This is a genomic window from Acidovorax sp. SRB_24, from assembly GCF_012931925.1.
On sequence record NZ_MWOM01000009.1, the window covers coordinates 41,983 to 85,354 of the forward strand.

Sequence of the window (43,372 nt, forward strand, 5' to 3'; positions counted from 1 at the left end):
CCCTCTTCCATGGCGATGGGGTTGATCAGCTTGACGGTGATCGACACGTTGTCGCCCGGCATGACCATTTCCTTGCCTTCGGGCAGCTCGATGGCGCCCGTCACGTCCGTCGTGCGGAAGTAGAACTGGGGGCGGTAGTTGTTGAAGAAGGGCGTGTGGCGGCCGCCTTCGTCCTTCGACAGAACGTACACCTCGGCCGTGAAGTGCGTGTGCGGCTTGATCGAGCCGGGCTTGCACAGCACCTGGCCGCGCTCGACGTCTTCGCGCTTGGTGCCGCGCAGCAGCAGGCCCACGTTGTCGCCGGCCTGGCCCTGGTCGAGCAGCTTGCGGAACATTTCCACGCCCGTGCAGGTGGTCTTGACCGTGTCCTTGATGCCGACGATTTCGATTTCTTCGCCGACCTTGATGATGCCGCGCTCGATGCGGCCCGTGACCACGGTGCCGCGGCCAGAGATCGAGAACACGTCTTCGACGGGCATCAGGAAGGCGCCATCCACCGCGCGCTCAGGCGTGGGGATGTAGCTGTCGAGGGCATCGGCGAGCTTGAGGATGGCCTGTTCGCCCAGCGGGCCGGTGTCGCCTTCGAGGGCGAGCTTGGCAGAGCCGCGGATGATCGGGGTGTCGTCGCCGGGGAAGTCGTACTTGTCGAGCAGCTCGCGCACTTCCATCTCGACGAGCTCAAGCAGCTCCTCGTCGTCGACCATGTCGCACTTGTTGAGGAACACGATGATGTAGGGCACGCCCACCTGGCGGGCCAGCAGGATGTGCTCGCGCGTCTGGGGCATGGGGCCGTCAGCGGCCGAGCACACCAGGATGGCGCCGTCCATCTGCGCGGCGCCCGTGATCATGTTCTTCACATAGTCGGCGTGGCCGGGGCAGTCCACGTGCGCGTAGTGGCGGCCGGTGGTTTCGTACTCGACGTGCGAGGTGTTGATCGTGATGCCGCGGGCCTTTTCTTCGGGCGCGTTGTCGATCTGCGAGTAGTCCTTGGCTTCGCCGCCGAACTTCTTGGACAGCACCGTGGCAATCGCTGCCGTCAGCGTCGTCTTGCCATGGTCGACGTGGCCGATCGTGCCCACGTTGACGTGCGGCTTGGTGCGTTCAAACTTACCTTTTGCCATTTTCAATTCTCCAAAGAGCAGCGCCTGTGTTGTGGTTTAACGTCTGCATCCGATTGCGGATTCGCCCTGCACAGGCAACGGGGCGGCACCGGATCGCAGATTGCAAAAAACTTTGCTATTTAATCAATAGCATCCAACGCTTACAGGGCAAGCACTGGAGGCCAATTTCAGCCATGAACCAGGACAGAACGGCCCCGCCGCTCTGCCCCTTCGTTCATTACTTGGCGCGTGCCGCCATGATGGCTTCGGACACGTTGCGCGGGGCTTCGCTGTAGTGCTTGAATTCCATCGAGTACGTGGCGCGGCCTTGCGTGGCCGAGCGCAGCGAGGTCGAGTAGCCGAACATTTCCGACAGCGGCACTTCAGCCTTGATGGCCTTGCCGCCACCGATCATGTCTTCCATGCCCTGCACCATGCCGCGGCGCGACGACAGGTCGCCCATCACGTTGCCGGCGTACTCTTCAGGCGTTTCCACTTCCACGGCCATCATGGGCTCGAGGATCACGGGGCTGGCCTTGCGGCAGCCTTCCTTGAAGCCGAAGATGGCAGCCATCTTGAACGCCAGTTCGTTCGAGTCCACGTCGTGGTACGAACCGAAGTGCAGCGTGACCTTGACGTCGACGACCGGGTAGCCGGCCAGCACGCCTTGGGTGACGGCTTCGTTGATGCCCTTCTCGACCGCGGGGATGTATTCGCGCGGCACCACACCACCCTTGATGGCGTCGATGAACTCGATGCCCTTGCCCGGCTCGTTGGGCTCGATCTTGAGCACCACGTGGCCGTACTGGCCCTTACCACCGGACTGGCGCACGAACTTGCCTTCGGCATCTTCGACGGTCTTGCGGATGGTTTCGCGGTAGGCCACCTGCGGCTTGCCGACGTTGGCTTCGACGCCGAACTCGCGCTTCATGCGGTCGACAATGATTTCCAGGTGCAGCTCGCCCATGCCGGCGATGATGGTCTGGCCCGACTCTTCGTCGGTCTTGACGCGGAAAGACGGATCTTCCGCGGCCAGGCGCTGCAGTGCGATGCCCATCTTTTCCTGGTCGGCCTTGGTCTTGGGCTCCACGGCCTGTGCGATCACGGGCTCGGGGAACACCATGCGCTCCAGGATGATGGGGGCGCTGATGTCGCACAGGGTTTCGCCCGTGGTGACGTCCTTCAGACCCACGCAGGCAGCGATGTCGCCGGCGCGGATTTCGTCCACTTCCTGGCGCTCATTGGCGTGCATCTGCACGATGCGGCCAATGCGCTCTTTCTTGCCCTTGACCGAGTTCAGCACGGTGTCGCCCTTCTTGAGCACGCCGGAGTAGACGCGCACGAAGGTGAGCTGGCCGACAAACGGGTCGGTCATCAGCTTGAAGGCCAGCGCCGAGAACTTCTCGTTGTCGTCGGCCTTGCGCGTGATGTGGTTCTCGTCTTCATCGGTACCGGCCATGGGAGGGATGTCCACGGGCGAGGGCAGGAAGTCGAGCACGGCGTCGAGCATGCGCTGCACGCCCTTGTTCTTGAAGGCGGTGCCGCACAGCATGGGCTGGATTTCGGTGGCGATGGTGCGCTGGCGCAGACCGGCCATGATTTCCTCTTCGGAGAGGGTGCCCTCTTCGAGGTACTTGTTCATCAGCTCTTCGGTGGCTTCGGCGGCCGCCTCGACCATCTTCTCGCGCCACTCGTTGCACACGCCCACCAGGTCGGCGGGGATGTCGCGGTACTCGAACTTCATGCCCTGCGATGCGTCATCCCAGTAGATGGCCTTCATCTTGATCAGGTCGACCACGCCCTCGAATTTGTCTTCGGCGCCGATCGGCACCACGATTGGCACGGGGTTGGCCTTCAGGCGCAGCTTCATGCCTTCGACCACCTTGAAGAAGTTGGCGCCGGTGCGGTCCATCTTGTTCACGAAAGCCAGGCGCGGCACCTTGTGCTTGTTGGCCTGGCGCCACACGGTTTCCGACTGTGGCTGCACGCCACCCACGGCGCAGTACACCATGACGGCGCCGTCGAGCACGCGCATGGAGCGCTCGACTTCAATCGTGAAGTCCACGTGGCCGGGAGTGTCGATGATGTTGATGCGGTGCTCGGGGCGGGACAGGTCCATGCCCTTCCAGAAACAGGTCACGGCGGACGACGTGATGGTGATGCCGCGCTCTTGCTCTTGCTCCATCCAGTCGGTGGTGGCTGCGCCGTCGTGCACCTCGCCGAGCTTGTGGGTCACGCCCGTGTAGAAAAGAATGCGCTCGGACGTGGTGGTCTTGCCTGCGTCGATGTGCGCCGAGATACCGATATTGCGGTAGCGCTCGAGGGGGGTATTGCGAGCCATGATGGATCCTTGATTGATCGTCTGGGGTGGGTCGGCGCTGCGACAGGCAGCGCGTGCGCCCAGCCTCTGTATATGAGAGCCCTCTGAATCAACACAAGGCCGCAGGCATGAATGCCGGCGGCCTGTGCGGACTCGGGAAGGTCTTCCGGTTTAGAAACGGAAGTGGCTGAATGCCTTGTTGGCTTCGGCCATGCGGTGCACTTCGTCACGCTTCTTCATGGCGCCGCCACGGCCTTCGGTCGCTTCGAGCAGCTCATTGGCCAGGCGCTGGGCCATCGACTTCTCACCGCGCTTGCGGGCGGCTTCCTTGATCCAGCGCATGGACAAGGCCAGGCGACGGACAGGGCGCACTTCGACGGGCACCTGGTAGTTGGCACCACCGACGCGACGCGACTTGACTTCGACCATGGGCTTGACGTTGTTGATGGCAACCACGAAAGCTTCCAGTGGGTCCTTGTCAGGGTGCTTCTTCTCAATCAGGTCGAGGGCACCATAAATGATGCGCTCGGCCACTGCTTTTTTGCCGCCTTCCATGATCACGTTCATGAATTTGGACAGCTCTACGTTACCGAATTTAGGGTCCGGCAGAATTTCACGTTTGGGGACTTCGCGACGACGTGGCATTTTTCACCTCTAATTTGCTTCAGTTGGCGTCTTTTCAGACACCGCGAGATCCATCCTGAATCCCACTTACTCGACCCACACGGAGCACTCCGCGCTTGGGGTCACTACGTTTGATGCCGCCAGCCAGGCGAATCAAACACCGTTTGTTGGCAGCGCCAGGGCTTATTTCGCCTTGGGCTTCTTGGCGCCGTACTTGGAGCGCGACTGCTTGCGGTCTTTCACGCCTTGCAGGTCGAGCGAACCGCGCACGATGTGGTAACGCACACCGGGCAAGTCCTTGACACGACCGCCGCGAACCAGCACCACGCTGTGTTCCTGCAGGTTGTGGCCTTCGCCGCCGATGTAGGAGATGACCTCAAAACCGTTGGTCAGGCGCACCTTGGCGACCTTGCGCAGAGCGGAGTTGGGCTTCTTGGGCGTCGTGGTGTACACACGGGTGCACACACCGCGGCGCTGCGGCGAGTTTTCCATCGCCGGGCTCTTGGACTTGGTCTTTTCGACCTCACGCCCGTGACGCACGAGCTGGTTAATGGTTGGCATGAATACTATCGTCCCTAAACGTAAAAAACGAAAACGTGAATCCCTTCGGAATTTCCGAAAAGCCCTCGACTCTACCAGCGCAAGCCCCTGGTGGCAAGCGGCAATTGCGGCCCCAGAATGCCTGCGCTCCGTGGCGCGCGGCCACGGTTTCAAGCAAAAACAGCGCCTAACCCTTACCCATCAAGCGCTGAAAGCTATGCTTTCAATAGTGGTTACTTGATCCACAGGCGCATGGCGTCCCAGGCGCGGCCGAGCACACCGGCCTGCTCGACACCTTCGAGCGCAATCAGCGGCACTTCGCGCAGCGACTGCTCGCCCAGCACGACCTTGAGCGCGCCGATGGCCTGGCCCTTGCCGAACGGGGCGATCAGCGGGTCCTGGTGCGAGACCTGGGTCGTGATCTTGCCGGCGCTGCCCGAAGGCACGGCGACGACGATGGCGTCGTCGCGGCCCATCTTGACCGTGCTGCCCTTGCCTTTCCAGACCGCGGGCGTGGCCACGCTCTGGCCGGCGTCAAAGAGCTTGACGGCGTCGAACGCGGTGTAGCCCCAGTTCAGCAGTTTCTGGCTTTCGTTGGCGCGGGCGTTCTCGCTTCCGGCGCCGAGCACGATGGAGAGCAGGCGGCGCGTGCCGACGTTGGGGAATTCGCGCTTGGCCGTGGCCACCAGGCAGTAGCCGGCGGCGGCGGTGTGGCCGGTCTTGAGACCGTCCACGGTGGGGTCGCGGAACAGCAGCGAGTTCCGGTTGTTGCCGTTGGAAGAGGGCGTGCCCGGGTAGCTGTACTGCTTGGTCGCGTAATAGTGCATGAACTGCGGGAAATCGCGCATCAGCCGCGTCGCCAGGATGCTCAGGTCGCGCGCCGTGGTCAGGTGACCGGGCTCGGTCAGGCCTTCGGGGTTCTTGTAGCTGGTGCCGGTCATGCCCAGGGCCTTGGCCTGGTCGTTCATGAGCTTGACGAACTGTTCGGCCGTGCCGCCCACGCCCTCGGCCAGGGCCATGGTGGCGTCGTTGCCGGACTGCACGATCATGCCCTTGATGAGGTCTTCCACGGGCACCTGCATCTTGGGGTCGATGAACATGCGCGAACCCGGCATCTTCCAGGCGCGCACGCTCACGGGAAGCTTTTGCTGCAGGTCGATCTTCTTGGCGCGCAGCGCGTCGAACACCAGGTAGCCGGTCATCAGCTTGGTCAGCGAAGCCTGCTCCACGGGGGCATCGATGTCCTTGGCGGCCAGGATCTGGTTGGCGGTCACGTCGACCAGCATGTAGGTGCGGGCGGCGATTTCCGGGGGCTGAGGCGCCTGGGCCTGGGCCACCAGGGCGGCCGAAGAGACCCCGATCACCAGGACGAGGGAGCGGAAGACGGACAGGATGCGTTTCATGAGGGCAGTGAGAGCAGTCGGGAAAAGGATAAGGAACCGCGCACAGGGCGCTCCGCAGCGGGGCGGCGGTGGCGCGGGCGAAGAGCGCGTCAGGCGCGCGATTGCAGGTGGCGCACCACCAGGTTTTTCAGCAGCGGCAATTGTCCGTGAAAGAAATGACCGCCTCCCGGCACGACTGTGACAGGAAGTGTCTGCGGGCGCGCCCAGTCCATCACGGCGGCCAGGGGCACGGTGTCGTCGTGCTCGCCGTGCACCACCAGGGTGCGCAGATGCGCCTCGGGGGGCAGCGGTGCGACGCCAAAGCGGCTGGCGGCCGTGCCGACCAGCACCACCTGCTCGACGCTGCGCGCGCCCCACAGGGCGGCCAGCGCGTGGCTGGTGACGAAGGCGCCGAACGAGAAGCCGGCCAGGGCGATCGGCCCTTCGGGTGCGGCCTGCGCGACGACGGAGAGAAAGTCCTGCGCCTCGCCCTGCCCCGCGTCGTGCACGCCGGCGCTGGCGCCGACGCCGCGGAAGTTGAAGCGCACCGCCGTCCAGCCGCACTGCACGAAGGCGCGCGCCAGGGTCTGCACCACCTTGTTGTCCAGGGTGCCACCAAACAGCGGATGGGGATGGGCGATGACGGCCACGCCGCGCGGCGCAGCGCCCGCGCCCACCTGGGCCGCATCGCGCACGGCCTCGATGGCGCCTGCGGCGCCCGCCAGGCTCAGGCGTTCAGTCTGTGCATTCACGTTTGCTATCCGATCAATAGCTGCCAACGCTTGCTGGAAAAGCGCTGGAGCCCAAAAAGCTGGAAACAGGGTGGAGTGCCGATCAGCGCCCAAGTTCCGCCGGCGTGCGCAGGCGCTCCACCACCACGCCGTTTTTCAGGTGCGACTCGACGATTTCGTCGATGTCGCTCGCGTCCACGTAGCTGTACCAGGTGCCTTCGGGGTAGACCACGGCCACGGGGCCGGCGGCGCAGCGGTCCAGGCAGCCAGCCTTGTTCACGCGCACCTGGCCGGGACCGGCCAGGCCGGCCTGTTTGACCAGCTTCTTGCAATGCTCGAACGCCGCCTGCGCGCCGTGCTGCGCGCAGCAGTTCTCGCCGTTGGCGCGCTCGTTGAGGCAAAAAAAGATGTGGCGCGCAAAGTAGCTGGGCGCCGCAGCGGGGGTGTCGGTCATGCCTGCCATTCTAGGAAGCCTGTTCGCCGCGCGAGGCGCGCAGGACCAGATACACGAGCGCGGCATAAGGCCAGAGCCAGCCCAGCCACTGGCCGATGCCGAAGAAGCGGATGAAACGCCCCTGCTCCCAGGCCTGCAAGGTTTGCGCGAAATAGGCGCTGGTCGGCGCATCGTTGAGCAGGTTCAGGTGCACCGCCAGCACCAGCAGCAGCAGCACGGCGCAGGCGCGCCGCGGCAGCGCCAGCAGCAGCGCCGCCATCACCAAGCCGACCCAGATGCCAGCGCGCACCGGCATGCCCAGCCACACCCAGGCGTGCGCCGGGCCGTAGCTGAGCGCGGCCGACAACGCCGTCGCCGCCACGCCGACGGCCACCGCCGCCAGCGCAAACACGGCGCGCCGCCCGACGTGGCGAATGACCGCGTAGCCGAGCAGGCAGGGCACGAGCAGCCCCAGCGCCACACACAACAGCTCGGCGGCCGGCGACAGCGGCTGCAGCGCCTCCTCGCGCACCGGCAGCCAGGTCAGGAAAGGCGTGTCCTCGAGCAGGTCCTCGAGCGCAAGTTCCAGGCGTTCGAGCACCTGGCCCAGGCCAAACGGCTGGGCCGCCGGAAACAGCAGGGCCCAGGGCCACAGCGCCAGCAGGACGAGCGCGCCGCGCGCATCGGCCACGAACCAGCGGGTGCGAAACCGGCTCCAGTGGTCGATGGCGCCCAGCCGCTCGAGCAGCGCCGCCAGCAGCGCACCGCTTAAGGCCCCGGCCGCGTTGAGCACGAGGTCGAGGTTGGAGGGCACGCGCTTGGGCAGGTAGATCTGCAGGAACTCCATGCCCGCCGACAGCAACAGGCCCGCGAGCGCCGCCAGCGGCACGGCGCTTTGGGGCCAGCCGGTGCGCAGCAGCGCCAGCGCCAGCAAAAAGCCCAGCGGCGCATAACCGAGCACGTTGATGGCGACGTCGAACCCGGTCCAGTACGGCGGCGGGATGGGCGCCCACAGAAACACCTCGGGCGAAATGCCCTGGGCGCGCCAGCCATAGAACGGGAACAGGCTCGCAAAAACAATCAGCGCCGCATACACCAGCGCCAGCGGCCAGGCCGAGGTCTTGTGCATGGGCTCGTCCAGCGGCGGCGCGGCGGGCGGACGGGCAGCCCCGGCGCTCAAAACGGCTTGACCACCACCAGCACCACCGCCAGCGTCAGCAGCAGCACCGGCACTTCGTTGAACCAGCGGAACCACACATGGCTGCGCGCGCTGGTGCCGGCCGCGAGCCGGCGCAGCATCACGCCGCACGCATGGTGGTATCCGAGCACCAGCAGCACCACGGCCAGCTTGGCGTGCATCCAGCCGTTGCCCGGTCCACGGCCGATGCCGTAGCCCAGCCACAGCCACAGGCCCAGCGCCACGGCGGGCACGGCCAGCAGGGTCGTGAAGCGCATCAGCTTGCGCGCCATCAGCAGCAGCCGCTCGCGCTCGGCCGCCGACTGCGGCGACACCATCGCCAGGTTGACGAAGATGCGCGGCAGATAGAACAGGCCGGCAAACCAGCTGGCCACGAAGACGATGTGAAACGATTTGACCCAAAGCATGGCGCCAGTTTAGTGGGCTGCGCCACACGCCAGCTGCATGGCCGGCACGGGCGTGTGGGCGCCGCGGCCCCGCCCGCGTGCGGATGGGGCACAATTTTCCCCATGCACCTCTCCAGCCCTCCCCCTTTCCCGACCCAGCGCCCGCGCCGCCTGCGCCGCGACGCCTTCACCCGCAACCTGGTGCGCGAGCACGCCGTCACGCCGCACGACCTGATCTACCCGGTGTTCGTGCACGAGGGCCAGAACCTGCGCCAGGCCGTGCCGTCCATGCCCGGCGTGGACCGCCTGAGCCTCGATCTGCTGCTGCCCGTGGCCGAGGACTGCGTGCAGCTGGGCATCCCGGTCATGGCGCTGTTCCCGTCGATCGACGCCGCGCTCAAGACGCCCGACGGCAAGGAAGCGCTGAACCCCGACGGCCTGATCCCGCGCGTGGTGCGGGCACTCAAACGGGAATTCCCCGACCTGGGCGTGATGACCGACGTGGCGCTCGACCCCTACACCAGCCACGGCCAGGACGGCCTGCTCGACGAGACCGGCTACATCCTCAACGACGAGACCGTCGAGGTGCTCGTGGGCCAGGCCCTCGCGCATGCCGAGGCGGGCGTGGACATCGTCGCGCCCAGCGACATGATGGACGGGCGCATCGGTGCGATCCGCGACGCGTTCGAAGCGCACGGCCACATCCACACGCGCATCATGGCCTACAGCGCCAAGTACGCGAGCGCCTTCTATGGCCCGTTCCGCGACGCCGTCGGCACGCGCGGTGCCTTGGGGAAGGCCGACAAGAACGTCTACCAGATGGACCCCGGCAACACCGACGAGGCGCTGCGCGAGGTGGCATCGGACCTGGCCGAAGGGGCCGACATGGTCATGGTCAAGCCCGGCATGCCGTACCTGGACGTGGTGCGCCGTGTCAAGGACGAGTTCAAGGTGCCGACCTTTGCCTACCAGGTGAGCGGCGAATACGCCATGCTCAAGGCCGCCGCCGCCCACGGCTGGCTCGACCACGATGCCGTGATGATGGAAAGCCTGCTGGCCTTCAAGCGCGCCGGCGCCGATGGGGTGCTGACGTACTTCGCGCGGGAGGCAGCGCGCTTGCTCCGGAAATAAGAGCTGCAAGCGCTTTTCCAGTAAGCGTTAAAGCCCATTTTCAGCCCCCATCGCATGCGCATCCTGCACCTTCACGGCGGTGGCGGCGCCACCGAACTGGCCGAGCTGCCGGCGCAGCTGCCTACCGAAGGCACACTGTGGCTGGCCACCACGCATGCGCACCTGAGCGCGCACGTGGCGCCGGTGCAGGAGGCGCTCATGCGCCTGGCGGGCGCGCGGCTGCTGGAGCTGCATGTCAGCGACCTGCTCAACGCGCAGCTGCCGTCGCAGTACGACTACACCTCGCAGTACGACCTGATGGTGTTTCATTGCCTCGCGGCGGCGCCCGGCCCGGGCCTGTCGGCCCGCGGCGCGCCGAAGGCCACGCACCGCGCCCGCCCCTCACCGCCGCGGCTGGCGCAGATCGCCACGCACGCCATGGGCTGCGCCGTGTTCGAGCGCGTGCTGCTGTCGGTGCACCCCGACGACAGCGCGCTGGCCCGCAGCTGCGCCGAGCGCCTGCTGGCCGGCACGCGCGACTGCAGTGCCAGCGCCGCGCTGGTGGGAGCGCGCGTGCTGTCCCACCCGGCCGACCTGATGCTGCAGCTGGTCGGGCTGGCGGTGGACGATTTCCTCGGGGCGCGCCGCGAACTCACGCAGCAGCTGGACCAGTGGCAGGCGGTGCTGCTGGACCCGCGCTCGCGCTTTTCCAACTGGCATGGGCTGCTGGAGGCGCGCCTGACGCTGCACCAGCTCGAAGACCTGTGTGAAGACCAGCGCACCGCGCTGCGCGCCTGGATGGCGGCGCTCGAGACGCTGCCGGCCCCGGCCACCGCGGGCAGCCCCGGTGACAACGACGGGGCCGGCAGCGCGGCGGCCGAGGTGCTCGAGCTGCTCAAGGTGCGCAGCCGCGATGTGCTCGAGCACATCGACCGGGTGCTGCACCACGTGCGCCGGCTCGGGCAGAGCGCCGAGACGGCGGTGCAGATGCACTTCAGCGTGCAGGGCCACCGCACCAACACCATCATGCGCACGCTCACCGCGCTCACGGCCGTGTTCCTGCCGCTCAACCTGATCGCGGGCATCTTCGGCATGAACTTCGAAGTGCTGCCGCTGGTGCACCGGCAGGGCGGCTTCTGGTGGGCCATGGCCGGCATGGCGCTGATGGCCGTGGCGCTGGTGGTGCTGTTCTGGCGCAAGCGCTACCTGCGCCGCCTGGAAAGCGGCTGATGGCGGCAGGCGTGCCAGCGCCGTCGACCCCGGCCAGCGTGTACATAGGTTGCGCCGGCTGGAGCCTGCCGCGGCCGCTGTGGCCGCAGTTTGGCGCCGACGGCACGCACCTGCAGCGTTACGCCACGCGCCTGCGGGCGGTGGAGATCAACTCCTCGTTCTACCGCCCGCACCAGCGCACCACCTATGCGCGCTGGGCGGCCAGCGTGCCGGGCGACTTCCGCTTCAGCGTCAAGCTGCCGCGCAGCATCACGCACGAGCGCCGCCTGCACGGCTGCGCCGCACTGCTCGACGCCTTCCTGGCGCAGGTCGAAGGCCTGGGCGGGCGCCTCGGGTGCCTGCTGGTGCAGCTGCCGCCCAGCCTGCGCTTTGACGCCGACACGGCGGCGGCTTTCACCGCGCTGCTGCGCGCACGCCACGGTGGCGCGGTCGCGCTCGAGCCGCGCCACGCCAGCTGGTTCACGCCGCAGGCCGACGCGCTGCTGCACGCCGCGCAGATCGCCCGCGTACAGGCCGACCCGGTGCTGCACGCGGGCGGCAGCGCGCCCGGCGGCTGGCCCGGCCTGCGCTACCTGCGCCTGCACGGGGCGCCGCAGGTCTATTACTCGCCCTACGGCGCGCCCGCGCTCGCCGCCGTCGCGGCGCAGCTGCAGGCGGCACGCGCCGCAGGGGCCCAGGCATGGTGCATCTTCGACAACACCGCGCTGGGCCACGCCACAGGCCATGCGCTGGAGCTGCAGGCGGCCCTCGGCGTGGCTTGACCACGCCCTCCGCGCGGGCCCCACTCGCACCCAGGGGCCCACGCCGCATGTGCGGACGCCAGGGGGTGGGGCGCGATGGTGCACACTTGGATACATCTTCTGCTTGCCTGCCTGCGCGTGCCCTACCCTTCCCAGCCCTTCTCGCCGCTGGCCTTCCTGGCGACCACCTTGCTTTACATGCTGGTGGCCGACATGGCGCCAGCGCATGGGCTGGACCCGCACTTCACCCACCTGTTTCGTCCCGCCGGCGGCCTGGCCCTGGCGCTGGCGCTGCTGGGCGGACGGCGCGGCGTCGCCAGCGTGCTGGTGGGGACGGTACTGGTGCATGCCACCCACGCTGGCATGTCGCCGGCGGTACTGGCCAGCGAGGCGTTGGCCGCCATGGTGGCGGCGTGGCTGGGCGCCTGGCTGCTGCTGCACGTGGGACATTTCGATCTGCGCTGCCATTCATTCCGGGCCTGCCGGCAGCTGCTGGCCTATGCCGGCATTGCCGGCGCGGGGGCCGGCGCACTGGCGGGGGCCACGGCCGTGCTTGCCGCGGGGCTGGTCAGCACCAGCGCCTGGCCGCTCACGGTACTGCGCTGGTGGATGGGCGAAGCCCTGGGCACGGTGCTGGTCGCCGCCCTGATCCTGGCATGGTGGCGCACCCTGGGCACGACCAAGGCGCTGGCGCGCCTGCCCGAGGGCCTCCTGGTGTATGGGCTGACCCTCCTGGCGGGGCAGGTGATCTTTGCCGGCTGGCGCAGCGACCTGCTCGATCCGGTGGCCAACGCCTATTGGATGTTCTTGTTCGTCACCTGGGCCGGCGTGCGCCTGGGCCTGCTGGGCACAGTGGGGTTGCTGTGCCTGGTGGCGCTGCAGGCCCTGTGGGGCATCTGCCAGGGCACCGGCTTCTTTGCGCGGGACATCGCGCTCAGCCAGGGATTCGGCTACGGGTCGTTCATGGCGATCCTGTCGCTGGTCGGCATGTCGCTGGCGTCCTATTTTTCCGAGCGCCGGCGGCAAGACGCCCATCTGCGCGTGGCCGCGATTGCCTTTGAATGCCAGCAGGGCCTGCTCATCACCGATGCCCGCCAGGTGATCCTGCAGGCCAACCGGTCGTTCCTGGCCATGTCCGGCTACGGCGCGCACGAGGTGCTGGGCAAGACACCGCAGTTTCTGCGCGCACCTGAGCCGGACAGGCCCGAAGCGCCGTCCGGGACAGAGGCCCATGGCGCAACCAGCGCCTGCGCCGAGCCCCTGCGCCACGCCGTGCAGCGCCAGGAATGGCACCGGCGCAAATCCGGCGCCCTCTACCCGGCCTGGGTCGGCATCACGCCGGTGCTGGACCGCCATGCGCGCACCACGCACTACGTGCTGACCGTGTCCGACGTGACCAGCCTGCGCGAACAGGAGGTGCAGCGCAACCAGCGCGAACAGGCCTTGCGCGATGCGCTGGTGCGGGAAGTGCACCACCGCATCAAGAACAACCTGCAGGGCATCATGGGGATCATGCGGGACTTCGGCCGTGCGCACCCGCAACTGCAGGGCCCAGTAACACAGCTCATCGGCCAGGTGCAGAGCATTGCCGTCATCCACGGCCTGCAAGGGCGTGCCTGCGTCGACCAGGTGCGGCTGTGCGAGCTCACCCGTGCCGTGGCCGCAGGCCTGCAATCGCTGTGGCAGGTGCCGATTGCGCTGGACATTCCGGAAAACTGGCAACCCTGCCGCCTGCACCATGCCGAGGCCGTGCCGGTGGCGCTGGTGCTCAACGAGCTGATCCTCAACGCCATCAAGCATGGTGGCCAGGGGCACCAGGACGTGCGCATCGCACTGCGCAAGGGTGGCCAGGCCGATGTGGTGCAGATCACCATCTCCAACCCCGGACAATGGCAGGAGAAGGCAGCCGCCGCGCACATCGGGCTGGACCTGGTTGCGGCCCTGATGCCGCGCCGCGGTGCCGCCCTGAGCACGGAGCAATCCGGGCGGCGGGCCGTGGTGCGGCTGCGGCTGCAGCCGCCCGTGATTGAACTCGAATGCCCCGCCACCGCATGAACCCCAGCAACACCCCGTCCCTGCCCGCGTCCCCCCACCTGCTGCTGGTCGACGATGACCGGCTGATCCTGGCCACCATGGCCCGCGGCCTGCGCGAGGCCGGCTACCGCGTCAGCACGGCCGATTCGGTGGACGACGTCGAAACCCTGCTGGCCAGCGGCATGCGCCCAGACCTAGTGATCCTGGACGTGCACCTGCCCGGCCGCGGTGGCCTGGAATGGGTCGAACGCCTGCGCGACCTCGACCGTATTCCGTTCGTCATGCTCAGCGCTTACAGCGACCCCGAGACCGTCGCCCGCGCCGCGCACTCGGGCGCGCTGGGCTACATGGTCAAGCCACTGGACATCTTCCAGATCCGCCCGACCATCGAGGCGGCGCTGCAACGCGCCCGCGAACTCGATGGCCTGCGCCAGATACGCGCCCAGCTGCAGGCCGCGCTCGATGGCGACCGGGACATCAATGTGGCCACCGGCATCGCCATGGCCCAGCACCGGCTGCGCCGCGCCCAGGCGTTCGAACTTCTGCGGGCAGCCTCGCGCACGCAGCGCATCAAGCTCTCGGCCCTGGCGGCCAAGGCCATCGATGCCCACGAGGCCTTGCTGCCTCCCTGACCCAAAAAACCGCATCCTCTCTGTCGCCGCGCATTGCGAAGCCGCACGATCGCAGGTATAAAAAGCGGCTCTTTGTCTGGCTGCCGCGCTCCCGCAGCACAGGCGACCCCAAGGCCCCGACCCTGCCTTGCAACGGCTTGCCCACGGCGTTTTGCCATGCCGAGCGCAAGCACCTTGTAGACCCTGGCACCGCTCCAGGGTCGGACGCACGCATGTTCAGGCTCCTTTCCCGCTTTTCGCCACCGCCTCTTCCCGTCTCCTGCCCCCGGCTGGGCCCCGACCATGGTCGACCCCGCGGCGCCATCCCATGAGAGCGCACCACGCCAGGCGCTCCTGCCTGGGCTGGCTGCGGCGCCTGGCCCGGCGCTGGCAGGGTGGCCACCCGCTTTTTTCACGCCTGCGCATCGGCACGCGGCTGGCCTGGATGATGGCGCTGGCGATGCTGGTCGCGGTGCTGTTGGCAGCGGCTGGCATCAGCGGTCTTGCCGCCTCGCAGGACAGCCTGCGCCTGGTCTACGAGGACCGCATGAAGCCGGTGCGCGCACTGGCCCAGATTTCCCACCTGATGCTGTCCAACCGCCTGCAACTGCAGATCGCGCTGGACGAGGGCGCCATCGTCCACCGCCCTGGCGCCGCCGACGCAGTCGCCGAGGAACTGGCGCACAACATGGAAGCCATCAACGCGTTGTGGGCCGCCTACCAAGGCAACCTGGACGACGCGCAGGAGCGCGCCCTGGCACAGCGGTTTGCCTCGCGCCGCGACCAGTACGTGCAGGAAGCCGTCCTGCCCGCGATCACGGCCCTGCGCACGCGGGCGTACCACGACATTGGGCGCCCCGCTTCCCGGGCGCACGCCCTCTATGAGCGCGCCCAGCCCGACATCCAGGCACTGATCAACCTGCAGTTCGACGCCGCGCAGGCGGCCTACAGCGCCGGTGTGCAGCGCTACCAGCAGACCTACCGGGGCGCCGTGGGCGCGCTGGTGCTGGCAATGGCGGTGCTGACCTTGCTCGGCGTGCTGCTCATACGCTCCATCGTCGGGCCACTGCGGCACGTGATCAAGGTGTTTCGCCATATCGAGAATGGCAAGCTCGACACCCCCATCCGCATCCGCGGCAAGGACGAAATCAGCGCTGTGATGCGCGCGCTGCAGGCGCTGCAACGCAAGCTGCGCGCCAACGAAAAGGCCATCGACCAGCTCGTTTACTACGACCCGCTCACGCACCTGCCCAACCGCCGCCTGCTGCGCGAGCGCCTGCATTCGGCCCTGGAGGCCAGTGGCCGGGACCACCGCCATCGCGCCGTGCTGCTGCTGGACCTGGACAACTTCAAGACCGTCAACGACACCCTGGGCCACGAAGTGGGCGACCAGCTCCTGGTGGACATTGCGCAACGCCTGCGCGGCGCGGTGCGCGCCAGCGACACCATCGCGCGCCTCGGTGGCGACGAGTTCGTCATCCTTGTCGACGACCTGCCGCCGCAGCAGACCTGTGCGAAGGAGGAACTCGGAGCGATGGCGCAGCAGCTTCTGGCCCTGTTGCAAAAACCCAGCCGGCTGGCCAACCAAGTGCACCGCTCCAGCGCCAGCATCGGCATCAGCCTGTTCCGGCACAACAACACCACCATCAAGGAGCTGCTCAAGCGTGCGGACGTGGCCATGTACCAGGCCAAGAACACGGGGCGCAATGGTTTTTGCTTTTTCGACCCTGCACTGCAGGCGCGGCTTGAGCACCGCATGTCCTTGCAGGACGCGCTGCATGGCGCCATCGATGCCGGGCAGCTTCAACTGCACTTCCAGGTCCAGGTCAACGCCCAGCGCCAGGCCACCGGCGCCGAGGTGCTGCTGCGCTGGACGCACCCGCACTTCGGCAGCGTCTCGCCGGCACAGTTCATCCCCGTCGCGGAGGAGTCGGGCCTGATCGTGCCCCTGGGCGAATGGGTGCTGCAGCAGGCCTGCATGCAGCTCAAGCGCTGGGAGAGCCATGCCTCGACGCAGGCGCTGGTGCTGGCCGTGAACGTCAGCGCGCGCCAGTTCGCCCACCCCAATTTTCTCGTCCAGGTGCAGAACGCGCTGGCGCACACCACCGCCAACCCGGCCCGGCTGGTCCTGGAGCTGACCGAGAGCCTGATGCTGCACGACATCGCCGACACCATCCACAAGATGCAGACCCTGCGTCGGCAGGGCGTGCGTTTTGCGCTCGACGATTTCGGCACCGGCTACTCGTCGCTCACCCACCTCAAGCGGCTGCCGCTGCACCAGCTCAAGATCGATGGCAGCTTCGTGCAGGACATCGTCACCGAGCCCAGCGACGCAGCCATTGTGCAAACCATCATCGGCATGGCCGACAACCTGGGCCTGGACGTGATTGCCGAGGGCGTGGAAACCGAAGACCAGCGCCAGGCGCTGCTGCACCTGGGCTGCCCGCTGTTCCAGGGCTACCTGTTGAGCAGGCCGCTGCCGCTGGCGCAGTTCGAGCACTGGCTGGCGCACCACGCCAGCGTGCCCACCGCCCCTTCCAACGCACCACAACCGGCGGCCGCCTGGGCGGGATGAGCACCGAAACCTTGCCTGAACCGTTTCAAGATTTCCACCCGCATCGTCGCGCTGGCGGGCCTGCTCTGTGCCTACTGGTGCTGACCATGGGCAGCCTGGGGCTGTGGGGCATCAGCCGCTCCAACGCCGCGCTGCACTCCATGTACGAAGAACGGCTCGGGGCCCAGGCGCAGGGCCAGGTGCAGTCCATTGCGGTGTTCACGCTGGCCGGAGACGCGCGACAGCGCGCCTGTGGCCCACCCTGCGCATCCGCCCGCGCGCACTGCGCTCCGGCTCTTGCCAGCGGCCGGATGACACAGCGCCCGCGGGCGGGATCGGCTTCTAGCCCAGGTGCTGCGCAAAAAACGCCAGCGTGCGCTCGCGTGCCGCCACTGCGGCGGCCTCGTCGTAGGAGCCGCGCTGGTCGCAGTTGAAGCCGTGGTCGGCGTCGTACACATGCACCTGCACCTGCGGCTGCGCGCGCGCAAAGGCCTGCACGCTGTCCTGCGAGATCCAGTGGTCGCGGCTGCCAAAGTGCGCCAGCACCGGGCAGTGCGGCTTGCGCGCCGCCTCCTCGGCCGTGGTCATGCCGCCGCCGTAGTAGCACACGGCCGCGGCCAAGCCGCGCAGCTCGCAGGCCGCGCGCCAGGTCAGCAGGCCGCCCCAGCAGAAGCCGACGATGCCGACCTTGCCGCCGCTGCGCGCTGCAGCGTGGTCGATGGCGGCCTGGATGTCGGGCATCACGCCGGCGCCGGGCAGCTGGTCGACCGCCGTCTTGAGGGCAAAGCCCGCCTGCATGTCGGCGTCGCTGTAGCCGAGCTCCACGCCCGGCTTGGTGCGCGCGAAGGTGGCAGGCGCCACGGCCACATAGCCGCGCGCGGCAAACCGCTCGGCGACGCCGCGGATGTGCGAGTTCACGCCAAAAATCTCCTGCAGCACGACCACGCCACCGCGTGGCGTGCCCTCGGGTTCGGCGACCCAGGCGGGGACGGCGAACCCGTCGGCGGCGGTCAAATCCACAAAACTGCCCATGTTCTTGCTCCTTGGTGGTGGGGGACGGTCGGCGCGGTGGCCGTGCGCCATGCGCCATGCGCCATGGCAATGCTGTAATGGCGCACATTCCGCGACCTCGCATTCTTGCAGGAGACAGACCTTTGGACAAAGTGACACTCATCACCGGCGGTGGGCGCGGCATTGGCGCGGCCACGGCGCTGCTGGCGGCGCAGCAAGGCCATGCCGTGGCCGTGAACTACCACAGCAACTCGCTGGCCGCCGACGAGGTCGTGCGCCAGATCCGCGCTGCGGGTGGCACGGCCCTCGCCGTCCAGGCCGATGTGGCGCACGAGGACCAGGTGCAGGCCCTGTTCGCGCGGGTGGACGCAAAGCTGGGCCCGCTCACGGCCCTGGTCAACAACGCCGGTGTGGTGGACATGCCCGCACGCGTGGACCAGATGGACGCCGCGCGCCTGCGCCGCATCTTCAACACCAACGTGGTCGGCAGTTTTCTGTGCGCGCGCGAGGCCGTGCGCCGCATGGGCACGGGCCACGGCGGCGCGGGCGGCGCCATTGTCAACGTCTCGAGCGCGGCCGCGCGCCTGGGCGCGGCACACCAGTACGTGGACTACGCCGCGAGCAAGGGCGCCATCGACACCTTCACGCTCGGCCTGGCGCGCGAGGTGGCGGCCGAGGGCATCCGCGTCAATGCGGTGCGCCCCGGCCTGATCGACACCGAGATCCACGCCAGCGGCGGCCTGCCCGAGCGCGTGCGCGACCTGGCGCACACGGTGCCGATGCAGCGCGCCGGCACGGCGCAGGAGGTCGCGCAGGCCATCGTCTGGCTGCTCTCGGATGCGGCCAGCTACACCACCGCGTCGCTGCTCGACGTCTCCGGAGGCCGTTGATGGACCTCAAACCGCTGATCACGCTGCTGGCCATCGTGAACCCGCTGGCCATCGTGCCGTTCTTCATCCACTACACCCAGGGCTTTTCGCCGGCGCAGCGCCGGCGCACGATCCAGACCGCCGCCTTCAGCGCCTTCTGCGTGATCGCCGTGTGCGCGCTGCTGGGCCTGCAGATCCTGGAGTTCTTCAACATCTCGCTGCAGAGCTTCCAGGTCGGCGGCGGCATGCTGCTGCTGATCAGCGCGATGAACATGCTCAACGCCCAGCCGGCCGAGGCCAAGGCCGCCACCAACGACCTGGAGGAAGGCGCGGAAAAGGCCGCTGCCGGCTCCAGCATCGCCGTCGTGCCGCTGACGATTCCGCTGCTCACCGGCCCGGCCTGCATGTCCACCGTGGTGATCTACGCCGACCGCGCGCACACCTGGCTGCAGCATGTGGCGCTGGTGGGCTACGGCGTGGTGATCGCCGCGGCCACGGTCGTCTGCTTCTCGCTCGCCGAACCGATAGCGCGCGTGCTCGGCAAGACCGGCATCAACGTGATGACGCGGCTCATGGGCCTGATCCTGGCGGCGCTGGCCGTCGAGGTGATGGCCGACGGGCTGGGCAAGCTGTTCCCGCTGCTGGCGGGGGGGCGCTGAACGCGGGGCGGCGAGTCAAAGCGCCCCGGATTTTTGGTCAAAAGCCCATCAAACGCCCGCCCATCAAGCGCTGACAGCTATCAATCAAGGAGTGACATCGCGCCCATGGCGCGCCCCGGCGCGGGCCGGTGACGGCGCGCGCTGCGGCCACAGCACCGAGGCGATGGCCAGCACCATCAAGCCCATCGCCGCCCAGTCCTGCCAGTGGAGCCGTTCGCCCAGCCAGAGCGCGCCGCTGAACACGCCCAGCACCGGAATCAGCATGACGCTGAGCGTGGACGCCACCGGCGGCAGGCCGCGCACCAGAAAGAACCAGGCCGGCTGGGCAAAGCCGAACACCAGCACCGCGTTGAACGCGATGGCGCCCCAGGTCGCCGTGCCCGGCGCGTGCCAGGCCGGACGCTCGAAGCCGACGGCCAGCAGGCTCAGGGCGAGCGTGCTCACGGCCATCATCCAGAACGCCAGAGTCAGCGTGGGCACGGGCAGGCTGCTGCGCCGCAGCATCTGCGTGCCCAGCGCCCAGAACGCGGCCGCGGCCAGCATCAGCGCCACGCCCAGCGGCCGGCCGCCGAGCTGCGAGAACTCGTACCACAGCAGCAAGAGCACACCCAGTGCCGCCGCCGCCACGCCGCCCCAGGCGCGCGGCGCCAGGCGCTGGCCGAAGAACGCGCTGCCCAGCACGGCCGAGAAAATCGGCATGGTGTAGCCCAGGATGGCCGCGCGCCCGCTCGAGAGCTGGGGGATCGCCAGCATGATGAGCACGTGCCACAGCACCATGTTGAACAGCGCAAGCCAAGCCAGCGCGGCCCAGTGCGCGCGCGGCACGGCAAACGGCATGCCGGCGGCGCGCAGCACGAGCGCCAGCACCGGCAGGCCCAGCCACAGCGAGAGGGCGCGGAAGGTCAGCGGCGGAAAGCCGGTGACACCGATCTTCATGACAGGCCAGTTCAGGCCCCAGACCACGGTGAGCAGGGCCAGAACGGTGAGCTGGCGGCGCGAGAGTGCAGGCATGGCCCGCATTGTGCCGCCGCGGCCGGGTGTGCCTCACTGGCTGGCGTGGGCCTGGCCATCGAGGCGCTGCACCGTCGCCGCATCGATGGCGCCAAAGGCCAGCACCGCGCCGCCGCGCTGCGCGGCAAAACGCTCGGCGGCATCGCGCGCGGCAAACGCCGGCAGGTTGCCCGCGCGCATGGGGCCGCGCGCCGACGAGCCGTGCACATAGAACGCCTGGCGCGCGTCGGTCCAGCGCTGGCTGGCGGTGTCGGTGACGTAGTGCGCCACGATGTCGCCGGCCTGGCGCCCGGGGCTGTAGCGGCCGACATCGCCGAGGTACATCAGCAGGCTCAGCGGCGAGTCGAAGAAATGCGCGTCGCCGTTGGCAAAAATCACCTGCGCGGCCCATTGCGGCGCGCGCTCGGGGTACATGCCGCACACCGGACAGCGCACGCCCGCGGGCACGGCGCGCGCCGCATGCACGGGCAGGCCCAGGGCCGGGTCGTAGGGGGTGGGAGGGGCCACCACGCAGACGTCGGGCGCCAACTCTGCCTGCGGTGCAAGCGCCGCGCGCAACGCCGGTGCCTGCCACAGCGCCAGCGCGGCCACGGCCAGCAGCCCCATGCCCAGCATGCTGGCGCGCAGCGGCGTGAAGCGGAGCAGGCGGTGCATCGCGGCGCCTACATGCGCGTGTCGTGCAGCGCGCCGCCGCTCAAATCGACCATGTCGGGCGTGATGTCGGCAAAGCGCAGCAGCTTGCCGCCGTATTCGGCGGCGAAGCGCTTGGCGTCGGCCTCCTGGGCAAAGCTGGCAATGGTCGGGCCCATGGAGCCGTGGCGCTTGCTGCCCAGCACATAGACGGCGGCCTTGGCGTCTGTCCAGTGGCCGCTCGGGTGCTCCCAGTCGGCCTGGCCCATGTCCTGCACGTAGATGGCACTCGCGTGGCGCACCTGCTCGCCCGCCAGCAGCGTGCTGAACAGCTCGACCGTGTCGCAAAAGAAGCTCGGCTGCGCCTGACCGGCGTAGTGCACCTGCGCCTTGGGGCCCGGGTAGTCGGCCAGCAGCATGCCGTCGAGCTCGCAGCTGGTGGCGCGGTCGATCTCGACCGGCGCCAGCGACACTGCCTGCGAGGTCTGGTCGCAAGCCACCAGAGCCCAGCCCAGTGCGGCGCTGAGAACGGCCGTGGTGGCCAGGGACAACAGGGTTTGTTTACGGTTCACCATCATTTGAATCTCCAACGCGCCACCACCAGCGGCAGCGCAATCCAGGCCAGCATGACGCCGCCCATCACCCCAGGACTGCCCAACGACGTCGGCACGATGCTGGCCAGCCCGTAGAGGGTGCGCACGTCGTCGAGCGAAAACACGTTGAGAAGGCGGAACACGTCCGCCGGACTGAGCAGCAGCAGCCAGGCAAAGGCCTCGCCGCCAAAGCGCCCGCCCGTGCCGACCAGCACGCCCAGCAGCAGCAGGTCGAACACCAGCACGAAGAAGAACCACAGCGCGATCGCCAGACCCGAGGCGCGCGTGCGGTCGCGCGCCACCACCGACACCAGCACGGCCAGGCTCAGGAAGGCCAGGCCCAGCAGCACCGAGCTGAGCATGAAGCCGGCGTAGTGGTACAGGCCCGCCGTGTCGATGCGCTGCCACAGCAGCAGTGCCACCAGGCCAAAGCCCGCCAGCGTGGACAGCGTGAGCGCCGCCGCCAGGCCCAGGTACTTGCCCAGCAGCAGTTCGAGCCGCGTGATCGGCAGCGAGAGCAGCAGGTCGAGCGAGCCGCGCTCGCGCTCGCCGACGATGGCGTCGAAGCCGAGCAGCAGCGCGATCAGTGGGATCAGGTAGATCACCAGGCTGACCAGGCTGGCGATGGTGAACTCGATCGAGCGAAAGCCCACGGCGCCCTGCTGCGCGCCGCCAAAGTAGGCGATGACCAGCGAGAACACCGTGAACACCAGCGCCACCGCCAGCACCCAGCGGTTGCGCATGCGGTCGCGGAATTCCTTCGCGGCCAGGGTGAGTATTTGCGTCCATTCCATGGGGTGGTCCTTCAATCCGCAAAGCCGAAGAACACGTCTTCGAGCGAGGGCTCGTGCATCTGCAGGTCGCGCACGCGCGCGCCCAGCGGGGCCAGCGCAGCGAGCACCGCCATCTTGTGTTCGCGCAGGCACGACAGGCGCAGGCCGGTGGCGCTGTGCTCGGCCACGGTGCCCGTGGCCTGGTGCAGCGCCTGGGCGACGGCCGGCGCGTCGGCCGCATCGAGCTGCAGCTCGAAACGCAGCGGCATCTGCGTTTGCTCGCGCAGCGCCTGGACGCTGCCCAGCGCCTGCACCTTGCCCGCCGACAGGATGGCCAGGCGGTCCACGCGCTCCTGCAGCTCGGCCAGGATGTGCGAGGTGATGATGACCGTGACGCCTTGCGCCTGCAGGCCGCGCAGCGTGGCATAGAAGTCGCGGATGGCCTGCGGGTCCAGGCCGTTGGTGGGTTCGTCGAGGAACAGCACCTGGGGCGCCCCCAGCAGCGCCTGCGCGAAGCCCAGGCGCTGGCGCATGCCTTTCGAATACTCGCGCACCGGGCGCTGGCCGGCGTGCGCCAGCCCCACGCGGTCGAGCACGCCCTGGCATCGCCCGGCCGGCGCACCCTTGAGCCGGGCGAAAAAGCGCAGCGTCTCGATGCCGCTCAGGTTGTCGTAGAGCACCACGTTCTCGGGCAGGTAGCCCAGGTGGCGGCGCGCAGCGCGAAAGCCGCGCCCGCCCACCTGCGCACCGCCCAGCCGGATCTCGCCGGCGGTGGCGGGCACCAGGCCCAGCATCATCTTGAACAGCGTGCTCTTGCCCGCGCCGTTGTGGCCGATGAGGCCGAAAATCTCACCGCGCGCGATGTCGAGGTCGACGCCGTCGACCGCATGCAGAGCGCCGTAGTGTTTGGCCACGCCGCGCAGCGAGACCGCGGCGACGTTACTGACCGGGGAAATGCTTGCCACGCCATTCACTCCAATGTTGGTGGGTCGGCTGCATGCGCGGCTTCGGGTCGACGACCGAAGGCACGCGCAGCAGCGGAAATTGCTGGCCCACCAAGCGCAGCGCCTGCACTGCGGGGCTGGCCAGCAAGAGTTTGAGGCTCGGGTGGCGCCAGGTCAGGCGGTCCACCATGTCGTTGGCCTCGTAGGGCACGTCGCCCACGCCGTCGCCATTGCGGTCCCAGCCCAGGTAGTTGCTCCAGTGGTTGCCGCTGTCCTGGCCCCAGCGCTCGTCGCGCGCGCCGACGTAGCGCACCTGCTCGCGGTTGCCGATGAAGTCGTTGCCCTCGACCGCATTGCGCGTCGAGCCGGCCGACAGGTGCACGCCGACGGCGTTGTCGACCACCAGGTTGTTCTTCAAGGAGGCGTATTCGACGTCGTAGATGAAGAAGCCTCGGTTGTTGCCGGCGACCACGTTGTTCTCGACCACCGCGTCCTGCACCGAGCGCAGCATGATGCCGTGGTCGGAGTTGCCCCAGGCGCGGTTGCCGCGCACCACCTGCTCGCGCACTTCCATCAGCGCCAGGCCGCCGCGGTTGTAGTAGGTGTCGTTGTCCTCCCAGACGTTGTGGTGGGACGTCATGTAGTGCGTGCCGTAGCGGCTGTGGTGCAGCCTGTTGCCGCGGAAGATGGCGTGGTGCGAGACGTCCACGTACAGCGCGTCGCGCACGAAGCTGATGTTGTTGCGCAGGATCTGCGCGCGCTGGGTGTTGTAGAGCTGGATGCCGTTGCCCCGCTGGGCCGAGGCGAAGTCGCGCTTGCCGGTGATGAGGTTGCCCTCGATGCGCACATCGTTGGCCTTCTCGATCCACAGGCCAAACAGGTTGTAGGTCAGGTCGCAGTTCAGCACCAAGGCGCGGTGCGCGCCGGGGTAGAGGTAGATGCCGGCGTTCTGCTCTTTCAGGCTGCCGCCCGAGTCGCGCACGATCAGGCCCTCGATGCGCACGTCGGCCGCGGCGACACGGATGGTGTCGCCGGTCTGCCCGCCGCTGAGCGTGGGGCGGCCCACGCCGCGCAGCGTGAGCGGCTTGTCGATGCGCAGGTTGGCGCGGTAGAAGCCGCGCTGCACCTCGACCTCATCGCCGGGCGCGGCAGCATCGATGGCAGCCTGCAGGTCCTGCCCCGGCCGCACGCTGTGCGTGGCCGCGTGCGCCAGCTGCATGGCGATCAGGCCCAGCAGTGCGGCACCGGCCAGACGCAGTGAGAGAAGTTTCATGGCACCAGCCACCCCAGAGACTTGAGCACCAGAAACAGCGCCGCGCCCAGCATCAGGTTCTTAAACCCCACATAGCTCACCATGTCCATCACGCCGGCCACGCGGTAGCGGTCGCGCCACCAGAGGCCGTCCTTGACGTAGCGCTTGCCCGACAGGCGGATCAGCACCTCGTAGACGCTCCAGCCAAACCACCAGCCAATGATCGCGCCGGAGGACACGGAACCCAGCGCCGCCATCACCCAGGCCACGCTGGCCGCGATGGCCAGCGACACGCCGGCCACCTGCAGCGCGCGCTGCGAGCGCCAGCCTTCGGCGCTCCAGGGCCACAGGTGGTCGCGCACTTCGAGCAGCAGCCAGCGCAGGCCGCGCGCGCCCTGCTTGTGCGCAGGCAGCACCGGCGGCGTGGGCATGCGCGGGTCCGGCCCCTGGGCCGCCTTGGCGCTGATCTGCGCGGCGTGGCTGGTGTCGGGGTGGATCGGGATGAAGTAGCCGTTCTTGCCGATCGGCGTGATCTCCAGGCCGTCCTTCTCGCGCCGCTTGCGCTCCCTGGCCAGCGGCGGGCAGCCCTTGGTGTCGGTGTAGAGGACCATGCAGTCGAGGCAGTGCAGGCACTCGCGGTGGTCGATGCGGCCGTCGGCGTCGATGGCCTGTGCGCCGCAGCCCACGGCGCAGGCCTTGCAGCTGTTGCAGTCCTTCTTGCGCTTCAAGCCAAACCAGCGGAAGGTGCTGGGCATGGCCAGCGAGGCACCCAGCGGGCAGATGTATTTGCAGTACGGCCGCTCGATGAAGATTGAAAGGCCCAAGATGGCGGCCACGAACAGGCCGTATGGCCAGGGGCGGTTGAAGACGCCGACCAGGAAGGTGGTCTTGAACGGCTCGACCTCTGAGAGCTTCTCGGCCAGGCCCATCGAAAACATCGACACCGTGATGAGGCCAAAGAAGACGAGGTATTTGAGCCACTTGAGCCGGTCGTGCCAGTGCTGGGGCACCTGCCTCTGGAAACGCTTGAAGCCGATCTTGCGCGCCACCTTGTAGATCGCTTCCGACAGTGAGCCAAACGGACACATCCAGCCGCAAAACAGCCCGCGCCCGAACAGGAACACCGTGGCGATGATGAAGATCCAGAACAGGAAGATGAACGGGTCGGACAGGAACAGCGACCAGGTCCACTGGAACAACAGGGAGTGGAACCAGGTCAGCACCTGCGTGATCGAGGGCTGCGCCATGGCGCCAAAACCGACGAACACGATGCTCAGGCTCCAGGCGGTGTATTTGAAGGCGTTCACGGGCCACTTGTTCTTGTGCGTGGATCGGCGCGTGAGCGTTTCTCGGTAGGCATAGACCACCGCGACGGCGACCAGGAGTACGGCAAACAGCCCAATGTCAACGGCGCGCGCCTTCCAGATGCGCACCCAGGGCGCGTCGGGCTCGACCACTGTCGGGCGTCCGCCTTCGAGCGTGGCCGCGGGCAGCCAGTAGGGGCTGTCAAAGCTCGTGAAGCTGCGGGCGCCGGTGGCCCGGTCCACACGGTTGCCCAAAAAGCTCAGTTTCCAGGGGTAGGCGGCAGAGAAGGACGGCGAACGGATGATGAAGATGGCCGACTCGGTGAACGATGGAGCGCCCGCCGCTTCGATGCCGTAGAGGTTCAGGGCATCCAGATCGCGGAAGGTGAAGGCGTCGGCGCCCTGGCGCACCTGCACGCGGTCGTAGATGCCGCCGCGCACAAAACCCGAACCCTTGAACGACTCGGCGCCCCGCGTGCGGATCACAAAAATGGCGTTGTCGCCCTCTTTGAGCTGCCTGCGCAGGTTGTTCCAGCTGTTCTCGCCCAGCACGCTCTTGCCGATGTCGGGCTGGTTCAGGTCGCCAAACCACAGCTCGATGAAGGGCTCGGGACTGCGCTCCAGGCCGACCTGCTCACGCACCACGCGCAGGCGCCGCACAGCGCCTTGCTTGACCAGTTCTTCCCAGCCCCAGCGCTGGCCCGTGACCACGTAACGGGCCGGGTCGCGCACCGTGGGCGCCAGGATGCCGACCTGGCGGGCGACGGCCGAGCCCGAGGCCACCATGACCTGGTTCTGCGCAATGACGGTGACGGTGGCGCCCGAGATGGCGTCCAGGCCGAGCACGCCCTCGTCGGGGCGGGACTGGCCGACTTCGATCTTGTCGGACACCGCTTTGCCCAAATACTGGGCGTTGAAATTGAGCAGGGCCGACTCGGGAATACCGAGCAGCAAGATGGGTTCGGAGTGCTTGAGCACCTTGACGCCGACAAAAACGCCCTGGGTGTCCATGCCGATCAGCGTGACCACCGGCTTGCCCGAATAGGCGGGCGTGTCGGTGATGTCGGTCGAGAGCATCACATAGCCGAGCAGTTTTTTGTTGGCGCTGGCGTTGTCGTAAGCCTCGACGTAGGGCGGCTGGCCCTTGCGCTCGGAGAAATGCGCGGCCCCGGGGAAGACCTCGGCGCACGGCAACAGCGCGCACATGTCGGTGGCGCTGGCCAGGCTGGCAGGCAGCTCTGCCTCGTAGGCGTTGGCCTGGGCGCGCGGCGCCCACAGCGCCAAGCCCCAAAAAACAGCGATCCCAAAGGCCGCAGCCCAGTGGCGTAGCAAAGTCATCACGCTTTCCGGTAGGGGGCCTGCGCAGCGCGGTGTGCCGCACAGGCCCGAGAGGGCTGGATCAGGCCTCGACGATCATGCGCGTGCGCATTTCCAGGTGCAGGGCGTGGCAGAAGTGCGTGCAGTAGCACCAGTAGACGCCCGGCTTGTCGGCGATGAAGGTCACCGAGGCCGTCTCCATCGGGTTGACGATGAAGTTGACGTTGTATTTCGGGATGGCAAAACCGTGCGTCAGGTCTTCGATCTTGTCGAGGTTGGTGAGGATCAGCGTGACCTCATCGCCCTTCTTGAGCTTGAACTCGCGCAGGCTGAAAGCCGGTGCCTGCGAGGTGATCTTGACGGTGACCTTCTTGCCATTGCGGAACACACCGCTGTCCTTGGGGTCCTTGATCGCCAGCGGGAAGTCGTCGTGCGAATACACCTGCTTGGGACGCACCAGGTCGCGCTTGAAGATGATGAAGTCGTGCGGCTCGCCGCGCACCGGGTGGTCGGCCAGCAGCACCATCTTGTCGCCCGAGATGTCGATCAATTGCTCGTTTTCCGGGTGCAGCGGGCCCACGGGCAGGAAGCGGTCCTTGGAGAACTTGCAACCCACGGCCATGTACTTGCCATCGGCGGCCACGGTCTCGGACTGCGAGGCGTTGACGTGGCCCGGCTGGTACTGCACGTCGAGGCGATCGACCACGTACTTGGCGCTCTTGTCGCCGGCATGCGCCTTGATCGCGGCCTCGATGTTCCACTTGACCATCTGGCTGTCGAGGAACAGCGTGGTGTAGGCGTTGCCACGGCCGTCGAAGGCGGTATGCAGTGGGCCCAGGCCGACTTCGGGCTCGGCGACGATGGCGTCGTCGAGCTTCTCGGACTTGCCGTCAAACCAGTCGAGCACCTTGGCCAGTTCGATCACCGTGCAGGTGGGCGAGAGCTTGCCGGCGCAGATGAAGTACTTGCCGTCGGGGCTGGCGTTGACTCCGTGCGGGTTCTTCGGCGTGCTGACATAGGCAGTCAGCGCGGTCTTGGGGTCCTTGTTGGACGCGCGCGTACCGTCGACCACGGGCACCTTGGAGTCGCCAAAGGTCCTGAATTTACCAGCCTTGACGGCCTCTTCGATGCGAGCGATGTGGAAGAACAGACAGGCGTCACGCTCGGACGACATCATGTCCTCGTAGTGCACGCCGTTTTCGATGTTGTACTGGTTGGTGGCGGCCAGCTTGCCGTCGTACGAGGTGGCGGTCAGGTCGCAGTTGCCGTCGATCAGCACCTGCCAGCGCACCTCCATGCTCTCGGCATCGACGCAGGTGAACATGGCGCGGTATTTTTCTGCCGCTTCCAGGTCGGCACCGGTGTTGGGCAGCGGAATGTGGAACTCGGCACCGCAGAACACGCGCGTGGTGTAGTTGATGGCCGGGTCGACCGGATCGCGCTTGTCCGGGAAGATGCCGTGGAAACCCTGCACGTTGGGCAGTTCGGTGATCTTGTCGCAGACGAAATAGTCCAGGCGGATGCGCGCGAGGCGGCTGTTGATCTTGTCGTTGATCCAGGCGTAGCGGCCGTCGTAGTTGCCATCTTTGTACGAGGCATGCGTGTGGTGCGAGTCGGCCACCGTGTACTTGAGGCTACCGTCGGGCTTGGTGCCCATGATTTTCTTCGACTCGTTGGTCACGCCCCAGCCGACCAGCGCATCGGGCACAAAGCAGGGAATGCGGTGGATCTCGCGGCCCGAGGGCAGGCCCAGCACGCGCATGTCGCCGGTGTGGCCGCCACTCCAGAGGCCGTAATAGGTGTCGAGCTCGCCCGGCTTGAGGTGGGTACTGTTGCTTGCATGGGCCGCCGCCGGTGCCGCAGAGCCCGAGGCAGCGGCCGCCGAAGCGCTGGCCGGCTTGTCGTTGCAGGCGGCCACGCCCACGGTCAGCCCGGCCAGCGCCGCGGTGTTGATGAACCGGCGCCGACCGATACCGGTGGGTTCGGATTGCAGCTCTCTCTTATCGCTCATGGTGATTACCTTTTTTAGGATGGGCTCAGGGAAAACGGGGGGCCGCGCGCGGGGGGAACCGGGGCCGGTGCGGCGGCGACCAGCGTGCGTGCCAGAAAGAGGGGTGGATGTGCCAGCGGCGGGGCGGGCGCCAGGGCAGCCGATGCGACACAAGGAGGCGCGTGCACCGGCAGGCAGAGCGCGCATTCCATCGCCCGCATGCCTGGTGCATCCAGGGCATCGCTGCCGTGCACCAGCAGCTTGACACCGCCTGCGGCCATGCAGACCAGTTCCATGCGCTGCGGCTGCACCAGCGGCGCTGCCGCAGCAGCCACCACAAAGAGCGAGAACCACGCCAGCGCCCACAGGCGCAATCGGTGCATGGATCTCAGGGTTTTCATGGAAGCGAATATAGATTCATTCTATTTGCATGTTTTGATGTGCATCAAGAGCGCGCACCGCTGGAACAGGCGTTTTTGGGGGGTGTTGCGCTACATTGCTCTCGTGCCTTTGGGTCTTCCCAGCGCCCGCAGCCTGCCTGCGCCGGGTCGGCGGTGCACGCATTCCATGACGTGGCAGTCCGCCACCCCGGCGGCCAGCCCATCCATTCACACCTTATCCATTGCCAAGGAGTTTTCCCATGCCAAAACGCTCGAACGCCATTGCCATCGCCGCGCTGGCCCTTTTCCTCAGCGCCTGCGGCGACAAGAACCAGGCCCCCACGGCCGCAGCACCCGCGGCGCCCGCACCGGCGGCTGCACCAGCGCCTGCGCCCACGCCGGCACCCGCCGCCGCCCCGGTCGCTGAAAACACCGTTGGCAAAGGCGTGTACGGCAAGACCTGCGCGCTGTGCCACGCGGCGGGCGTGGCCGGCGCACCCAAGCCCGGCGACAAGGCAGATTGGGGCCCGCGCATCGCGCAGGGCAAGGACACGCTGTACAAGCACGCGATCGAAGGCTTCACCGGCGCCAAGGGCATGATGCCGCCGCGCGGCGGTGGCACCAGCCTGACCGACGACGAGGTCAAGGCCGCCGTGGACTTCATGGTCGCCCAGTCGATGTAAGCGGAGACGGCCATGCACGGTACGAACCGGCCTCGCGGCCTGACACGGCGGCGCATGGCCCTGGCGCTGCCCCTGCTGGGCGCCGCCGCCTGGCTGCCCTCGGCAGGGGCCAACCCGCATGCCACCGTGCTGCGCGAGGGCAAGGCCCTGATGGGCACGCAGGTCTCCCTGGTTGCCGAAGGCGAGAGCGAAGCCGTGCGCGCCGCCGTGGCGCACGCCTGGCGCGACATGGAACGCCTGGCGGCCCTGATGACGCGCTACGAACCCGGCAGCGCCGTGAACGCGATCAACCGCGCCGCAGGACGGCACGCCGTGCCCGTGCCGGCAGAACTCATGGCGGTGCTGCAGAGCGCGCAAAGCCTGGCCGTGCAAACAGGCGGCGCCTTCGACGCCACCGTGGGCGCCCTCCAGGCCTGGCATTTCGGTACCGGCCAGCACGCCCTGCCCGCTCCGGCAGACATCGAAGCCCAGCGCCGACTGGTCGGCTACCGTGGGCTGGAGCTTGATGCCCGCGCCGGCACCGCGCGCCTGGCGCGCCGCGGCATGGCGCTCGACCTCGGTGGCATCGCCAAACTGCCGATTCTCGAAGCGGGCATGGAGACCCTGAAGCGCCACGGCATCGCCAACGCCCTGCTCAACGGCGGCGGCGACGTGCTCGTGGCCGGACAGCTGCGCGGGCGCCCCTGGCGCGTGGGCCTGCGCGATCCGCGCGCGCCCGAGCGCGTGCTGGGCGTGCTGGCGCTGCAGGGCCAGGCCATCGTGGCCTCCTCGGGCGACTACGAGCGTTTTTTCATGGCGCAGGGCGAGCGCCAACACCACATCCTCGACCCGGCCACCGGCCGGCCCACGCAAGGGCCGCACGGTGTGAGCCTGCTGGCAAGCGACGCCGCCAGCGTCAACGGCCTGGGCGCCGCCATGATGGTGCTGGGCAGCGAGGGCGCGCGCGCGCTGCTGCGCGGCCGGCCGCAGGTGCAGGCCCTGGTGGCGGAGCGCGACCAGCGCCTGTGGCGCACGCCGGGCATGGCGGCCGCGCTGCAGGCGGCCTGACAGGCGCGTGCGGCCGCAGCGCCGCGCGCTTGCCCTATGCGGGCGCGGACAGGCCGGCGGCCAGCGCCGTGTACTCGTGCACCGGCACCTCCTCGGCGCGGCGCTGCACGTCGAAGCTGCCGGCAAAGCCGCGCGCCTCGAGCCAGCGCCCGAGCGTGTGGCGCAGCAGCTTGCGCCGCTGGCTGAAAGCCACTTGCACCAGTTCTTCGAGCAGTTGGGGCGCCAGCGCCACGGGCGCGGCGCGCGGGAGCATGCGCACCACGGCGCTGTCCACGCGCGGCGGCGGATCGAAGCTCTCGGGCGGCACGAACAGCACGTTGTCCATCGCGTAGCGCCACTGCAGCATGACCGACAGGCGGCCATAGTCCGACGTGGAAGGGTCGGCCACCATGCGGTCGATCACTTCTTTTTGCAGCATGAAGTGCTGGTCGGCGATCACGTCCACATGGCCCAGCAGGTGGAACAGGATGGGCGTCGAGATGTTGTACGGCAGGTTGCCAACCACTCTTATTTTAGGAGCACCCAGCGCTTGTGCCACCTGCGTGAAGTTCACTTTGAGCACATCGGACTCGATCACGTCGAGCTGGCCGTGCAAACGCAGGCGCAGCGCCAGGTCGCGGTCGAGCTCGATCACCGTGAGGCGCCCCAGGCGCTCGACCAGGGGCTGCGTGAGCGCCGCCAGACCCGGCCCGATCTCGACCATCGGGTCGCCCGGCTGCGGCGCGATGGCCGCGACGATGGCGTCGATGATGCCGTGGTCGGACAGGAAATGCTGGCCGAAGCGTTTGCGCGGGATGTGCTTCACTGCGGCGCTTCCCGGTATTCGACATAGGCGCGGCCGCGCAGTTCGCGCGCCCAGTTGGCGTAGGCCTCGTCGAGCTTTTTCTCGCGCACGATGTCGCGCACCATGTCGCGCTGCTCGCGCTGGCCCAGCTTGACCTCGCGGCGCTCGAGCAGCTGGATCAGGTGCACGCCAAAGCGCGACACCAGCGGCTCGCTGATCTCGCCGGGCTTGAGCGCATTCAGGGCCTGCTCGAACTCGGGCACGTAGCGGCCGGGCGTGGCCCAGCCCAGATCGCCGCCCTGCTTGGCGCTGCCGTCCTTCGAATACTCGCGCGCCAGCTCGGCAAAGTCGGCTTGGCCGGCGAGGATGCGGCGGCGGTAGTCGGCCAGGCGCTGGGCCGCGGCCGTCTCGGACAGCTGCGGCCCCGTGGTCAGCAGGATGTGGCGCGCATGGCTTTGCACCGCCATGGTGGCCACGCCGGCCTGTGCCCGCTCGACTACCTTGAGCACGTGAAAGCCCGCGCCCGAGCGCACCGGGCCGGCGATGCCGCCCACGGGCAGCGCGCGCGTGGCCTCGACAAACAGCTCCGGGTAGCGGTCGGCGGGGCGCAGGCCCATGGCGCCGCCCGTGGCCTTGTCGGGCGCATCGGAGGTTTCGCGCGCCAGCGCGGCAAAGTCTTCACCGGCGCGGGCCTTGTCGGCCACCGCCTGCGCGCGCGCCTGCCGCTGCGCCACCTCAGCGGCGCTGGCGCCCTCGGGCACCGCCACCAGCACCTGGGCCAGGCTGATCTCGGCGTTGGCGGCGGGCGCGCTCGTCTGCTGGTCGCGCAGGTACTGGTCGACGTCGAGCTCGCTCACCCGCACGCGCGACTCGATCTCGCGCTCGCGCAGGCGCTGCAGCAGCAGCTGGTTGCGCAGCTCTTCGCGAAAGCGCTCGGGGCTGATGCCATCGGCCGCAAGACGGCGGTGCATTTCGTCGATCGAGGCACTGTTTTGCCTGGCCACGGACTGCTCGGCCTGCTGCACGGCGAGGTCGTCGACGCGCAGGTTCAGTTCGCGCGCCGCCTGCAGCTGCGCTTTCTCCAGGATCAGGCGTTCGAGCACCTCGCGCGCCACCAGCTCGCGCGGCGGCTGCGCGCCGCCCTGGCGCGCCAGCTGCTGCTCGACCCGTTCCAGGCGCACGCGCACTTCGTGGTTGGTGATGGGTTCGGAATTGACCACGGCCACGATGAAGTCGGCCTGGCGCACTGCGCTGGCGTTGCCTGGGGCGGGGGACGGCACGGAAGGGGGTGCCGAGAGGGCCCGGTTGAGCCCCTGGCTGGCAGTGCCCGAAGGGCGCAGGCCCTGCGCTGCGGCACCCTGGAACAGGAAGGAAACGAGGCAGGCAAGGCCCAGGGCGAAAACACGGTGGTTCATGGTCTCAATCGTAATTACTGAAGCGGCTGGGCGGGCTGACCTGCTCGCGCAGGTACTGGTAGCGCGGGATATTCTGCTTCAGGCTGGTGAGCGGGTTGGCGCCCAGGCTCAGGCGCGAAAAACCGACGAACTCGAGCTGGAACAGCAGCCGCGTGTTGGCCGAGACGAGGCTGCTTTGCAGGCGCTGCAGCACCACGCGGCCGATCCAGCAGCAGCCGTCGTATTCGAAGCCGACCACCGCATCAACCAGCTTGCGGTCGGGCAGGCTGTAGTTGAGGCGGCCCACGCTGTACCAGCGCCCGCCGCCCTGACCGCGCCCGGCGCCGAGGTCCTGCCCCTTGTCGCCCCAGAGGTCATTGATCGGCCACTGCCAGCCCACGTCGATCTGTTCGCTGCCCACCAGTTGCGTGCTGGTGGCACGCTGCAGGCGGTAGGCGGCGCTGATGGTGCGGTAGGCGCCGGGGCTGTAGCGCGCGCTGACCGTGGAGCGGATCGAGCGCTGCGTCTTGGGGTTGAACTGCACGGTCGAGTCCAGGCCCCACTGCGGCGTCCACTGGATGCCAGCGCCCAGCAGCAGGTCGGACAGGCGGTCGTTGGCCGCGACCTCGCCGGGCAGCGTGACGTTCTGGTCGGAAAAGCGCACGCGCTGCGCGACGCCCAGGCGCACTGCCTCGGCACCGGTGCCGGGGTCGAGCAGGCGTGTCGTCACGCCCAGGGTCAGCAGGTTGTTGTCGGCGATGCGGTCCTGGCCGCCGTAGGCGTTCTCGGTGTAGATGGTGGCGAAGTTGAAGTCGTTGGCCGCCGTGTCGTAGACCGGCAGCAGGCGCTGGTCGCGGAACGGCGTATAGGTGTAGAACGCGCGCGGCTCGAGCGTCTGCGTGAACGCGCGGCCGAAGTAGCGTGCGTCGCGCTCGAACACCAGGCCGCTGTCGAGGCTGAAGGTGGGCAGCACGCGGCTGGCCGAGCGCGCGCCGTTGGCCAGCGGCGTGTCGAGCGCGTACTGCGTGGCGTGCAGCTGCAGGCGCGGCGTGACAAAGCCTGCCGGGGCGAGAAACGGCCGGCTGATCTGCGCCAGGGCATAGCTGCGCGTGGCGTTGGGCTGGCGCGTCAGCAGTGGATCGGCATGAAAGCGCGTGGCGTCGGCCTCGACGCTGGCGTCAAACCCGCCCGCGAGATTGCTCGGCGCATAGCGCCAGTGCAGCTGCGGCAGCCGGTCGTAGGGCGGCACGATCGGCGCGAGCGGGTCCTGCAGGGTCTGCCACTTGAGCGTGCGCAGGCTCAACGACATGTCGCCGCGCCCCCAGTTCAGCGACGCGTCGCCCGGCAGCAGGCGCTGCGTGAGCGGGTCGGTGCTGCCGATGGTGCGCGTGTTGAAGTCGCGCCAGTAGTTGTCGTCGCTCACGCGGCTGAGGTTGAGGTTCAGCCCCAGGTTGCCCACGGGCGAGGCCACGGTGCCGTTGTGCTGCAGCGTGTAGCTCCAGCGGTCGTGCTGGCGCAGGCGGTCCGAGGGCATGTAGTCGGCGCGCACCAGGCCTTTGTAGGTCGGCTCCAGGTAGCGGAACTCGCCGCCGGCGTTGATGCCGCGCTTGGCCATCAGCGTGGCATGGAAGGTGGCGTCGCGGTTGGGTGCGATGTTCCAGTAGTAGGGCTGGTCGTACTCGACGCCATTGACGTTGTTGATGCCGATGGTGGGCGGCAGCAGGCCCGACTTGCGCTTGTCCGACAGCGGAAAGCTGATGTGCGGAATCGGCAGGATGGGCACGCCCTTGAACTCGAGCACCGCGCCATCGGCCGTGCCGACCTCTTCCTCGTTGTCGAGGTGGATGGTCTTGGCGCGCAGGATCCAGGCGGGCTGCCAGCTGGCCTCGTCGTTGCGCTGGCAGGTGGTGTAGGTCGCGTTGTGCACCACGGCGCGGTCGCTGTCGATGAAGTCCACGCGCGTGGCCTCGCCGTGCGCCTGCGTGGCCAGGAAGCGGTAGCGCGCATCGGTGAAGAAGCCCGAGAACGCGTTGACATACAGGTCCAGCGCCGAGCCTTCGTAGACATTGCCGGCGCGGTTGATGCGCACCTGGCCGCGCGCCTTGGCCAGGTCGTCGGGCACGCTGTATTCCATGCGGTCGGCGCGGATCACGGTGTCGGCGCGGCGCAGCTCGGCGTGGCCCTCGATCACGGTGTCGATGTCGGGCTGACCGGTGATGCGGTCGCCAAAGACGAACACCGGCATCTGCGCGCGCACGGCGTCGGGAAGGGTTTCGCGCAGCATGGGGCTGGCGCGCAGGGCGGCGGGCGGCGCGTCGGCCACGGCGGCGCCCTGCGCCAGGGCGGCCAGCGGCAGGCCGCACAGCAGGCCCGCGGCCAGCTGCGCCAGCACCGTGCGCTGGGGGGCCTGGGCGGGCACCGCCAGGGCGCGGCGGGTGCGGGGCCTCACGGTCGGGGAGAGTCGGCGGTGCAGGTCGGGCAAAGGTGTCGGTCCATGGAGTCGGCGGGCAGGCAGGAGAGGCGGCGTACCTGCCAGCCACCCGTGCCGGGCAGGCCGGGTTTGTAAAATCGGATTATCCATGAGCCACCCCGCCTCCCCCACGCCCGCGGCCCTGCCGGCCGCACCCGCCCCGTCTTCCACCACCGCCACCGCCGTGGACTGGCCCGACGCCGCGCGCCGCGCCGCCTTCGAGGCCTGGCTCGCGCCGCTCGTGCCGGTGCACGGCCTGCGGCCCACCAGCCTACGCCCGGCATCAAGCGACGCGAGCTTTCGCCGCTACCTGCGCCTGGACACGGCCACGCCGGGTGCCAGCTGCATCGTGATGGACGCGCCGCCCGACCAGGAAGACTGCCGCCCCTTCGTGCAGGTGCAGGCGCTGCTGCAGCAGGCCGGCTTGAACGTGCCGCAGGTCCTGGCCTGGGACGAGGCGCATGGCTTCATGCTGCTGTCCGACCTGGGCACGCAGACCGTGATCGAGCGGCTCGACCCCGCGCGCCCGCAGGACGCCTACGCCTGGTACCAGCAGGCCACCGACACGCTGCTGCAGTGGCAGCTGGCGTCCCGCCCCGGCGTGTTGCCCGCCTACGACGCGGCCCTGCTGCGGCGCGAGCTGGCGCTGTTCCCGGACTGGTACGTGGCGCAGCACCGCGGCGCCACGCTGGACGCCGCGCAGCAGGCCGTGCTCGACCACGCCTTCGACCGCATCGTCGCGCACAACCTGGCCGCGCCGAGCGTGTTCGTGCACCGCGACTTCATGATGCGCAACCTGATGGTGCCGCAGCAGCCCGGCGGCCCGCTCGGCGTGCTCGACTTCCAGGACGCGGTCTACGGCCCGATCACCTACGACATCGCCAGCCTGCTGCGCGACGCCTTCATCAGCTGGGACGAGAACTTTGTCATCGACATTACCGTGCGTTACTGGGAAAAAGCGCGCAAGGCCGGCCTGGTGGGCGCGCACAGCGCCAGCGGCTGGGGCGCCGACTTCGGCGAGTTCTACCGCAGCGTCGAATGGATGGGCCTGCAGCGCCACCTCAAGGTAGCCGGCATCTTTGCGCGCCTGACGCTGCGCGACGGCAAGCCCAAGTACCTGAAGGATGCGCCGCGCTTTCTGCACTACATCCGCACCACGGCCGACCGCTACCGCGAGCTCGGCCCGCTGCTCAAGCTGATCGACCAGATCGAAGGCATTGAAACCGCCACCGGCTACGCCTTTGGCCGCGTGTGAAGACATTTAAGCCAAATCGGCCTCTAACGCTTACCCGGCTTGCGCAAGCAGCTATCAAAAGAGAACTGCATGCCCCGCTTCCACTGCCCTGTTGAGCTCGCCACCGGCTTTGAAATCGACCTGCCCGCGGGCGCCGCGCGCCATGTGCAGGTGCTCCGCCTGCAGCCGGGCGACGGCATCACGCTGTTTGGCGACCGCGCCGGAGGCGAGTGGGACGCCACCGTCACCCACATGGGCCGCAGCAGCGTACGCGTGCAGGCCGGCGCGCACCACGCCACCGAGCGCGAGGCGCCGCGCGCCATCCACCTGCTGGCCGGCATCACGGCCAACGAGCGCATGGACTGGCTGGTCGAGAAAGCCACCGAACTGGGCGTGGCCAGCATCACGCCGCTGCTGGCCGAGCGCAGCGTGCTCAAGTTGAAGGGCGAGCGCGCCGACAAGAAGCTCGCCCACTGGCAGGCCGTGGCCGTGGCCGCCTGCGAGCAGTGCGGGCGCAACCGCGTGCCCGCGATCCACCCCGCGCACAGCCTGGCCGACTGGCTGCGCAGCGCGCCGGCCGACGCGGGCCAGCGCCTGCTGCTGTCGCTGCGCCCGGGCACGCAGCCGCTGCACGCGGCGGCGCCGGGCAGCGCTCCCGTGCTCTTTCTCTCGGGCCCCGAGGGCGGCCTGTCGGGCGCCGAGGAAGACCTGGCGCTGCAGCACGGCTTTGCGCCGGTCACCTTGGGCACGCGCGTGCTGCGCGCCGAAACCGCGCCGCTGGCCGCACTGGCGGCGCTCACGCTGCGCTAAGTTTTTACTTAAATCGTCCTCAAACGCTTGCTGGGCCAGCGCTGAATGCTTTTCTTGCAATAGCAGAACCCAGCCCCCGCACCGCAAGCAGGTGCGGCGCCTGCGCCAAACGGCGCCGCCAGGCGCCCGCTTGGCCCGCGACCACGGCGGCGCCGTGGTCACGCAGGCAGCTTCCCCTATTGCCACGGGCGAAACATTTGGCACAATTTGTCACATATGCAGCGCAGCGCACACCCTGCCTGCCACGCCCATCCATTTCCCTCCCACACAAAGGACAGGCATGCCCCTTGGCAAGCACGGCAAGGCGCTGACGGATTGGCTACTGACCACCGACCCGCACCAGCGCATCCGCATGGCGATGGCCGGCTCGGCGGGCCTGTTGGTGCTGGGCTGCATGGTCCTCATGAACCTGATGGCCATGGCCGGCCTGATGCGCCAGGACTGGACGATCTGGTGGACGCTGGCCACCGGCTGCGGCCCGGTGGCGGCGATCCTGCTGATCCGCAGCGGCCGCACGCGGCACTGGCGCGACCCTGCGCTCACGCAGTTCCAGATCCGCTATGCGCTGGCCTGCACGGCGGCGGCCTATGTGCTGGCCGGTCAGGCGCGCGGCGGCGTGCCGGTGATCCTGTCGTTGATCCTGGTATTTGGCATCTTCGGCATGTCGGCGCACCAGATACGCTGGAACATGGCCTATGCGTTGCTGCTGTTCAGCGCGGCGTTTGGCCTGGTGGCCTGGCTGGACGAGCCCGGCCGCATTCCGGCGCTGGAAGCGGCCAACGCGGCCATCACCGTCATGGTGCTGCTGGGCAGCACCTTTTTGGCGATGCGCCTGCAGAGGATCCGCGCCCACGTGGCGCGGCAAAAGCTTGAACTGACGCGCGCCATGGCGCTGATCCAGCAACTGGCCACGCACGACGAGCTCACCGGCCTGCCCAACCGCCGCCACATGATGGCGCTGCTGGAGGCCGAGCACCTGCGCAGCCAGCGCGACGGGCGCGTGTGGATGGCCGCGCTGCTCGATGTGGACCTGTTCAAGCAGGTCAACGACACGCACGGGCACGCCGCCGGCGACCAGGTGCTGCAGGCCTTTGCCGCCACGGTGCGCGCGGCGGTGCGCGGCACCGACGTGCTGGCGCGCTGGGGCGGCGAGGAATTCCTGCTGCTGCTGCACGACACAGAGCCGTCCGCCGCACGGCCGGTGCTCGAGCGCGTGCGCGAGGCCGTACGGGCGCAGGATGTGGTGGTGCAGGGCCAGCGGGTGGGCATCACGGTGTCGATCGGCGTGGCCGCGCGCACGCCCGGCAAAAGCGTGGTGCAGCTGCTGGAGCAGGCCGACCAGGCGCTGTACCAGGCCAAATCGCAGGGGCGCAACCGCGTGGTCGAGGCCGCGCCGCCGCCCGCGCCCGCCGCGACGGCGGTGTCAGGCATCGCGGTGTTTTAGGCCTGCAACGCCCGCCCGCACAGCGCTGTGCGCTATTGATTCAAGAGCAGACTTCAGCGGATGCGCGGCGCCGCCTGCAGCTGCTCGGGCGTGGTGAACCAGGCGCTGCCAGCGCCGGCGCGCGCCCGTGCCTGCGCCAGTTCGTGGCGCGCCACGCTGCGCAGGTGCACCTCGTCGGGCCCGTCCATCAGGTGCAGCGCGCGGCCCCAGCTCCAGAACTGCGCCAGCGGCGTGTCGGGCGACAGGCCCATGGCGCCGAACACCTGCATGGCGCGGTCGACGACGCGGCTTTGCAGGCGCGCCGCCACCACCTTGATGGCGGCGATCTGGGTGCGCGCCTGCGCCGCGTCCACCGCACCGCCCTGGTCGAGCAGCCAGGCCGTCTGCAGCACCAGGAGGCGCGCCTGGTCGATCTCGATGCGCGACTCGGCCAGCCAGTCCTGCACGTTGGAGAACTGGGACTCGTAGCGCCCGAACATCTGGCGCTCGAGCGTGCGCTCGGCCGCCAGCTGCAGCGCCAGCTCGCACTGGCCGATGGTGCGCATGCAGTGGTGCACGCGCCCCGGCCCCAGGCGCGCCTGCGCCATCGCAAAGCCCGCGCCCCAGTCGCCGAGCACATGGTCGGCCGGCACGCGCACGCCCTGCAGCAGGATTTCGCAGTGGCCCTCGGGCGCATGGTGGTGCAGCACGCTGATGTTGCGCAGCACCTGCACGCCGGGCGTGGCCAGCGGCACCAGCACCATGCTGTGCTGCCGGTGGTGCGCCGCGGGGTCTGCGCCCTCCCCTTGCAGGCCCGCCGCGCCGGCGTTGCGGCACATCACGACCAGCAGCCGGCAGTGCGGGTGCGCCGCGCCGGTGATGAACCACTTGCGCCCGTGGACCACCAAGGTGTCGCCCTCGCGCCGCACCGTGGTCTGCAGGTTGGTCGGGTCGGACGAGGCCACGTCGGGCTCGGACATGGCGAACGCCGAGCGCATGCGGCCGTCCAGCAGCGGCGCGAGCCACTGCGCGCGCTGGGCGGCGCTGGCAAAGCGGTGCAGCAGCTCGATGTTGCCGGTGTCGGGCGCACTGCAGTTGAAGACCTCGGCCGCCCAGGGCAGGCGGCCCATGGACTCGGCCAGCGGCGCGTAGTCGAGGTGCGACAGGCGCGTGCCGGGCTCGTCGTCGCGCAAGGTGGGCAGGAACAGGTTCCACAGCCCTTCGTCGCGCGCCAGGGCCTTGAGGTCTTCGAGGAAGGGCGGCGGGTAGACGCCGTCCTGCACGCTGCGGTGCCAGGCCGCGTTGTAGGGCAGCAGGTAGCGTTGCAGGAAGGCATCGAGGCGCTGGCGCAGTTCCTGCGCCCGGGGGGTGTGGGCAAAGTCCATGGGATATTTTCAAAGCTGTGCGCAGCGCTGTCACAACGCAGGTGACAGCGGCGATGGTCCGCCACGATGCTCTTATTTTGATAGCTTTCAGCGCATGCAGGATAAGCGCTGGAGCCCTATTTCATTCACAATCTGCCGCGTGCCGGGTACGATCGCCGCATGAGCACCCATTACGAAACCTTGCCCGACGCCAGCAGCTACGTCGAGCTGTTTGGCACAGCGCCCCCCGCCGCCGCCCCAGAGCGGCACATGTGGCCGCGCAAGACCGGCTTCTTCATCCGCGCGGTGGCCGCAGCGGAAGACGCGGCGCCAGCCGCCGCAGCGGCCACCGCGCCGCGCGCGCGCGAACTGGTGGCGGCGCAGTGGGGCCTGGTGCCGCACTGGGTCAAGTCCGCCTCGGACGCCAAGCTGCGTGCGCCCAAGCTCGTCAATGCCAAGTCGGACACCGCCTCCACGGGCACCGCCTTTCGCGATGCGTGGCTCAACGGCCAGCGCTGCATCGTGCCCATGGCGGCGTTTTATGAGGACGACTGGCGCAGCGGCAAGCCCCTGCCGACACGCATTGCCCGCGTGGACGGCAAGCCCCTGGGCGTGGCCGGCCTGTGGGCGCGGTGGCAGGGTGCCGAGGGCGAGGTCATCGTGAGCTATGCCTTGCTGACCGTGAACGCCAACAACCACGCACTGCTGCGCCGCTACCAACCGCCAGGCGCCGAAAAGAGCATGCCCGCCATCCTGGGCGAAGGTGCCTACGACGCCTGGCTCAGCGCCCGCCCCGAAAAGGCCAAGGAGTTCATGCGCCAGTACCCCGCGCCCTGGCTCACGGCGAACCCCGTGGAAACCAAGGCCGACAAGGTGCCCAAGGGCTGGATGGAGTGACACCTTGGGGGGTGTGCGTGGCGTGGCACGGCCTGCCTACAGCCCCAGCGCGTCGCCCAGCAGGGCCATGCGCGCCGCCACCTCCTCGTCCATGGCCATGGGCCGGCCCCATTCGCGCTGCGTCTCGCCCGGCCATTTGTTCGTCGCGTCCAGCCCCATCTTGCTGCCCAGGCCGCTCACGGGCGAGGCAAAGTCGAGGTAGTCGATCGGCGTGTGCTCGACCAGCATCGTGTCGCGCGCCGGGTCCATGCGCGTCGTCATGGCCCAGACCACCTCGGGCCATGAGCGCACGTCCACGTCCTCGTCGACGACGACGATGAACTTGGTGTACATGAACTGGCGCAGGTGGCTCCACACGCCCATCATCACGCGCCGCGCGTGGCCGGGGTAGGCCTTGCGGATGCGCACCAGCGCCATGCGATAGCTGCAGCCTTCGGGCGGCAGGTAGAAGTCGACGATCTCGGGGAACTGGCGCTGCAAGAGCGGTATGAACAGCTCGTTGAGCGCCACGCCGAGCACGGCCGGCTCGTCGGGCGGCTTGCCGGTGTAGGTCGAGTGGTAGATCGCGCCCTTGCGCAGCGTGATGCGCTCGACGGTGAACACCGGGAACTCGGCGCATTCGTTGTAGTAGCCGGTGTGGTCGCCGTATGGCCCTTCGAGCGCGTGCTGCCAGCCGCTCGCGTGGTGGGCGTCGGGCTGGATGTGGCCTTCGAGCACGATCTCGGCCGAGGCCGGCACCGACAGCGGCACGCCGAGCGCCGGCACGGTCTCGGTGCGCGCACCGCGCAGCAGGCCGGCGAACTGGTACTCGGACAGGCTGTCGGGCACGGGCGTGACGGCGCCCAGGATGGTCGCCGGGTCGGCGCCAATGGCCACGGCCACCGGGTAGGGCTGGCCGGGGTTCTGCTTGCAGTGTTCGGCAAAGTCGAGCGCCCCGCCCCGGTGCGCGAGCCAGCGCAGGATGAGCTGGTTGCGCGAGAGCACCTGCTGGCGGTAGATGCCCAGGTTCTGCCGCTTCTTGTGCGGCCCGCGCGTGATGACCAGCCCCCAGGTGATGAGCGGCGCCACGTCGCCGGGCCAGCAGTGCTGGATCGGCAGGCGCGCCAGGTCCACATCGCTGCCCTCCCACACCACGTCCTGGCACGGCGCCGAGCTGCGCTCCTTGGGCGCCATGTGCCACAGCGTCTTGAGCAGGCCGCCCATGCCGGCCATGTCCTTCAAGCCCTTGGGCGCCTCGGGCTCCTTGAGCGCGGCCAGCAGCTCGCCAAACGGGCGCAGTCCGGCGACGCTGTCCACGCCCATGGCGCGCGCGACGCGCTCGGGCGTGCCGAACAGGTTGGCGAGCACGGGCATGGAGTGGCCGGTGGGGTTTTCAAACAGCAGTGCGGGGCCGCCAGCGCGCAGCACGCGGTCGCACAGCGCGGTCATTTCGAGGTGCGGCGAGACGGGCTCGGTGATGCGGCGCAGGTCGCCGGACTGCTCCAGCTGGGCGATGAAGTCGCGCAGGTCGTGGTAGGGCATGGGGTTTGTTTTTCGGGGT

The 43,372-nt window shown here is 68.5% G+C and carries 38 protein-coding genes; 14 read left to right on the forward strand and 24 right to left on the reverse strand.

Annotated features, from left to right (window positions below):
- The 9 genes from tuf to B2J89_RS04940 form a co-directional block, all read right to left on the reverse strand.
- On the reverse strand, positions 1 to 1,121 hold a 1,121-nt coding region (gene tuf / locus B2J89_RS04895), incomplete at its 3' end, for an elongation factor Tu (protein ID WP_169168153.1).
- Between the two features lie 217 nt (positions 1,122 to 1,338).
- Positions 1,339 to 3,441 carry an elongation factor G gene (fusA, locus tag B2J89_RS04900; protein ID WP_169168110.1) on the reverse strand — a complete coding sequence of 701 codons (2,103 nt, stop codon included), beginning with the start codon at positions 3,439 to 3,441 and terminating at the stop codon, positions 1,339 to 1,341.
- A gap of 150 nt (positions 3,442 to 3,591) precedes the next feature.
- Positions 3,592 to 4,065 (reverse strand): 30S ribosomal protein S7, encoded by a 474-nt coding sequence (gene rpsG, locus B2J89_RS04905; protein ID WP_169168111.1) that lies wholly within the window; start codon positions 4,063 to 4,065, stop codon positions 3,592 to 3,594.
- A 162-nt stretch (positions 4,066 to 4,227) separates the two neighbouring features.
- Positions 4,228 to 4,605, reverse strand: coding sequence for a 30S ribosomal protein S12 (gene rpsL, locus B2J89_RS04910; protein WP_056266875.1), 378 nt, complete (start codon positions 4,603 to 4,605; stop codon positions 4,228 to 4,230).
- 212 nt (positions 4,606 to 4,817) lie between these two features.
- On the reverse strand, positions 4,818 to 5,987 hold the full coding sequence (locus B2J89_RS04920) for a D-alanyl-D-alanine carboxypeptidase family protein (protein WP_169168113.1): 1,170 nt from the start codon (positions 5,985 to 5,987) through the stop codon (positions 4,818 to 4,820).
- A gap of 89 nt (positions 5,988 to 6,076) precedes the next feature.
- Entirely contained in the window at positions 6,077 to 6,718 is a 642-nt protein-coding gene (locus B2J89_RS04925) for a CocE/NonD family hydrolase (protein ID WP_169168114.1), read from the reverse strand.
- Positions 6,719 to 6,800: 82 nt separating this feature from the next.
- The gene (locus B2J89_RS04930; protein ID WP_169168115.1) at positions 6,801 to 7,151 is read right to left on the reverse strand and encodes a ferredoxin; all 351 of its coding nucleotides are present in this window, start codon (positions 7,149 to 7,151) and stop codon (positions 6,801 to 6,803) included.
- 10 nt (positions 7,152 to 7,161) lie between these two features.
- Positions 7,162 to 8,259 (reverse strand): VanZ family protein, encoded by a 1,098-nt coding sequence (locus B2J89_RS04935; protein WP_169168116.1) that lies wholly within the window; start codon positions 8,257 to 8,259, stop codon positions 7,162 to 7,164.
- 47 nt (positions 8,260 to 8,306) lie between these two features.
- Positions 8,307 to 8,735, reverse strand: a complete 429-nt coding sequence (locus B2J89_RS04940; RefSeq protein WP_169168117.1) for a CopD family protein — start codon at positions 8,733 to 8,735, stop codon at positions 8,307 to 8,309.
- A 102-nt stretch (positions 8,736 to 8,837) separates the two neighbouring features.
- Between B2J89_RS04940 and hemB the strand changes: the two genes are divergently transcribed.
- The 6 genes from hemB to B2J89_RS04970 all read left to right on the forward strand — a co-directional run bounded on the left by hemB (position 8,838) and on the right by B2J89_RS04970 (position 17,014).
- A complete protein-coding gene (gene hemB / locus B2J89_RS04945; RefSeq protein ID WP_169168118.1) occupies positions 8,838 to 9,845 on the forward strand; it encodes a porphobilinogen synthase in 1,008 nt (335 codons plus the stop codon).
- A 54-nt stretch (positions 9,846 to 9,899) separates the two neighbouring features.
- Positions 9,900 to 11,054 carry a magnesium transporter CorA family protein gene (locus B2J89_RS04950; RefSeq protein WP_169168119.1) on the forward strand — a complete coding sequence of 385 codons (1,155 nt, stop codon included), beginning with the start codon at positions 9,900 to 9,902 and terminating at the stop codon, positions 11,052 to 11,054.
- A complete protein-coding gene (locus B2J89_RS04955) occupies positions 11,054 to 11,815 on the forward strand; it encodes a DUF72 domain-containing protein (RefSeq protein WP_169168120.1) in 762 nt (253 codons plus the stop codon). Before B2J89_RS04950 ends, B2J89_RS04955 begins: the two co-directional genes overlap by 1 nt.
- Positions 11,816 to 11,932: 117 nt before the next feature.
- Positions 11,933 to 13,849, forward strand: coding sequence for an MASE1 domain-containing protein (locus tag B2J89_RS04960; protein ID WP_169168121.1), 1,917 nt, complete (start codon positions 11,933 to 11,935; stop codon positions 13,847 to 13,849).
- Entirely contained in the window at positions 13,846 to 14,460 is a 615-nt protein-coding gene (locus tag B2J89_RS04965) for an ANTAR domain-containing response regulator (protein ID WP_169168154.1), read from the forward strand. The genes B2J89_RS04960 and B2J89_RS04965 overlap by 4 nt, the downstream gene beginning before the upstream one ends.
- A 307-nt stretch (positions 14,461 to 14,767) precedes the next feature.
- Positions 14,768 to 17,014, forward strand: a complete 2,247-nt coding sequence (locus B2J89_RS04970; protein ID WP_169168122.1) for a bifunctional diguanylate cyclase/phosphodiesterase — start codon at positions 14,768 to 14,770, stop codon at positions 17,012 to 17,014.
- Between the two features lie 321 nt (positions 17,015 to 17,335).
- Here the strand turns inward: B2J89_RS04970 and B2J89_RS04975 are convergent, their stop codons facing one another.
- Positions 17,336 to 18,025, reverse strand: coding sequence for a dienelactone hydrolase family protein (locus B2J89_RS04975; protein WP_169168123.1), 690 nt, complete (start codon positions 18,023 to 18,025; stop codon positions 17,336 to 17,338).
- 122 nt (positions 18,026 to 18,147) lie between these two features.
- Between B2J89_RS04975 and B2J89_RS04980 the strand changes: the two genes are divergently transcribed.
- The gene (locus tag B2J89_RS04980; protein ID WP_169168124.1) at positions 18,148 to 18,894 is read left to right on the forward strand and encodes an SDR family oxidoreductase; all 747 of its coding nucleotides are present in this window, start codon (positions 18,148 to 18,150) and stop codon (positions 18,892 to 18,894) included.
- Complete coding sequence (locus B2J89_RS04985) at positions 18,894 to 19,532, forward strand: MarC family protein (protein WP_169168125.1); 639 nt, start codon at positions 18,894 to 18,896, stop codon at positions 19,530 to 19,532. Before B2J89_RS04980 ends, B2J89_RS04985 begins: the two co-directional genes overlap by 1 nt.
- 84 nt (positions 19,533 to 19,616) lie before the next feature.
- On the opposite strand, the gene B2J89_RS04990 is transcribed toward B2J89_RS04985, so the two are convergent.
- From B2J89_RS04990 to B2J89_RS05030, 9 genes are all read right to left on the reverse strand, one after another.
- Complete coding sequence (locus B2J89_RS04990) at positions 19,617 to 20,543, reverse strand: DMT family transporter (protein WP_169168126.1); 927 nt, start codon at positions 20,541 to 20,543, stop codon at positions 19,617 to 19,619.
- Between the two features lie 33 nt (positions 20,544 to 20,576).
- On the reverse strand, positions 20,577 to 21,158 hold the full coding sequence (locus B2J89_RS04995; protein ID WP_169168155.1) for a nitrous oxide reductase accessory protein NosL: 582 nt from the start codon (positions 21,156 to 21,158) through the stop codon (positions 20,577 to 20,579).
- Between the two features lie 47 nt (positions 21,159 to 21,205).
- Entirely contained in the window at positions 21,206 to 21,751 is a 546-nt protein-coding gene (locus tag B2J89_RS05000; RefSeq protein WP_371809035.1) for a nitrous oxide reductase accessory protein NosL, read from the reverse strand.
- Complete coding sequence (locus tag B2J89_RS05005) at positions 21,748 to 22,560, reverse strand: ABC transporter permease (protein ID WP_169168127.1); 813 nt, start codon at positions 22,558 to 22,560, stop codon at positions 21,748 to 21,750. Before B2J89_RS05005 ends, B2J89_RS05000 begins: the two co-directional genes overlap by 4 nt.
- An 11-nt stretch (positions 22,561 to 22,571) precedes the next feature.
- A complete protein-coding gene (locus tag B2J89_RS05010) occupies positions 22,572 to 23,504 on the reverse strand; it encodes an ABC transporter ATP-binding protein (protein ID WP_169168128.1) in 933 nt (310 codons plus the stop codon).
- Positions 23,479 to 24,756 carry a nitrous oxide reductase family maturation protein NosD gene (locus B2J89_RS05015; RefSeq protein WP_205763708.1) on the reverse strand — a complete coding sequence of 426 codons (1,278 nt, stop codon included), beginning with the start codon at positions 24,754 to 24,756 and terminating at the stop codon, positions 23,479 to 23,481. Before B2J89_RS05015 ends, B2J89_RS05010 begins: the two co-directional genes overlap by 26 nt.
- On the reverse strand, positions 24,753 to 27,377 hold the full coding sequence (locus tag B2J89_RS05020) for a 4Fe-4S binding protein (RefSeq protein ID WP_169168129.1): 2,625 nt from the start codon (positions 27,375 to 27,377) through the stop codon (positions 24,753 to 24,755). Before B2J89_RS05020 ends, B2J89_RS05015 begins: the two co-directional genes overlap by 4 nt.
- Before the next feature lie 61 nt (positions 27,378 to 27,438).
- A complete protein-coding gene (gene nosZ, locus B2J89_RS05025) occupies positions 27,439 to 29,367 on the reverse strand; it encodes a TAT-dependent nitrous-oxide reductase (protein WP_169168130.1) in 1,929 nt (642 codons plus the stop codon).
- 14 nt (positions 29,368 to 29,381) lie between these two features.
- On the reverse strand, positions 29,382 to 29,729 hold the full coding sequence (locus tag B2J89_RS05030; protein ID WP_240964736.1) for a hypothetical protein: 348 nt from the start codon (positions 29,727 to 29,729) through the stop codon (positions 29,382 to 29,384).
- Positions 29,730 to 29,986: 257 nt separating this feature from the next.
- On the opposite strand from B2J89_RS05030, the gene B2J89_RS05035 reads away from it, so the two are divergent.
- Together B2J89_RS05035 and B2J89_RS05040 are read left to right on the forward strand one after the other, a co-directional pair.
- A complete protein-coding gene (locus tag B2J89_RS05035; RefSeq protein WP_169168132.1) occupies positions 29,987 to 30,409 on the forward strand; it encodes a cytochrome c5 family protein in 423 nt (140 codons plus the stop codon).
- Between the two features lie 12 nt (positions 30,410 to 30,421).
- Positions 30,422 to 31,456, forward strand: coding sequence for an FAD:protein FMN transferase (locus B2J89_RS05040; protein WP_169168133.1), 1,035 nt, complete (start codon positions 30,422 to 30,424; stop codon positions 31,454 to 31,456).
- A 34-nt stretch (positions 31,457 to 31,490) separates the two neighbouring features.
- Here B2J89_RS05040 and rsmA read toward each other — a convergent pair whose 3' ends face one another.
- Genes rsmA through B2J89_RS05055 form a run of 3 tightly spaced genes read right to left on the reverse strand, consistent with a single transcriptional unit; the run spans position 31,491 to position 36,107 of the window.
- Complete coding sequence (rsmA, locus tag B2J89_RS05045; RefSeq protein ID WP_169168134.1) at positions 31,491 to 32,261, reverse strand: 16S rRNA (adenine(1518)-N(6)/adenine(1519)-N(6))-dimethyltransferase RsmA; 771 nt, start codon at positions 32,259 to 32,261, stop codon at positions 31,491 to 31,493.
- Entirely contained in the window at positions 32,258 to 33,655 is a 1,398-nt protein-coding gene (locus tag B2J89_RS05050; RefSeq protein WP_169168135.1) for a peptidylprolyl isomerase, read from the reverse strand. The genes rsmA and B2J89_RS05050 overlap by 4 nt, the downstream gene beginning before the upstream one ends.
- A gap of 4 nt (positions 33,656 to 33,659) precedes the next feature.
- Positions 33,660 to 36,107, reverse strand: coding sequence for an LPS-assembly protein LptD (locus tag B2J89_RS05055; protein ID WP_371809036.1), 2,448 nt, complete (start codon positions 36,105 to 36,107; stop codon positions 33,660 to 33,662).
- A 106-nt stretch (positions 36,108 to 36,213) separates the two neighbouring features.
- Between B2J89_RS05055 and B2J89_RS05060 the strand changes: the two genes are divergently transcribed.
- From B2J89_RS05060 to B2J89_RS05070, 3 genes are all read left to right on the forward strand, one after another.
- Positions 36,214 to 37,359, forward strand: a complete 1,146-nt coding sequence (locus B2J89_RS05060) for an aminoglycoside phosphotransferase family protein (protein WP_169168137.1) — start codon at positions 36,214 to 36,216, stop codon at positions 37,357 to 37,359.
- A gap of 69 nt (positions 37,360 to 37,428) precedes the next feature.
- Complete coding sequence (locus B2J89_RS05065; protein WP_169168138.1) at positions 37,429 to 38,148, forward strand: 16S rRNA (uracil(1498)-N(3))-methyltransferase; 720 nt, start codon at positions 37,429 to 37,431, stop codon at positions 38,146 to 38,148.
- Between the two features lie 280 nt (positions 38,149 to 38,428).
- Entirely contained in the window at positions 38,429 to 39,592 is a 1,164-nt protein-coding gene (locus B2J89_RS05070) for a diguanylate cyclase (protein ID WP_240964737.1), read from the forward strand.
- Positions 39,593 to 39,645: 53 nt separating this feature from the next.
- Here B2J89_RS05070 and B2J89_RS05075 read toward each other — a convergent pair whose 3' ends face one another.
- Positions 39,646 to 40,956 carry an acyl-CoA dehydrogenase family protein gene (locus tag B2J89_RS05075; RefSeq protein WP_169168139.1) on the reverse strand — a complete coding sequence of 437 codons (1,311 nt, stop codon included), beginning with the start codon at positions 40,954 to 40,956 and terminating at the stop codon, positions 39,646 to 39,648.
- A gap of 159 nt (positions 40,957 to 41,115) precedes the next feature.
- Here B2J89_RS05075 and B2J89_RS05080 point away from each other — a divergent pair, with 159 nt between their 5' ends.
- Complete coding sequence (locus tag B2J89_RS05080) at positions 41,116 to 41,832, forward strand: SOS response-associated peptidase (RefSeq protein WP_169168140.1); 717 nt, start codon at positions 41,116 to 41,118, stop codon at positions 41,830 to 41,832.
- A 36-nt stretch (positions 41,833 to 41,868) separates the two neighbouring features.
- On the opposite strand, the gene ubiD is transcribed toward B2J89_RS05080, so the two are convergent.
- Positions 41,869 to 43,353, reverse strand: a complete 1,485-nt coding sequence (gene ubiD / locus B2J89_RS05085) for a 4-hydroxy-3-polyprenylbenzoate decarboxylase (protein WP_169168141.1) — start codon at positions 43,351 to 43,353, stop codon at positions 41,869 to 41,871.
- Positions 43,354 to 43,372: the final 19 nt, after the last annotated feature.

Excerpts from the sequence above, each read along its gene's own strand:
- fusA (WP_169168110.1), bottom strand. The coding sequence starts at position 3,441 with ATGGCTCGCAATACCCCCCTCGAGCGCTACCGCAATATCGGTATCTCG.
- rpsG (WP_169168111.1), bottom strand. The coding sequence starts at position 4,065 with ATGCCACGTCGTCGCGAAGTCCCCAAACGTGAAATTCTGCCGGACCCT.
- rpsL (WP_056266875.1), bottom strand. The coding sequence starts at position 4,605 with ATGCCAACCATTAACCAGCTCGTGCGTCACGGGCGTGAGGTCGAAAAG.
- B2J89_RS04920 (WP_169168113.1), bottom strand. The coding sequence starts at position 5,987 with ATGAAACGCATCCTGTCCGTCTTCCGCTCCCTCGTCCTGGTGATCGGG.
- B2J89_RS04930 (WP_169168115.1), bottom strand. The coding sequence starts at position 7,151 with ATGACCGACACCCCCGCTGCGGCGCCCAGCTACTTTGCGCGCCACATC.
- B2J89_RS04935 (WP_169168116.1), bottom strand. The coding sequence starts at position 8,259 with ATGCACAAGACCTCGGCCTGGCCGCTGGCGCTGGTGTATGCGGCGCTG.
- B2J89_RS04940 (WP_169168117.1), bottom strand. The coding sequence starts at position 8,735 with ATGCTTTGGGTCAAATCGTTTCACATCGTCTTCGTGGCCAGCTGGTTT.
- hemB (WP_169168118.1), top strand. The coding sequence starts at position 8,838 with ATGCACCTCTCCAGCCCTCCCCCTTTCCCGACCCAGCGCCCGCGCCGC.
- B2J89_RS04950 (WP_169168119.1), top strand. The coding sequence starts at position 9,900 with ATGCGCATCCTGCACCTTCACGGCGGTGGCGGCGCCACCGAACTGGCC.
- B2J89_RS04955 (WP_169168120.1), top strand. The coding sequence starts at position 11,054 with ATGGCGGCAGGCGTGCCAGCGCCGTCGACCCCGGCCAGCGTGTACATA.
- B2J89_RS04965 (WP_169168154.1), top strand. The coding sequence starts at position 13,846 with ATGAACCCCAGCAACACCCCGTCCCTGCCCGCGTCCCCCCACCTGCTG.
- B2J89_RS04970 (WP_169168122.1), top strand. The coding sequence starts at position 14,768 with ATGAGAGCGCACCACGCCAGGCGCTCCTGCCTGGGCTGGCTGCGGCGC.
- B2J89_RS04975 (WP_169168123.1), bottom strand. The coding sequence starts at position 18,025 with ATGGGCAGTTTTGTGGATTTGACCGCCGCCGACGGGTTCGCCGTCCCC.
- B2J89_RS04985 (WP_169168125.1), top strand. The coding sequence starts at position 18,894 with ATGGACCTCAAACCGCTGATCACGCTGCTGGCCATCGTGAACCCGCTG.
- B2J89_RS04990 (WP_169168126.1), bottom strand. The coding sequence starts at position 20,543 with ATGCCTGCACTCTCGCGCCGCCAGCTCACCGTTCTGGCCCTGCTCACC.
- B2J89_RS04995 (WP_169168155.1), bottom strand. The coding sequence starts at position 21,158 with ATGCTGGGCATGGGGCTGCTGGCCGTGGCCGCGCTGGCGCTGTGGCAG.
- B2J89_RS05000 (WP_371809035.1), bottom strand. The coding sequence starts at position 21,751 with ATGATGGTGAACCGTAAACAAACCCTGTTGTCCCTGGCCACCACGGCC.
- B2J89_RS05005 (WP_169168127.1), bottom strand. The coding sequence starts at position 22,560 with ATGGAATGGACGCAAATACTCACCCTGGCCGCGAAGGAATTCCGCGAC.
- B2J89_RS05015 (WP_205763708.1), bottom strand. The coding sequence starts at position 24,756 with ATGAAACTTCTCTCACTGCGTCTGGCCGGTGCCGCACTGCTGGGCCTG.
- B2J89_RS05020 (WP_169168129.1), bottom strand. The coding sequence starts at position 27,377 with ATGACTTTGCTACGCCACTGGGCTGCGGCCTTTGGGATCGCTGTTTTT.
- nosZ (WP_169168130.1), bottom strand. The coding sequence starts at position 29,367 with ATGAGCGATAAGAGAGAGCTGCAATCCGAACCCACCGGTATCGGTCGG.
- B2J89_RS05030 (WP_240964736.1), bottom strand. The coding sequence starts at position 29,729 with ATGCACCGATTGCGCCTGTGGGCGCTGGCGTGGTTCTCGCTCTTTGTG.
- B2J89_RS05035 (WP_169168132.1), top strand. The coding sequence starts at position 29,987 with ATGCCAAAACGCTCGAACGCCATTGCCATCGCCGCGCTGGCCCTTTTC.
- B2J89_RS05040 (WP_169168133.1), top strand. The coding sequence starts at position 30,422 with ATGCACGGTACGAACCGGCCTCGCGGCCTGACACGGCGGCGCATGGCC.
- B2J89_RS05050 (WP_169168135.1), bottom strand. The coding sequence starts at position 33,655 with ATGAACCACCGTGTTTTCGCCCTGGGCCTTGCCTGCCTCGTTTCCTTC.
- B2J89_RS05060 (WP_169168137.1), top strand. The coding sequence starts at position 36,214 with ATGAGCCACCCCGCCTCCCCCACGCCCGCGGCCCTGCCGGCCGCACCC.
- B2J89_RS05065 (WP_169168138.1), top strand. The coding sequence starts at position 37,429 with ATGCCCCGCTTCCACTGCCCTGTTGAGCTCGCCACCGGCTTTGAAATC.
- B2J89_RS05070 (WP_240964737.1), top strand. The coding sequence starts at position 38,429 with ATGCCCCTTGGCAAGCACGGCAAGGCGCTGACGGATTGGCTACTGACC.
- B2J89_RS05075 (WP_169168139.1), bottom strand. The coding sequence starts at position 40,956 with ATGGACTTTGCCCACACCCCCCGGGCGCAGGAACTGCGCCAGCGCCTC.
- B2J89_RS05080 (WP_169168140.1), top strand. The coding sequence starts at position 41,116 with ATGAGCACCCATTACGAAACCTTGCCCGACGCCAGCAGCTACGTCGAG.
- ubiD (WP_169168141.1), bottom strand. The coding sequence starts at position 43,353 with ATGCCCTACCACGACCTGCGCGACTTCATCGCCCAGCTGGAGCAGTCC.